This window comes from Microbacterium sp. AG790 (assembly GCF_003634765.1).
Lineage (GTDB): Bacteria > Actinomycetota > Actinomycetes > Actinomycetales > Microbacteriaceae > Microbacterium.
The window spans coordinates 56,500-113,415 of sequence record NZ_RBWZ01000008.1 but is presented as its reverse complement, the minus strand read 5'-3'; the positions used below and the strand labels follow the sequence as shown (position 1 = coordinate 113,415).

The following is a 56,916-nucleotide window of genomic DNA, read 5'->3' as shown; positions in this document are numbered from 1 at the left end:
GTCGGCGTCGGCCACACCGATGGACGGCGCGGCGACGAAGACAGAGGCCTCCGCGATGCGTGCCGCGCGCAGTGCCGCCGAGCGCGCGGCGCTCATGAGGATGCCCGCGTCGTAACCGAGGGAGGAGGTGAGTCCCACGCCCACGCCCACCGACGCGAGACGGCCGTGAACGACCGCGGTGAGCTCGTCGATGGCGCCCCGGAAGAGCGCACTGCCGACCCGTCGGGCGTCGGCGGTCGATTCGGCCAGTGTGCAGATGACGAGCTGCCCGTCGCCGTCCTCACCGACCAGAGCCGCGGCGGGTGCATAGGAGCGGGCCGCATGACGGCACGCGGCCGAGATCGTGTCGACCACGTCGCCGCCGAAGGCGTCGCCGATCTGGTCGAGTCCGTCGGCGCGCAGCACGATGACAGCGATGCCCTCTTGTCGCCACGACGCCCTCTCCACGATGTCGGCGAGGGCTCCGGAGAAGGTCCGCGGGAGCATGACGCCGTCAGCGGCGACGCCGTTGGACGTCAGCCACTCGTAGCGCTGCCGCGTCGTGCGCTGCGAGCGCAGGACCGACATCACGATCGCCGCGACCATCGTCAGGACCACCGTGGCGATGTTCGCGCTGAGGGAGCCGAGCCAGCGCGAGAACAGCTCGCTCTGCGGACCGAGCACCGCGAAGACGACGAGGCGCACCGCGTAGAACAGTCCCGCTGCCGCAAGTACGATCGACAGGGCCCACGCACTGCGCAGGCCGCGCATGGGGCTGCGCAGCGACTCGGCTGCTCCGCTGCCGAAGAGCAGCACGAGCGATGCCGCCATCGCCCACCAGCCACCCCAGCTCCCCCGCGTCGGATACTCGATCAGCGGGGCGACGAAGGTGACCACCGCGAGCAAGCCGACGACCACAGCAGGTATCAGGACGGAGCGGTCGTTGAACCGCCGGCATCCGAGCAGCATGAATCCCGGTACCGAAACGAACAGCGCGTTACCGGCAGCGACCGATACCGCGCCGCCGACGCCCGCGGACCACGCCATGTAGGCGAGCGTCGTCGCCAGTCCGCAGAAGAACGCCACCGCCCACAGCCGTCCGGGGCCGGTGTCGCGCCGCAGCAGCGTATCGAGGATGAACGTCAGACTGGCGACCGAAGCAACGATGGCCGTCATGACCGTCACGCTGAACAGATCGAGGTTCATGCCTCATCCTCCTCGGTGCGCCCTGCGGGCCCGGGCGGGTGTCCAGCGGACGCCTCCTGCTCGAAGACCTCGCGCGTCGCCGGCAGCACCACCGTGAAGACGCTTCCCTCTCCCGCGGTCGAATCGACGGCGATGGTCCCGCCGTGAGCGGCGACCAGATCGCGTGTGATCGTCAACCCCAAGCCGTTGCCCGGCACGGAGGGGGCCGCTCGGAAGAACCGCTCGAACACCCTCGCGGCCGCGTCGGGGGCCATCCCGATACCCGTGTCGGCGACGCGGACGGTCGTGTGCACGCCGTCCGTCGAGGTGGATGCCGTCACACGACCACCGTCGCGATTGAACTTCACGGCATTCGCGATGAGGTTGTCGACCACCTGTCGGATGCGGGCGGGGTCGGCGTACGCCTGCGCCACACCCGACTGCTCTACGCGCAGAGCGACGAAGCGATCCTCTGCGACCGGCATCAGCCCCGCCGCCGCGGCCCGGACGATTTCGGTCATGTCGACGGAGCGGGGATGCAGCCGGGTGTCGATCGATGATCCCGACCGCGACGACGCCGACAGGATGTCGGTGACGATGCCGAGCAGCCGCTCGCTATTGCGGTACGCGGTATCGACGTGCCTGCGCGCGGCATCCGAGAGTCCGCCGCCGTCGAGGACCAGCTCGAGATACCCGAGTATCGACGTCAGGGGGGTGCGTAGCTCGTGCGAGACCGACGCAACCAGGTCATCACGCACGCGCTGGGCGTCACGCTCCGCCGTGACGTCGCGCGCGATCAGCACCGCTCCGGCCGGGGCGCCGTTGTGATCCGTGAGGTGGCGCCCGGCGAAGGCGAACGCGCGTCGACGACCGTCGGGCAGCGCGAACCACAAGACGACATCGTCGAACGACTCCTGGCGTTGCAGACGCACCAGAGGATGCTGCTGAGGGTCGAGGGGCACCAGCTTCTCGTCGGTGACGGCAGCGTCGCCGACGCCGCCGGGAAGGAAACCGGGTATGCGGCCGAAGCGCAGGAGCGCATCGTTCTCGAGAACCACCTCGCCCGCGGCGGAAAGGCGGATGACTCCGAAGTCGACCGTGTCGAGGACTTCGCTGACCAGCTGCTCCTGACGCAGCGCCTCGCGGTGCGCCGCCGACGCGCGCACCGCCTGACGGTCCAACAGCGTCCGCTGCGCGCGGAAACGGCGCGAAGACGAATAGCAGGCGACGCTGACGGCGACGATGACGACCGGAAGGAGAACCACCGAATATGTCCCCGCCGGCGATGCCCCGGTCCAGAGGATGCACCAAAACACGACGGGGATGCCGACCACCGAGATCGCGAAGCCGGCGCGGCCGATCACCGACAGCCACATCGCCGGAAACACCCACAGCAACCCGAAAGCAGCGTTCGGTTCGGCGATGCGCATGAGGGCGATGGCGACGATATCGACGACCGGAAGGACGATCACGGCGTACGGCGGCAAGCGCGACCAGGGTACGGCAAGGCCGGCCACTCCTCCGAGGACCACGAGCAGCACCGCGATCCCGAAGAGACCGCCATTGGTGAGGGACGCCGTGGCGATGCCGATGAAGAACAGCACGCCGACGACGGCGCACAGCACGAGCTGATTGCTCGCCGCGGCGCGGTCGCGCAGTTGGCCGCGAATACGGCCGTCTGCGGGACCGGTGGGGCTCGGGGTGCTCGCCATGGGATGACGTTACAGCCGGGGAGCGCGCGACGGCAGGATGCGACGGCACAGGGCCGCCGCCCGGACGGATCCGGGGCGACGGCCCTGTGCGAATGCGGTGCGGCTCAGCGGCCCGACAGCTTCTCGCGCAGAGCCGCGAGAGCCTCGTCGTCGGCCAGCGTTCCGCCGCCGTTCGAGGAGTCGGACGAGAACGACGATCCGCCGGTCTCGATCGGAGCGGCAGCCTCGGCCTCGAGCGTCTTGGCGACGGCGAGCTTGTGCGCCTCCCAGCGAGCCTGGGCAGCGGCGTACTCCTGCTCCCACTTCTCGCGCTGGGCGTCGAAGCCCTCGAGCCAGGCACCCGACTCGGGGTCGAAGCCCTCGGGGTACTTGTACTCGCCGTTCTCGTCGTACTCGGTCGCCATGCCGTACAGCGCCGGGTCGAACTCGGTGCCGTTGGGGTCGACCGACTCGTTCGCCTGCTTGAGCGAGAGCGAGATGCGACGACGCTCGAGGTCGATGTCGATGATCTTGACGAAGACCTCTTCGCCGACCGACACGACCTGCTCGGCGAGCTCGACGTGCTTGCCGGAGAGCTCCGAGATGTGCACGAGGCCCTCGATGCCGTCCGCGACGCGAACGAACGCACCGAAGGGGACGAGCTTGGTGACCTTGCCCGGTGCGACCTGACCGATCGCGTGCGTGCGGGCGAAGACCTGCCACGGGTCCTCCTGCGTCGCCTTCAGCGACAGGGAGACGCGCTCGCGGTCGAGGTCGACCTCGAGGATCTCGACGGTGACCTCCTGGCCCACCTCGACGACCTCGGAGGCGTGCTCGATGTGCTTCCAGGACAGCTCCGACACGTGGACGAGACCGTCGACGCCGCCGAGGTCGACGAACGCACCGAAGTTGACGATCGACGAGACGACACCCTTGCGGACCTGACCCTTGTGCAGGTTGTTGAGGAACGTCGTGCGCGACTCGGACTGCGTCTGCTCGAGCAGGGCGCGGCGCGAGAGAACGACGTTGTTGCGGTTCTTGTCGAGCTCGAGGATCTTCGCCTCGATCTCCTGGCCGAGGTACGGCGTGAGGTCGCGGACGCGGCGCAGCTCGATGAGCGACGCGGGCAGGAAGCCGCGCAGGCCGATGTCGACGATGAGACCACCCTTGACGACCTCGATCACGGAACCGGTGACGACACCGTCGTTCTCCTTGATCTTCTCGACGTCACCCCAGGCACGCTCGTACTGCGCGCGCTTCTTGGAGAGGATGAGGCGGCCTTCCTTGTCCTCCTTCTGGAGAACGAGGGCTTCGACCTCGTCGCCGACCTTGACGACCTCGTTGGGGTCGACGTCGTGCTTGATGGAAAGCTCGCGCGAGGGGATGACACCCTCGGTCTTGTACCCGACGTCGAGGAGGACCTCGTCGCGGTCGATCTTCACGACGGTGCCTTCGATGAGGTCGCCGTCGTTGAAGAACTTGAGGGTCTTCTCGACCGCGGCCAGGAAGTCCTCAGCAGATCCGATGTCGTTGATGGCGACCTGCTTGGTGGCCGGGGCGGTCGTTGCGGTAGTCATGTAGTGGGTTGTCCTTGTTGGGTTGGATGTCGGGCTCCGGCGCGAGATGATCGCGGGACGGCACACGGACGAAGACGAACGAATGCCCCGCCGGAGCGGTCGGTCAGGGATTGCGTGTCATGAGCGCGCGGCACAGCGCCACACGAATGACACTCCAGGGTATCAGAATCGCCGTGTCATCGCGGGTGTGCTCGCGCGGCGGCGCCGCGGCGTCACCTCAACCCCGCAGCGGGTCGGCGGGGTCCGTCGGATCCAACCCCGGAGCCCCCGGTCGCGACAGCGTGAGCACCGCCCACGCGACGCGCGGACTCTCAGCCAGACGATCCTCGACGGCGTTCAGCTGGGCGGCGACCGCATGTTCGGCGATGTCGCCCACGAGGTCGACGGCGGCGACGACGAACACCCGTCCGGGGCCGACGTATTCGATGTGCAGGTAGGTGATCTGCGCGATCTCGGCCTGTTCCAGCAGACGCTGCAGCGCGGCGGCCCGCACCCGCGGCTCGACCGCGACGCCGACGAGGAAGCGGCGGTTCTGCCGGATCAGCACGATGGCGACCACGGCCAGCAGCACGCCGACGAGGATCGATCCGATGGCATCGGGAGCGGCCGAGCCGGTGAGCTGATGCAACAGGATGCCGAGGAAGGCGATCACCAGTCCGATCAGCGCCGCAGCATCCTCGAAGAACACCGCGCGCAGCGTCGGGTCGGAGGTGTTCATCACGTACTCCAGCACGTCCTTCGCGCTCTCCCGCGCGCGCCGGCGCGACTGGCGCAGCGCCTGCAGGAAGGAGACGCCTTCCAGGATGAACGCGACGCCGAGAACGGCGTAGGAAACGCCGAACAGACCGGCCGGCTCGGGCGCGAACAGCTCCTGCACGCCGTGCATGATCGAGACACCGGCGCCGACCGCGAACAGCCCGAAGGCGGCGAACAGTGACCACACATACGCTTCTCTGCCGTAGCCCGTGGGATGCCGCGCGTCGCGCGGACGCGCCGACCGGCGCGTCGCGACGAAGAGGAAGATCTCGTTGCCGGCATCCGCCCACGAGTGCGCGGCCTCGGCGAGCATGCTCGCCGCCCCGGTGAGTATCGCCGCGACGGTCTTCGCGATCGCCACGAGGAGGTTCGCGCCGAGGGCGATGAGCACCGTCAGCAACGACTCCGCTTCCCCGGTCGGGGCTGCGGGTGCGGGGAGCGCCGCACGGCGGGACGATCGCGGGGGCGCCATGCTCACACGCTACGCGGGGTTGATGACGCCGTCGATGTACAGCCAACGACCATCGAGACGGCGGAAGCGGCTCCGCTCGGCGAGAACGCCGCGCGCGCCGGTGCCGCGCTCGCGCCACGATGCCCGGAACGCGACCGTGGCGCGGACGTCGTCCTCACGACCCTCGGCGGCGTCGATGTCGAGCCGCTCCCATCGCAGGTCCTCGTCGAGCTCCAGTCGGTCGGGCCGAGTGGCGGGGTGCCACGAAGCCAACAGATGAGCGGCGTCACCGAGCGCGAACGCCGTGAACCGCGAGCGCATGAGCCTCTCCGCCGTCGGTGCCGCGACACCGTCGAGAAGCGGGCCGCAGCATCCGGAAAACGCGCTGCCGCTTCCGCACGGGCACGGTGAGTCCGCGACGGGACGACGGCCTCGTGGCAGTGACGCGGCGCCGAAGGACATCCCTCGACTCTACGACGCGGCCTCACGCCGCAGAGTCGAGCGTGACGCTGTGGAAAACAGCGGTGAGCGCGCGGCGCGGTCGTTACCGTGGAGGGCATGTCGAGGCGAGGACACGTACTGTCGGCGATGATGGCGATCGCGGTGACCGGGAGCATCGTCGGGTGCACGCCGCAAGGTGCGCCGTCACCCTCGCCGAGCACGAGCGCCACGGCCTTCTCCTCGGATGCCGAGGCCTTCGCCGCCGCCGAAGCGACCTACCGCGCCTACGTCGATGCTCTGAACAAGGTGGACTTGGCGAAGCCAGAGACGTTCGAGGCGGTGTACGAGCTCACGACCGGTGATGCGAACGACAAGGCGCGGGCCGAGTTCAACTCGCTGCGGTCGCAGGGACTCACCGTTGGCGGATCAACCCAAGTGGTTTCCGTCGAGGCCTCCACCACCTCTACTAGCGACGAGGTCCAACTGCTCGTGTGCGCAGATGTCAGTCAGATCACGCTCACAGACGCTGACGGGCAGTCCAGAGTTTCTCCGGATCGGCCGCCAGTGCAACCCCTCACGGTACGTGTGCTTACCGGTCACCGAACTCCCCTCATTGCGAACATCAGCGGAAGGGAAGGATCACCGCTTTGCTAGTGATTGCTGCTGCCGCTGTCGCCACGCTCCTCGCCACGACACCTAATGCAGTGCTTTCGAGCGGTGCAGAATGCGGGAGCGGGTGGCAGGGCGCCTGCCCCTCAATCTCGAACACGGGATCATCGGTCGAGATCGGGGCGACGCGTCCGGGCGGCTCCGGAGGGTCCGGCGGTTCTCGCGGTGACGACGGAGGCTCGGAGTCCGTTCCGGCGCCGCCCCCGCCGGCGTGCACCGACAGCCTGTGCCGCGGCAACTACTCGGTCTCGGTGTTGCGGCCGACCCTCACCGACGTGGCGTCGTTCGCCCCGGCATCCGCGCCGTTCGTCGACGAACCCGACGGGGTGGGCATCGTCGGCATGCCGATGAACTTCGTTGCGACGGCGGGAGTTCATGAACAGGCGGGAACGCTCTTCGATCTTCCGGTCACGGTCCGTTTCACACCGGCCTCGTACCTTTTCATCTACGGCGACGGCACGTCGCGGGACAGCGCCACGGGCGGCCGAACCTGGGCGGAGCTCGGGCGCGCGCAGTTCAGCGCCACCGACACGAGTCACGCCTACGCCGCGCGCGGCACTTACACGGCGACGGCGACGGTCCGCTACGCGGCGCAGGCGAACTTCGGCAACGGCTGGATCGACGTACCCGGCCTCCTCGATATCGCCGCCGGCGCGACGACGCTGCAGATCGTCGACGTCAAGACCGCGCTCGTCGACAAGACCTGTCTCGAGAATCCACGCGGCCCCGGCTGCTGACCCCGCACGAGCTCCCAACATCGTGCCAGAACCCCGTGACAGGATGAGCGCGTGGCCGATCGCCTGATGCTCCTCGACACCGCTTCTCTCTACTTCCGCGCCTTCTACGGCGTGCCGGATACCGTGAAAGCACCCGACGGCACATCGGTCAACGCCGCGCGCGGGCTGCTCGACATGATCGCGAAGCTGGTGTCCGCGTACGAGCCGACCCACGTCATCGCCTGTTGGGACGACGACTGGCGTCCGCAGTGGCGGGTCGATCTCATCCCCACATACAAAACGCACCGTGTCGCCGAGGTCGTCGCCGACGACACCGACATCGAAGAGGTCCCCGATCCGCTCACGGCCCAGATCCCCGTCATCCGCGACGAGCTGGCAGTTCTCGGCATCCCTGTCGTCGGACATGCCGACCATGAGGCCGACGACGTCATCGCCAGCTACGCGACGCAGCACGCGGGCGCCGTGGACGTCGTGACGGGCGACCGCGACCTCTTCCAACTCGTCGACGACACACGGTCGGTGCGCGTCATCTACACCGGACGCGGCATGAGCAAGCTCGACGTGCTCGACGACGCTGCCGTCGTCGAGAAGTACGGAGTGCTCGCAAGCCAGTACGCCGACTTCGCTGTCCTGCGCGGCGACGCCTCCGATGGTCTGCCGGGCGTCGCCGGCATCGGGGAGAAGACGGCTGCGGCCCTCCTCGCCGCTCACGGTGACCTCGCCGGCATCCTCAGCGAAGCCGCCCGCGGCGGCCTGTCCGCGAGCGTTCGGGCGAAGATCCTCGCTGCGACCGACTACCTCGCGGTCGCGCCTCGGGTCGTCGAGGTCGTCCGCACTCTCGATCTTCCCGCCGTCGGAGCGCCGCTGCGCTCCCCCGACCCCGCTGCGACCGCGCGCGTGGATGCCGAGTGGAACCTCGGTGCGCCGCTCGCCCGCGCGATCGCCGCGATCACCGCCCGCGCCTGACGATCAGCGCGCGAGCCACGCGCGCAACCGATCGAGCGGCCACGTCGTGATGACCCGCTCCGGCGGCACGCCCGCTCGCTCTGCACGAGCGGCCCCCTCATCGAGCAGACCGAGTTGGCCGGGCGCGTGCGCGTCGGAGTCGAGGGAGAACAGGCACCCCTCGGCCAGGGCGAGAGCGATGAGCCCCGCGGGTGGATCCTCACGCTCCGGTCGCGCATTGATCTCCACCGCGACGTCGTGAGCCGCGCAGGCCGCGAACACCGCGCGCGCATCGAAGGTGGAAGGCGGCCTGGTGCCCCGCTCCCCGCGCACGAGCCGGCCCGTCACGTGGCCGAGCACATGCGCCTGGCCCGACGAAACAGCGGCCACCAGACGGCGGGTCATCGCCGGAGACTCCATGCGCAGCTTCGAGTGCACCGAGGCGACGACCACGTCCAGCCGTGCGAGCAGGGCACGCTCCTGATCGAGACGTCCGTCGTCGAGGATGTCCACCTCGATGCCGCTGAGCAGTGTGAAGCGGTCGTCGCAGAACTGCGGCACCTCTTCCAGCTGGGCACGCAGCCGCTGCGCGCTCAACCCATTGGCCACACGCAGACGCGGCGAATGATCCGTCAGCGCGAGGTACTCGTGACCGAGGGCGCGCCCCGCCTCGACCATCTCTCCGATCGATGTCGTACCGTCCGACCAGTTCGAGTGACAGTGCAGGTCGCCGTGCAGCATCGCCCGCAGCGTAGAGCGTGCCGGATCCAAGCGGTCTCGCAACTGCGCGAGGTACGCGGGCACGTCGCCGGCCAGCGCCTCCTGAATCGCTCGGAAGGACGAGTCGCCGATGCCCTTGCGCCGTCGAAGGCTCGCGGCATCGCGGAGCTCGTCGTCCGAGAGGTGCTCGATCGCTGCCGCGGCCGCACGGAAGGCGGCGGAGCGGTATCGCGACGCCCGCTCGCGCTCGAGCAGCGTCGCGATCTCCCGCAGCGCGTCGATCGGCTTCATCTGCACGCCATCATGACAGCGGAACGGGCCCGCGCGGTGCGCGAGCCCGTTCCAAGCGGACGATCTGTGAGGCGTCAGGACCGAATGACGGCAGACCGCCGCACGACGACGGGCACCGAGGCCAGCCGAGTGAGGGCCGCGCCGAAGAGGATGGACAGGATCCCCACCCCCATCGCGAAGGCGGCGACACCGAACGAGACGACGGAGGTGAACAGCGAGGCGCGCAGGAACGACGCGTTCATCATGGTCGCGCGCACCGGATCCTCCCTGTCGAGTTCGGCGTAGGTCTTACCGCCCGACGCCTTCAGCGCGTGGTGCTGGATGATGTCGGCCTGCACGTACGCGGTGAACGGGCCCTGGACGGTCTGCCCCTGGAAGGCCATCGCGTCGTCGGGCACCGTGATGTTCTCCGCGCGCAGCTGGCTGGACACCGTGAGCCAGACGACAAGACCCACCACGATCAGCGCAATGCCGCCGAGGATGCCGAGGATGCCGGCGATCTTGACGAAGCCGACCTTCTTCTGCGGGGGTTCAAGGGTGTCGGCGGTGGCGATGTTCTCTGACATGGCGGGGGTCCTCTCTTCGGTGCCGTGCTGTTGCCTCACGGTATCGCTCTCATGAGAACGGAGACCAGGGGGACGGGCCGGAGAAAACCCTGTGGTCAGTCCACAGCGCGTGTCGTTGCCTCGACCCAGCGGTCGAGGACGCCGCGAGCCGAGCCGTCGTCGATCGCGGACGCCGCGCGGTCGCGAGCGTCGGCGAGGCGCTCGACGATCGGCAACTGCACCTGCGTGGAATCGCGGAACAGGTCGTAGGAGACGATGCCCGCCGCCGCGTTGAGCAGGACGATGTCGCGCACAGCACCCTTCTGCCCGTCGAGCACCCGCCGCACCACCTCGGCGTTGTGCTGTGCATCGCCGCCGAGCAGGTCGTCGATATCCGCCAACGGGATGCCGAGGTCTCGCGGATCGAGGTCGTGCTCGTGGATGTCGCCCCGGCTGATCTCCCACACACGGCTGTGACCGGTGGTCGTGAGTTCGTCCAGACCGTCGTCCCCGCGGAAGACCAACGCCGTGGCTCCGCGCGTCTGGAAGACGCCGGTGATCAGAGGGACGCGATCGAGAGCGGCGACCCCGACGGCATTGGCCTCGGCGCGAGCGGGGTTGCAGAGCGGTCCGAGGAAGTTGAAGACGGTGGGCACGCCCAGTTCCGCTCGCGTCGGTCCCGCGTGACGGAAGCCGGGATGGAAGGCGGACGCGAACGCGAACGTGATGCCGGCCTCGGCCAGGACCTCGGCGACCCGCTCAGGAGACAGAGCGAGGTCGATGCCGAGCGCGCCGAGCACATCGGAGGAGCCCGAAGCCGAACTGGCAGCGCGGTTGCCGTGCTTGACCACCGGGATACCGGTCGCAGCGGCCACAATCGCCGACATGGTCGAGATGTTGACGGTGCCGAATCGGTCTCCCCCGGTGCCGACGATGTCGAGCACGTCGGCCGACACGGGCAGGGGCAACGCCGCCTCGAGGATCGCGTCACGGAAGCCCACGATCTCGTCGACCGTCTCCCCCTTCGCACGCAGGGCGAGCAGGAATCCGCCGAGCTGCGACGGGGTCGCCGTGCCCTGCATCACCTGCCGCATGGCCCACGTCGACTCCGACACGCTGAGGTCGCGCCGCTCGAGCACGGCAGTGAGGATTTCGGGCCAGGAATAGAGCTCCGCCATGAGCCCCGATCCTATCGGCACTCTGCCAGCCAACTCCCGGCGCGCCCGAAGGGCCCTCCAATCCCCCCGAAAGTCGAACGCACCTTCAGTGATGCGAAAACCGGCTGTGAAATCAGCCATAATGGGGAGCGTGACGACCACTCCAGCGACCTATTCCCAAGCCTTGCGTTCCGTCAAGCGGCCGGATCCGGTCGCCGTCGGCACCATCGTGTGGCTCGGCAGCGAGGTCATGTTCTTCGCGGGTCTCTTCGCGATCTACTTCACGCTGCGCAACGCCTCCCCCGACCTGTGGGCCGCCAGCACCGGCGACCTCAACGTGCCGTTCGCGGCCGTGAACACCGGCATCCTGGTGCTGTCCTCGTTCACCGCCCAGGCCGGTGTGTTCGCCGCCGAACGCTTCCAGCCCTACCGTCGCGGCTCCATCTGGCAGTTCCGCCAGTGGGGAATGGTCGAGTGGTTCTTCCTCACCTTCGTGATGGGTGCCGTCTTCGTCTCCGGCCAGGTGTGGGAGTACGCCACGCTCGTCGCAGAGGGCATGCCGATCAGCGCGAGCTCGTACGCGTCGGCCTTCTACATCACCACCGGTTTCCACGCGCTGCACGTGACGGGTGGCCTCCTGGCCTTCCTCCTCGTCATCGGTCGCGCCTACGCCGTCAAGAACTTCGGACGCAAGGAGATGACGTCTGCGATCGTCGTCTCGTACTACTGGCACTTCGTCGACGTGGTGTGGATCGTCCTGTTCTTCGTCATCTACGTCGTCAAGTAAGAAGCGGAGCTGAGTTCCTCCATGGCAACCAAGACCACCCGGCAGAAGACCGGTCGTCGCAGCAAGTGGGCTGCCGCCGCGCTCATCGGCATCGGCCTTCTCGTCACCGGCGGCGTCTATGCCGGCGCGTCGGCGGCGATGGCCGCGACGGAGCCCGCGTCCGCGTCGTCCACCACTCTCACCGTCGACGACGGCAAGAAGCTCTTCCAGGCCAACTGCGCCACGTGCCACGGCCTCAACATGGAAGGCACCGCGGACGGCCCGTCGCTGTACGGCGTCGGCGAGCTGGCTGTCGAGTTCCAGATGTCGACGGGACGCATGCCGCTGCAGATGCAGGGGCCGCAGGCACCGCAGAAGCCGGTGCAGTTCACCGAAGACCAGATCCGCGCGATCGCCTCCTGGGTCCAGTCCGTGGCACCCGGCCCGACCTACCCCGACGCACGCATCCTCGACGGCAAGGGCGACGTCGCCAACGGCGCCGAGCTCTTCCGCGTCAACTGCGCCATGTGCCACAACGTCGCCGCCGCCGGTGGAGCACTCACCGAGGGCAAGTACGCCCCGGCACTCACCAAGACCAGCCCGCTGCACATCTACGCGGCCATGGTCACGGGACCGCAGAACATGCCGGTCTTCAACAACATGACCATCACTCCGGACGAGAAGCGCGACATCATCTCGTCGCTGATGTACCTGCAGGAGAACGAGTCGGCCGGCGGTTTCAACCTCGGCTCGCTCGGTCCGGTCTCGGAGGGTCTGTTCATCTGGATCTTCGGCATCGGCGCGCTCATCGGCATCACCGTGTGGATCACGGCGAAGTCGAACTGATCGGGCACACGTGGACAACGGCACTGACGTAGGGAACGGACGAGACATGGCACACGAGGAAGACGCACTCGAGCACGAGAGGGCTTCATGGAAGCCCTCCCCCGGGCTCGCCGTCGCCGTCCCCGACCCCGTGCAGAACCCGGGCCTCCCGCCGCACCGGGAGCGCATCACCGACAAGGATCCGGCCGCGATGCAGCGCGCCGTCCGCACGGTTTACACGCTGTTCTACCTGTCCCTCGCGGGCAGCATCTGGGCGGTCGCCGCCTACATGCTCTTCCCGATCGAGAGCGGTCAGATCGTCGACATCCGCCACAACAACCTGTTCATCGGGTTGGGCATCGCACTCGCGCTGCTCGCTATCGGCATCGGTGCGATCCACTGGTCCAAGGCCGTGATGAGCGACAAGGAGTACATCGAGCCCCGTCATGCCACGCGCGGGCGCGACGTCACACGAGAGGGCGCCATCGCGGTGTTCCGCGAGGCGAACGAGGAGTCCGGGTTCGGACGCCGCACCGCCATCCGCGGATCCCTGATCGCCGCTCTCGTCGCCTCGGTGCTGCCGGGTATCACCCTCTTCCGCGGTCTGGCGCCCGAGTCCAGCCCCGAGCACCCGATCGCCGGAGATCCGGTCGCCCTCCTCAGCCACACGATGTGGAAGAAGGGCGAGCGCCTTGCGCACGACCCGACGGGTGAGCCGATCCGTGCGGCGGACCTCACCCTGGGATCCGCGGTGCATGTGATCCCGCAGTCGCTCGCCGAGCTCAGCCACAGTGACGGCTACCTCGAGGAGAAGGCGAAGGCGATCGTCCTGCTCATGAGGATGCTGCCCGAGCAGATCGTCGAAGCCGAAGACCGCAAGAGCTGGTCGTACAACGGCATCGTGGCGTATTCGAAGGTCTGCACGCACGTCGGCTGCCCGGTTGCGCTCTACGAACAGCAGACGCACCACCTGCTCTGCCCCTGCCACCAGTCGCAGTTCGACGTGACCCACGGCGCCGCCGTGATCTTCGGACCGGCCGCCCGCCCGCTGCCGCAGCTGCCGATCACCGTCGACTCCGAGGGCTACCTCATCGCGCAGAGCGACTTCACCGAACCCGTCGGCCCGAGCTTCTGGGAGCGCCATTGAGCACCGCGACTGTCACCGAGACAGGCCCTGACACCACGCCTCCGACCACCCGCGATGAGAAGCCGCTGGGCGGCCGCTTCGTCGCCGGCGCGGCGAACTACCTCGACGAGCGCACCAGCATCTCGGGCCTCGTCAAGGAGCTGGGGCGCAAGATCTTCCCGGACCACTGGTCGTTCATGCTCGGCGAGATCGCACTGTGGAGCTTCGTCGTCGTCCTGCTGTCGGGGACGTTCCTCACGTTCTTCTTCCAGGCGTCCATGGTCGAGACGCACTACGACGGGGCATTCGTCCCGCTGCGCGGCGTGGAGATGTCTGCGGCGCTCGACTCGGCGCTGCGGCTCTCGTTCGACATCCGTGGTGGCCTCCTGGTGCGCCAGATCCACCACTGGGCGGCTCTCGTGTTCGTCGCCGGTATCGGTGTGCACATGCTCCGCGTGTTCTTCACCGGAGCGTTCCGCAAGCCGCGCGAGCTGAACTGGGTGATCGGCTTCATCCTCTTCATCCTCGCCATGGCCGAGGGCTTCACCGGCTACTCGCTGCCCGACGACCTGCTCTCCGGCAACGGCCTGCGCATCATCGACGGCATGGTCAAGGGCATCCCGGTCATCGGCACCTGGACCTCGTTCCTGTTGTTCGGTGGTGAGTTCCCGGGCACTCAGATCGTCGGCCGCCTGTACACGCTGCACATCCTGCTCCTGCCCGCGATCCTCGTGGCACTGCTCGCGGTGCACCTCATGCTGATGATCGTCAACAAGCACACCCAGTTCGCCGGTCCTGGCCGCACGAACAGCAACGTCGTGGGCTTCCCGATGGTTCCGGTCTACATGTCGAAGATGGGCGGCTTCTTCTTCATCACGTTCGGCGTGATCGTGCTGATCGCGTCGCTGTTCACGATCAACCCGATCTGGAACTACGGCCCTTACGACCCGTCCCCGGTCTCGGCGGGTACGCAGCCCGACTGGTACATCGGCTTCGCCGACGGCGCGCTGCGTCTCGTGCCGCCGCACCTCGAGTTCGTCCTGTGGGACCACACCTGGTCGTTCAACATCCTCATCCCGCTGACGGCGCTCGGTCTGTTCATCGTGATCGTGATGCTGTACCCGTTCATCGAGGCGTGGATCACCGGCGACAAGCGCGAGCACCACATCGCCCAGCGCCCGCGCAACGCCGCGACGCGCACCGCGATCGGTGCCGCCGGCGTCACCTTCTACGCGGTGCTGTGGGCCGCGGCATCCTCGGACATCATCGCCACCCACTTCTGGCTCACGATGGAAGGCGTCATCCACACGCTGCAGGCGCTGTTGTTCGTCGGGCCGGTGCTCGCGTACTTCATCACGAAGCGTCTGTGCATCGCCCTCCAGAAGAAGGACCGGGAGATCGCGCTCCACGGTTACGAGTCCGGCCGCATCGTCCGCCTTCCGGGCGGCGAGTACATCGAGGTCCACCAGCCGGTCGACCAGTACGAGATCGTCAAGCTCGTCGACTTCGAGACGAACCAGCCGCTCGTGGTGCGCCCGAACGACCAGGGCCGCATTCCTTGGCACGAGAACTTCCGCGCTTCGCTGTCGCGCTGGTTCTTCGAGGACCGCCTCGCTCCCGTCACCCAGGCTGAGCTCGAGGAGGCGCGCGCGCACCAGCACCACACGCTGGATCACATCGCCGCCGAGGAGGATGCCGAGATCCAGGGCATGCACGAGCGTGCCGGAGTCGGCGAGGCACCGCACCACCCGATCGACGACGGTCACCGGAGCGAGACCGCCGTTCGCCCCTCGAACGTCATCGTCCCGGACGACGACGCGAAGGACGCGAAAGACAAGCACTGACCCGGCCGCGCAGGCTGGCAGTCAAGCGGCGAGGAGTGACCGTTCCGGTCCTCCTCGCCGCTTCGTCGTTCGCGTAGCGTCGAGACATGACCGATCCCCTCTCCTATTTCGCCGGCAAGCTCGCACACGAGACCGATGCCTCGGACGTCTACGCGGCGCAGCGCACCGGGGCGGACTTCGCGCTCGTCGACGTGCGCAGCGACGACGCCTGGGCCCAGGGCCACCCCGTCGGAGCCATCCACATGCCCTACCGCGAGATCGCTCAGCGTGCGGCGAAGGAGATCCCCCTGACGACGCCGGTGGTCGTGTACTGCTGGAGCCCCGGCTGCAATGCCGGCGCAAAAGGCGCCGTGGAGTTCGCCCGACTCGGCTACGCCGTGAAGGAGATGATCGGCGGGTACGAGTACTGGGTGCGCGAGGGACTGCCCACCGAGAACGCTCAGGGTGCGCTCCCCCGCGTGTTCGACCCGCAGGTCATGTACGTGCGACGGTGACGCTGGCTGACGCGTGGAAGACCGTCGTTACGGGCTGGCTCAGCCGGCGAGCGGCTTCGCGTCTTCTCTGAAGCGCTGCGTGGCCGCCCCGGCGAACACCACGACACTCTCTGTCGGAGCGCCCTTGCAGATATCGGCTACGACAGCGGTGACATTTGTCACGGGAGCCCGCCTGCAGAGCCGCGGCGACGATGATCTCAGCCGCGTCATCTCGTCTATCCACGTCCCGCAGGATCTCTCCGATCGCATCGTCCGGCAGGTAGTCGCTGACCCCGTCGCTGCACAGCAGCCAGCGATCTGCTTCCACCGGCTCGTGCGAGGTGACGCTGACCGCGTCCGACGGCTCACCGCGGAGCGAGGCGGTGATGATGTTGCGGCGAGGATGCGTCATCGCGTCCATCTCCGTCACTAACCCCTGATCGACGAGCACCTGGACGAAGGAGTCGTCACGGGTCTGACGCATCAGTCGCCCCGCGCGAAGGAGATAGCCCCGAGAATCACCGGTGTGTGCAAGAAGAAGAGTGCCGTCGCGGCCGAACCAGATCCCGGTGAACGTGGTCGCCATTCCCGCCAACGAGGGATCACGCCGCACGTGCGCTCCCAGATCCCCGTTCGCCACGTGCAGCCGCGTGGCGAGCTCTGCAGCATCCCCCTCCGTCCAGCCCCCTGCGACGAGCCGGTGGACGAAAGCCGCCGATGCGAGATCACCGGCGGGGCCGCCGCCGACACCGTCCGCGACGCCCGCACCCCACGACGCGACGAACGCGGCATCCTGATTGACATCACGAAACGGGCCGACGTCACTGGAGACGCCGGCCCGCAACGAGAGAGCCATCACCGCAGAACCGGCACCGTTCAGCGTGCGAAGTACCCGCGGTAGTACTCGAAGACCCAGCCCACGATGGCGACCACGAACACGCCGAGGCCGATCGGGAGCAGGAAGGTCCCGACAGCAAGTCCCAGGATGCCGAGCGCCGCAGAGAATGCGAGCACCAGCGGCCACCACGACCACGGGCTGAACTCACCCATCTCGGGGTCGCCGTCATCGATGTCGGCCGTCAGCGAGTCCTCGGGCAGCTCGCCGCCCTGCGCGCGGTGCACGCGGTCGACGTAGAAGCCGATCATCGCGGCCATGAAGACCGTGAACAGCAGCGCGACGCTACCGACCCACTCGATCGCGTGGAACCACTGACGGTCGGAGTGCTCGATGATGTTCCACCCCGTGTACAGGGCGAAGCAGAGGAAGAAGAATCCGGAGAGGATCCACCAGAGGTTGACGTTGGTCTTCACTTACTTGACCTTCCCCTCGGCCGTGTCCATGACGGGAGCATCGGGGGCATCCTTCGCCGGCCCGACACCGACCGGGAGCGCTGCTTCGGGGTGGTTGAGATCGAAGGCAGGGCGCTCGCTGCGGATGCGCGGAATGGAGGTGAAGTTGTGACGCGGCGGCGGGCAGCTGGTGGCCCACTCGAGCGATCCACCGTAGCCCCAGGGATCGTTGACCGTGACGCGTGGTGCCTTGCGCGAGGTGATCCAGACGTTCAGGAAGAACGGGATCATCGAAGCTCCGAGAATCATCGCGCCGATCGTCGACACCTGGTTCTGCCAGGTCCAGCCGTCCGCTGCCGAGTAGTCGGCATAACGACGCACCATGCCGTCGACGCCCAGCCAGTGCTGGATGAGGAACGTCATGTGGAAGCCGACGAACAGCATCCAGAAATGGACCATGCCGAGTCGCTCGTTCAGCATGCGCCCCGTCCACTTGGGCCACCAGAAGTAGAAGCCGGCGAACATCGCGAACACAACGGTGCCGAAGACCACGTAGTGGAAGTGGGCGACGACGAAGTAGGAGTCGGAGAGGTGGAAGTCCAGCGGCGGCGACGCGAGGATCACACCGGTCAGACCACCGAAGACGAACGAGACCAGGAAGCCGAGCGAGAACACCATCGGAGTCTCGAACGTCACCGACCCACGCCACAGGGTACCGATCCAGTTGAAGATCTTCACGCCCGTCGGCACCGCGATCAGCATCGTCATGAGAGCGAAGAACGGCAACAGCACCGATCCGGTCACGTACATGTGGTGAGCCCACACCGAGACCGACAGCGCCGCGATGGCGATGGTCGCGTAGACAAGCGTCTTGTAGCCGAAGATCGGCTTGCGGCTGAACACCGGGAAGATCTCGGAGACGATGCCGAAGAACGGCAAGGCGATGATGTAGACCTCGGGGTGCCCGAAGAACCAGAAGAGGTGCTGCCACAGCAGCACGCCGCCGTTGGCCGGGTCGTAGATGTGGGCGCCGAGAACGCGGTCGGCTGCCGCCGCCAGGATGGCTGCGGCCAGCACGGGGAACGCCATCAGGATCAGGATGCTCGTGACGAGCGTGTTCCACGAGAAGATCGGCAGGCGCCACATCGTCATGCCGGGCGCGCGCATCGTGATGATCGTGGTGATGAAGTTCACCGCGCCGAGGATGGTGCCGAAACCGGACATGCCGAGTCCGAGCATCCAAAGATTGCCACCGGCGCCGGGCGAGAACGATGCTCCCGCCAAGGGCTGATAGGCGAACCACCCGAACGCGGCCGCACCCTGAGGAGTCAAGAAGCCGGCGACGGCGATCACCGATCCGAAGATGAACAGCCACAGCGCGAACGCGTTCAGACGCGGGAACGCCACGTCCGGGGCGCCGATCTGCAACGGCAGGATCGCGTTGGCGAATCCGGCGAACAGCGGCGTCGCGAACATGAGCAGCATGATCGTGCCGTGCATCGTGAACAGCTGGTTGTACTGCTCCTTCGTCGGAAGGATCTGCATTCCCGGCTCGAACAGTTCGGCTCGGATGATCAGCGCCATCACGCCGCCGAGGAGGAAGAAGATCACCGACGCGATGAGGTACATGTACCCGATCGTCTTGTGGTCAGTGGAGGTGATCCACTTGACGATGATGTTGCCCTTCTGTCCCACGCGCGTGGAGCTCATCAGAGCCGCCTGACGCGGGGGCAGCGTGGTGGGGCGCGCGGAGGTCTCGCCCTGGAGAGGAAGCGTGGTCGCCATCAGTGTTGTCCCTCAGATTCGACGGGGGCTCCCGTGCCCGGGAAGTTCTGCAGCCGGTCGTAGGCCTTGTTGATGTCGCCGGTCTGACCAGCGGCGCGCAGGCCTGCGAGGTACTGCTGGTACTCGGCCGGCTCGACGACCTTGACCTTGAAGAGCATCATCGAGTGGTACTGGCCGCAGAGCTCGGCGCACTTGCCGTCGTATTCACCCACGCGCGTCGGGATGAAGGACCAGTAGTTGTCCTTCCCGATGTACATGTCCTTCTTGTAGAGGAAGTCGACGATCCAGAAGGAGTGGATGACGTCGCGGGAGGTCAGCTTGATCTTGACCTTCTCATTGACCGGCAGGACCAGGGTCGGCAGATCGCTGGTGATGTTGCCCTGGGCGTCGGTCTGGGCCTGAACACCCATCGTCCACACGGCGTTGTCGCCGGCCTGGCAGTCGGCCTGGTCGTCGTTGTACTGGAAGTCCCAGGCCCACTGCTTGCCGATCGCCGTCACGCAGACGTCGGGGTTGTCGTACTGCGTCTCGAGCACCGCCTGGTCGCGCGCCGTGAAAGCGAAGAAGCCGAGCACGAGGATCAGCGGAACGACCGTGTAGAAGATCTCGACGGGCATGTTGTACCGCAGCTGCACCGGCAGTCCACGCTGTCCGCGACGGCGACGATAGGCGATCGCCGCCCACCCCATGAGCGACCAGGTGATGATGCCGACCACCAGGAGGACGATCCAGGAGTTCACCCACAGACCCGACACCATCTCGGTGTGGTTCGTGGCTTGCGTGCCATCGTCGGTGAAGCCCGGCAGGAAGCCGTTCAGCTCGGTGGGAGTGCATCCCGCGAGGGTGATCGCCGAGGCGATCCCGATCGGGATGACGGCGAGCCGGAGTCGGCGTTTGACGCGCACGGTGCACCTTTCGGGGTCATGAAGGTCGAACACCGTTCAGTCTAAGGCAAGCTCCCACCCGATTCAGGCCATCCGCCCAGGATGTCTGCCACTATCGGAGGGGTTTTTCCGGCCTGACCAGCGACGCCCGTATCAGTGGAAGCTGTCGCCGCAGGCGCAGCTGCCCGCGGCGTTGGGGTTGTCGATCGTGAAGCCCTGCTCGGAGATCGTGTCCTTGAAGTCGATGGTCGCGCCATCCAGGTACGGCACGGACATGTCGTCGACGATGACCTCGACGCCGTCGAAGTCGACGGCCTGATCGCCGTCGAGGAAGCGCTCGTCGAAGTAGAGCTGGTAGATCAGACCCGAGCATCCGCCCGGCTGCACCGCGACGCGCAGACGCAGGTCGTCGCGACCCTCCTGCTGAAGGAGGTTCTTCACCTTCTCGGCCGCAGCGTCCGTCAGGAGAACGCCGTGCGCAGCCGTGGTGGCCTCGACGGGGGTGTTGGTGGCGATGTCGGTCATGGCACTCTCCGGAACCTCGTGATGATCGAAGCCGTTATCAGACGGCGGGTCGTGCTCGATTCTACGCGGCAGCGGAGACGTCGGGCCGATGACGCACTGGCACCGGTCCCGGGGCGGCCGCGGTCACCCGCGATCGAGTTCCTCGAGCAGGAGCGCCTCCGACACGAGCGCGCGGCGGAACGTGTCCAGGTGGAGGGACTCGTTCGGGCTGTGGGCCCGCGCGTGCGGATCCTCCACGCCGGTGACCAGGATCTGAGCGCCCGGGAACTCGCGCACGAGGTCGGCGATGAACGGGATCGATCCGCCGACGCCGATGTCGACCGGCTCCACGCCATAGCCCTCACGCAGCGCGTCGCGCGCCGAGGTCACCGCGGCCCCGCTGGTGTCGACCAGGAAGGCGTCGCCGCAGTCGACATCGCGGAAGGAGAGCTCTGCGCCGAACGGGGCGTGCGCGCGAAGGTGGGCCTCGAGCGCGGCGTAGGCCTCGCGGGCAGGCTGGCCGGGAGCCACGCGCATGCTGATGACGACCGAGACTTCGGGAGAGAGCGTGTTCGACGCGTTCTTCACACTGGGAGCATCGATGCCGGTGACGGTGATGGACGGCTTGTTCCAGATGCGGCTGAGGATCGAGCCGCGGCCGATCGGGCTCACCCCGTCGGGAAGCCCGGCCTCATCGCGCAGGGTCTCCTCGGAGTAGTCGGGCGTCGGCGCCTCCCGTTCAGTGAGCCCGGCGACGCAGACCGCACCGTCGTCGTCCCAGAGCGTGGCGAGCAGCTTCACGGTCGCCAGCATCGCATCGGGCACGGCGCCGCCGAACATTCCGGAGTGGGAGGCGTGTTCCAGCGTGCGCACGGTCATCGTGAAGCGTGCGTTGCCGCGCAACGAGACGGTGAGCGCCGGAGTCACGGCATCCCAGTTGCCGGAGTCGGCGACGACGATGACGTCGGCGCGCAGCGCGTCGGCGTTGTCGCGGAGGAACTGCGCGAACGACGCAGAGCCGGCCTCCTCCTCGCCCTCGATGAAGAGGTTCACACCGAGGTCGATGTCGCCACCGCGTGCGTCGATGAGCGCGCGCAGCGCACCGACATGCGCCATGATGCCGGCCTTGTCGTCGGCGGCTCCACGTCCGTAGAGGCGTCCACCGCGCACGGTCGGCTCGAAGGGTGGTGTCTCCCACAGCGACTCGTCACCGACGGGCTGAACGTCGTGGTGGGCGTACAGCAGAATCGTCGGACGTCCGTTTCGCGCTGCGCGCGTGGCGAGGACCGCGGGCATCCCCTCCGCTCCCGTCTCGGGCACGATCGCGGTCTTCACCTCGACGCGCTCGAAGATGCCGAGCTGCTCGAGCAGCCCGGCAACCGTCTCGGCGCTGCGCGTCACCTCGGCCCGGTCGAAGCCGGGGAAAGCCACCGATGGAATGCGCACCAGTCGCCCCAGATCGGCGAGGGCTGCGGGAACGGCCGCCTCGGCGGCATCGCGGACGGCGGTACGACGGGACAGGTCCGAGCTCATGCGGGTAATCTTAGAGCGCAGTTGCCGCGCGTCCCCGCGTGTGCGCACCACCCGTGATGACAACGAGGATCCACACCGTGGCCAAGAACCCCGCCGCTCCCGACGCCGCCGCCGACGTGCCCACCGGACCCGGCAAGCACCGTCCGACGCCCTCGCGCGCCGAGCAGGAGGCGGCCCGTAAGCGCCCTCTCGTCGCCGACACCAAGGAGGCCCGCGCCCGCGCGAAGGCCGAACTGGCGTCGCAGCGCGAGCGTGCCCGCATCGGCATGGCCAACGGCGAGGAGAAGTACCTGCCCGTTCGCGACCGCGGCCCGCAGCGCCGATTCGTCCGCGACCTCGTCGACGGCGGATGGCACCCGGGCGAGCTGCTCATGCCGCTCATGCTGATCGTGATCCTGCTCAGCCTCGTTCCGAACACCGCCATCGTCTACTACGGGTTCGCCGCGCTCTGGCTGTACATCCTCGTGGTCGTCGTCGACATGATCATCACGAGCGTGCGGGTGAAGAAGGCGGCCCGCGAGAGGTTCGGCGACCGCACGGAGAAGGGTCTCGGCTGGTACGCCGGCATGCGTACGATCCAGATGCGCTTCATGCGCCTGCCCAAGCCGCAGGTCAAGCGCGGCGGTCGCCCGGTCTGAGGCGCGCGGTCCGATGAGTGGGCCCGGCGCCGCAGCGACCGCCTCTGCCGGCGTGACTCATCGCGCCGCGACACGGCGGTGGTTCGTGCTGGCGCCGGCCCTGGCAGGGATCGTTCTCTGCGCGATCGGCGGTGCGCTCGTCACCCCGACGAGCGATGGCGGGCTGGCGGCGTACCTGTGCGTTCTCATCGGCGGCTGGGCGGTGGCGTTCTCCGCCGTCAACGCGCTGAGCGGATGGGAGGAACGGTGGCAGTGGGCCGGGCACATCGCGCTGACCGCAGGAGCGCTCGCCCTGGCCGTCTCGATCACTCCCCTCATCCAGCAGGCCGCCACCCTGCCCGAACCGTGGGGACGCTCGCTGGCGTTGGTGGCACTCGGCATCCCCCCTGCGGCCGGTTGGATAGTGATCACCCTGCTGGGTCGGATCTCCGCACGTGTCGATCGCGCTTCCTCACATCGCGCCGCGGCCGTCACGCCGCCGCAGTGGAGCGGCCCGGACGGGCGGCCGGAACTCACCGTCAGCGCCTCGCTCTTCACGATGCGAGCGCTGACGACTCTCGTGGTGGGCGCGATCATCGCCGGCGGGGTGCTGGCCGTCGCCCTGCTCATCGTTGCCGAGCGCTGGGTGCTCCGCCTGCCTCCGCTGATGCTCGTCGTCGTGCTGGGTGCCCTGATCGCGATGCCGCTCTCTGCGGCGGTCCACGTCGTCGTCAACCGGCGACGGCGACCGGTCACGATCCGCTGGCGCACCGGCGCGGTCGAGGTGGACACCGGTGGACAGTGGACCGTTCCGTTTCCGATGATCCAACGCCTGGTCTGGTGCCCGCGTGGCGATACGGCTCGCGTCGAGATCCACACCGCCACGCGGAGCGAGACGCTGCTGGTCGGCATGGTCCGCCAGGAGTCTCATGCGGCAGCGGAACTGCCGGCGCTGCAGCGTCGCATGCGGGCCGCCCTCGAGGACTCCGGGCTGCGGCCGAGTGAGCGGCGGGGCGTCCTGCGCTTCGATCGCGCGTAATCCCCGACCGTCGATGCGGCCAGCGGTGTCAGCGCGCCCGTCCCGCGACCAGCCCACGATTGATCTGGCGCGCCCAGAGTGGGCCGCGATAGATGAAGCCGGTGTATCCCTGTACGAGGGTGGCCCCGGCATCCAGCCGCTCCTGGACGTCGGCCGCACTCTCGACGCCCCCGGCGGCGATGACGCAGAACTCGTCGGGCACGACCGCGCGGACGACCCTCAGCACGTCCAGCGCCCGGCCGCGCAGAGGAGCCCCGGACAGACCGCCCGCACCCATCGCCGCGACGGCGGAGGCGTCCGCAGTGAGGCCTTCGCGCGAGATCGTCGTGTTGGTCGCGACGAGTCCGGCAAGGCCGAGGTCGACCGCCAGACGCGCCACCGCTTCGACCTCCTCGTCGGGAAGGTCGGGAGCGATCTTCACGAGCAGCGGCGTGGTGCCCGCGGCATCCCGAACCGCCTCCAGCAGAGGGCGCAACGTCTCCACGGCCTGCAGCCCACGCAGACCGGGGGTGTTGGGTGAGGAGACGTTGACGACGAGGTAGTCCGCGACGGGAGCGACCAGCTTCGTGCTGGTGACGTAGTCGGCGGTCGCATGCTCGACATCGACGATCCGACTCTTGCCGATGTTCGCCCCGAGCACGGCGCGTCGGGGCCGACGTCGCGAGCGGCCGAGCCTTCGGGCGGCGGCGGCGGCACCGGCGTTGTTGAACCCCATCCGGTTGATGAGGCCCCGGTCGGCGATGAGGCGGAACAGCCGCGGACGCGGGTTTCCCTCCTGCGGCACTGCCGTCACGGTGCCCACTTCGACATGACCGAAGCCGAGCGCGTACAGCCCCTCGCTCATGACGGCGTTCTTGTCGAAGCCGGCGGCGACGCCGAACGGTGAATCGAAGTCGAGCCCCAGTGCACGCGTGCGCAGCGACGGGTCGGGCGCCGTCAGCGCGCGCACGATCGGACGCAGTGGCCAGATCCCGAAGGCACGGATCACGGGGATGACGAGGTGATGGGCCCGCTCGGGGTCCATGTGCGCGAAGACGGTGCGGAAGATGAAGGCGTACATCGGATCTCAGCCTAGGGCGCGCTCGGGGCCGTCCTGCGCGCGAGGGCCGTGACTACTCCGCGGCCTCCGCCGCGTGGTCGGCACGCAGCTGGGCGATCGACGCTTCGAAGTCCTCCAGCGAGTCGAACGCCTGGTAGACGCTCGCGAAGCGCAGATAGGCCACCTCATCGAGTTCACGCAGCGGGCCGAGGATGGTCAGACCGATCTCGTTCGTGTCGATCTGCGACGCGCCGGTCTGGCGTACCGCCTCCTCCACCGCCTGAGCGAGCATCGCCAGATCACCTTCGGTCACCGGACGTCCCTGGCAGGCTTTGCGCACGCCCGACATCACCTTCTCGCGGCTGAAGGGCTCGATGACACCGGAGCGCTTGATGACGTTGAGGCTGGCGGTCTCGACGGTCGTGAACCGTCCGCCGCACTGCGGGCACTGGCGGCGACGGCGGATGCTGAGACCGTCATCGCTGGTTCGGGAATCGATCACGCGCGAGTCGACGTGACGGCAGAACGGGCAATGCACGCGTCACTCCCCCGTCGAGAGGTCGGCGAAACGCGCGGTGACGGCTTCACCGTGCGCCGGCAGCGCCTCGGCGACCGCCAGCGCGACGATGTCGTCGTGGGCTGCGCGCAGCGCATCCCGGTCGTAGACGATGACCTGCTGCGGCCGCAGGAACGTCGCCGCCGACAGACCGGCCGCATACCGCGGTTGCCCGCCCGTCGGCAGCACGTGGTTGCTGCCGGCCAGGTAGTCCCCGAGACTCACGGGTGAAAATGCGCCGACGAACACCGCACCGGCATTGACGAAATCCTCCGGACGCGGGTCCCGGAGGTGCAGTTCGAGATGCTCCGGCGCGTACGCGTTGCTGAACGCCGTGGCCGCCGCAAGGTCGTCGACCAAGACGATCGCGGACTGCGGACCGGCAAGCGCTGCGGTCGCGCGCGCCGCGTTGCGGGTGCGTGCGACGCGCTCCACCACCTCGGATCGCACGCGGTCCGCCAGCTCCTGCGACCAGGTGACCAGCACCGCCGATGCCTGCTCGTCGTGCTCGGCCTGACTGATCAGATCCACGGCGACCAGCGCAGCGTCGGCGTGCTCATCGGCGACGATCAGGATCTCCGTCGCGCCGGCTTCGGAGTCCGTTCCGACGAGTCCGCCCACGGCGCGCTTGGCGGCCGCGACGAAGTTGTTGCCGGGACCGGTGACGACGTCGACGGGTTCCAGGCCGAGGCTGTCGACCCCGTAGGCGTAGGCGCCGATCGCTCCTGCCCCGCCCATCGCGTAGACCTCTGTGACGCCGAGAAGTCGCGCGGCCGCGAGGACGTCCGGGTGCACCCGGCCGCCCGCGTCGGCCTGGGGCGGCGAGGCGAGCGCGACCTCGCCGACGCCGGCGACCTGCGCGGGAACGACGTTCATGACGACACTCGACGGATACACCGCCTTTCCGCCGGGTACGTAGACACCGGCGCGGCGGACAGGCTGCCAGCGCTGTTCGACACGCCCGCCGGGAACGATCTCGGTCACGGCCGGAGCGGGGACCTGGGCGGCCGAGGCGAGCCGCACGCGGCGGATCATCTCCTCGATCGCGCGCCGCACCCCGGGGTCGAGACTCTCCAGCGCGTCGTCGAGGTGCGCAGCGGGAACACGGACGGCGTGGTCCTGGACGCGGTCGAAGCGCGCCGCCTGCTCTCGCAGCGCCGTCTCTCCGCGCAGGCGCACGTCGTCGACGATCTCGAAAGCGGCCTGGAGGGCCTCGACACGGGCGGCTTGAGCACGGGGCACGGCGGCGAGCCACTGCGCGGTCGTCAACTGGCGACCGCGCACATCAATGGTGCGGAGCATCGTTCCAGGCTACCCGCGCGTGACGCCGGAGACGTCCGTGAGGTAGCCGATGCGGCCGTCTTCGTGACGGACGACGAAGCGGTCACCACGGTCCTCGATGACCAACGCCCAGGCGGTGGGTCCGATGCGAAACAGCGGTGTGCCGTGCTCGTCGACGACGTCACGCTCGACGGGAACGAGCGCCCAGAAGGCCTGCGACGCGGCGGGGGTGAGAACCGTCTCGTCCAGGACGGTCGTCTCCGAGGTCGGCTCCGCCACGGGCGCGGGGTCTGCACCCGTGGACGCGTCCGCGTAGGTGTCGGCCTGCGACGTCGCGGTCGGTGCCGCGTACGACGTCCGCTCCATCACGGGACGTGCCACGACGGGGCGAGCCGGGCTCGCATACCGGTGCGCGGGGACCTCGGTGCGGTGCTGGAAGTCCTCGCCGATGGTGGGAAGGAGCGGCGCGAAGACGGTGAGCACGACGCCGGCCAGCATGAGGATGAACTCGACCCAGACGACCCATGTCGCCAGGAAGACGCTTCCTCCACCCACCGACACGAACGAGCTCCAGAGGATGCCGAGCCAGATGATCGACGAGACCGAGAAGGCGACCGAGGCGAACTGATCGATGCCGAGCGAGCCGACGCGGCGGATGCCCTGGGGCGACAGCCGGCGCAGGCCGATGAGGAACACCGCGACGGTCGGCACGCCGATCGTGAGTAGCCAGTCGATGCCCGTCCACACCGACGTTCCCCACCCGCCGTTGCCGTAGCTGTAGATGGGGAAGAAGGAGACGACGAACGCGACGAGCCAGACCGCACCGAGAGACACCTCACGGATCGAGAACGGCCCCACTCCGTACTGCGCAGGAGCAGCCTCGTCGACGCCGTCCGGCCCGTCGGTCATCGCCTCGAACGCCTCGGCGAAGGTGACGGTCGAGACGTCCGGCGTGGGGGTCGCGGCAGGCTCATCGGACTCGGTGCTGGCGGCGGCGTGCGAGACCGGGGTCTCATCGTCGGCACGCGCCTCAGCGCCTGCGGACTCCGCGATCGCAGGGGCGTCGTACTCGTCCGGTGTGCTTTCACCGGCGGTCTGGGGGGTGGGCTTCTCGTCGGTCACGTTGCGCAATCCTTCCGGAACAGAACTCGACTGGGATCCTACTCGGCCGATCCCAGGCTCACCCCAGACACTGCGGTCCGAGAAGCCCCTTCAGCTCTCCGTACAGGTCGACGGTGACACGCACCTGGGCCGGCACCTCGAACACTTTCGCGACACCGCTCTTGTGCAGCTTGAGGGTGACCTCGGTGTCGCCGGGGTGCCGTGAGAACACCTGAGCCAGTTGCGTCACCGTCGTCTCCGTCGCGCGGTGCTCGGGCATGAGGAGCACGAGGGAACCCGTGGCGTCGACGGAGCCGAGGTCGGGCGAGAACGCCGACTGGCCGTGCAGGTTCAGCCCATCATCGCGTCGGGAGACACGACCGCGTACCACCAGGATGCTGTCGGCGATGAGCATGGACTGGAACTCGGTATAGGTCTTGCCCATGAACATCACGGTCACTTCGCCGTCGAAGTCCTCGACCGTGATCATGCCGTACGGGTTGCCGCTCTGCTTCGCGACGCGGTGCTGGACGCTCGTCACGAGGCCCGCCACCGTGACGATATCGCCGTCGTTGACATCGTCCGAGGCCAGAAGATCGTGGATGGACGTGGAGGCGTGCTTGGCCAGCGGGATCTCGAGCCCGGCGAGCGGATGGTCGGACACGTACAGCCCGAGCATCTCGCGCTCGAACGCGAGCTTGTCCTTCTTGGTCCACTCCGGTCGCGGCGGAACCTTCGCGGGCACCGCTTCCTCGGCGGCGTCGTAGAGCGAGTCGAAGTCGAAACCGATCGCACCCTGAGCCTCGTTGCGCTTGCGGTCCACGGCCGCTTCGACCGCGTCTTCGTGCACCTCGAGGAGAGCCCGCCGTGTGTCGCCCATCGAGTCGAACGCGCCGGCCTTGATGAGGGACTCGACGGTGCGCTTGTTCGCGACGTGCATGGGCACGGTGTCGAGGAAGTCGTGGAAGCTCGTGAAGCCGTCGTCGCCGCGCGCCTCGACGATGCCGTCGACCACGTTCGCCCCGACGTTGCGGACCGCGCCGAGCCCGAAGCGGATGTCTTCGCCGACAGCCGCGAAGTAGCGGATCGACTCGCTGACATCCGGGGGAAGCACCCGGATGCCCATCCGCCGGCACTCGTTGAGGTACACGGCCATCTTGTCCTTGGAGTCTCCGACGCTCGTGAGCAGCGCCGCCATGTACTCGGCGGGATAGTGGGCCTTGAGGTAAGCCGTCCAGTAGGAGACCAGCCCGTAGGCGGCGGAGTGTGCCTTGTTGAACGCGTAGTCCGAGAAGGGCAGGAGGATGTCCCAGAGCGCTTGGACGGCGCCTTCGCCGTAGCCGCGTTCCTTCATACCGCCCGAGAAACCCTCGTACTGCTTGTCGAGCTCCGACTTCTTCTTCTTTCCCATCGCGCGGCGCAGGATATCGGCCTGTCCGAGGGAGAACCCGGCGACCTTCTGCGCGATCGCCATGACCTGCTCCTGATAGATGATCAGGCCGTAGGTGGTGTCGAGGATGTCGCGCAGCGGCTCTTCGAGCTCGGGATGGATGGGGGTGATCGGCTGCTGACCGTTCTTGCGCAGCGCGTAGTTGGTGTGGGAGTTGGCGCCCATGGGTCCGGGACGGTACAGCGCGATGACGGCGGAGATGTCCTCGAAGTTGTCGGGCTTCATCAATCGCAGCAGCGCACGCATGGGGCCACCGTCGAGCTGGAAGACGCCGAGGGTGTCTCCCCGCGTGAGCAGGTCGTAGGCCGGGCGATCGTCGAGCGTCAGGTGTTCGAGGTCGAGTTCCTCACCACGGTTCATCCGGATGTTGTCGAGCGCGTCGGAGATGATCGTGAGGTTGCGAAGCCCCAGGAAGTCCATCTTGATGAGACCGAGCGCCTCACACGACGGATAGTCGAACTGGGTGACGATCTGGCCGTCCTGCTCGCGGCGCATGATCGGGATGATGTCCAGCAGCGGCTCGCTGGACATGATCACGCCGGCAGCATGCACACCCCACTGCCGCTTCAGGCCTTCCAGGCCCAGCGCGCGGTCGAAGACGGTCTTCGCGTCGGGATCCGTGTCGATGAGCGAGCGGAACTCGCTCGCCTCCTTGAAGCGCGGATGAGCGGTGTCGAACATGCCGGACAGCGGCATGTCCTTGCCCATGACGGCGGGCGGCATCGCCTTGGTCAGCCGCTCCCCCATGCTGAACGGGAAGCCGAGCACGCGACCGGCATCCTTGAGCGCCTGCTTCGATTTGATCGTGCCGTAGGTGACGATCTGGGCGACGCGTTCGGAGCCGTACTTGGCGGTGACGTAGTCGATCACCTCGCCGCGGCGACGATCGTCGAAGTCGACGTCGAAGTCGGGCATGGACACACGGTCGGGGTTGAGGAAGCGCTCGAAGATCAGCCCGTGCTCGAGCGGGTCGAGGTCGGTGATGCGCATGGCGTACGCCACCATGGAGCCCGCTCCCGATCCACGACCGGGCCCGACACGGATGCCGTTGTCCTTCGCCCAGTTGATGAAGTCGGCGACGACGAGGAAGTAACCCGGGAAGCCCATCTGCAGGATGATGCCGGTCTCGTACTCGGCCTGCTTGCGGACCTTGTCGGGGATGCCGTCCGGATATCGGTAGTGCAGTCCCGCCTCGACCTCTTTGATCAGCCAGCTGTCCTCGGTCTCCCCGTGCGGCACCGGGAAACGCGGCATGTAGTTCGCCGAGGTGTTGAACTCCACCTCGCACCGCTCCGCGATGAGCAGCGTGTTGTCGCAGGCCTCGGGGTGATCGCGGAAGAGCTGGCGCATCTCGGCGGCGGTCTTGATGTAGTAGCCGTCGCCGTCGAACTTGAACCGGTTGGGATCGTCGAGCGTGGATCCGGACTGCACGCACAGGAGGGCCTCGTGAGCGTCAGCCTCGTGCTGGTGCGTGTAGTGCGAGTCGTTGGTCGCGACGAGCGGGATGTCGAGGTCCTTCGCGAGGCGGATCAGGTCGGTCATCACGCGGCGCTCGATCGACAGGCCGTGGTCCATGATCTCGGCGAAGTAGTTCTCCTTGCCGAAGATGTCCTGGAACTCCGCCGCGGCCGCACGAGCGGCGTCGTACTGCCCCAAGCGCAGACGCGTCTGCACCTCTCCCGACGGGCAGCCGGTCGTCGCGATGAGTCCCTTGCCGTAGGTCTGCAGCAACTCCCGATCCATGCGCGGCTTGAAATAGTAGCCCTCCATGCTCGACAGCGAGCTCAGCCGGAACAGGTTGTGCATCCCCTCCGTGCTCTGGCTCCACATCGTCATGTGGGTGTACGCGCCCGATCCCGAGACGTCATCGCTCTTCTGATCGGGCGATCCCCACGCCACTCTCGACTTGTCGCTGCGGTGCGTGCCCGGCGTCACGTACGCTTCCAGCCCGATGATGGGCTTCACGCCGGCCGCTTTGGCCGCATTGTAGAACTCGAACGCCGCGAAGGTGTTGCCGTGATCGGTGACAGCGATCGCCGGCATCCCATACTCGGCCGCGGCCTGCGTCATGGCCCCGATCTTGGCCGCTCCGTCGAGCATCGAGTACTCGCTGTGCACGTGCAGATGAACGAAGGAGTCGGTTGCCACACATCGAGTCTACGAAGGCGTCCGACATCCTCGGGCGGACGCCCCGGCGCCCGTGCCGAGCTCACCTCACCCTCAACCTGAAGGTGAGACGCTTAGGCTGAGGCCATGGCCACTCCCGAGTTCGTCCTGTCGCTGCGCGAGAAGATCGGCACGGCGCCGCTGCCGCTGGTGGGCGTGACAGCCGTGGTGTTCAAGGACGAGAAGGTGCTCCTCGGCAAGCGGGCGGACAACGGGGCCTGGCAGTGCGTGTCGGGCATCGTCGATCCCGGCGAGGAGCCCGCCGACGCGGCCGTGCGCGAATGCCGAGAAGAGGCGGGTATCGGCGTGCGCGCCGTGCGTCTCGCGCTGGTCCACCAGCTGCCCCGCACGACCTACGCCAACGGCGACCAGGTCGACTACCTCGACCTCGTCTTCCGCTGCGACTGGGTGTCGGGCGAACCGTTCCCCGCCGACGGCGAACTGACCGAGGTGGGCTGGTACGGACTCGGCGAACTGACCGAGGTGGCTCAGGCCCACGTCCGCAAGATCGCGTTGGCCGTCGCCGAGGACGATCCGGCTTCGTTCTCCGGCGGGCGCTGACGCGTCAGCGCCCGCGGGCGGCGAGGATGTCCGCGCGCACCTGACGGCGGATGACCTTGCCGACCAGAGAGCGCGGCAGCGCCGGCACCTGGGCGACCGAGCGCGGAACCTTGTACGCCGCCAGGTGGACGCGTGCGAACGAGCGCAGCTCTTCGGCGTCGAACACCGTCCCTTCGCGCATCACCACGGCCGCTGTCACCGTCTCCGACCCGTCCGAGCGCGGGATGCCGACGACCGCCGCGTCTGCGACGTCGGGATGCAGCAGCAGCGCGTTCTCGACCTCGCTCGGGCTGATGTTGAACCCGCCGCTGATGATCAGCTCCTTGAGACGATCCACGACGGTCACGAAGCCCTCGGCATCCACCGTCACGATGTCGCCGGTGCGCAGCCAACCGCCCGCCAGCAGGGTGCTGGCCGTCTCTTCCGGTCGTTTCCAGTACCCCTGGAAGACCTGCGGTCCGCGCACGAGAAGCTCGCCCTCGGCGCCGTCGTCGACGTCACGGGTGGGATCCGCGGGGTCCACGACGCGGATCTCGGTGCTGGGAAATGGCACGCCGACCGTGCCCGGTCGGCGCAGCGGCCCCATCGGGTTGCCGACGCTGATCGGCGACGACTCGGTCATGCCGTAGCCCTCCACGATGATGCCGTGGGTCGCTTCCTCCCACCGCAGCACGGTCGACGGCGGCAGCGCCATGGCGCCGGAGATCGCATTGCGCAGGCTCGAGAGGTCGATGCCGGCGCGCACGGCGGCGCGCGCCAAGGCGTCGTAGATGGGCGGCACAGCGGCGAGGAAGGTCGGTGGCGTGCGACGCATCGCGTCGAGGGTGAGGGTGACGTCGAACGTCGGAAACAGCACGATGCGCGCTCCGAGCGAGAGCGCCGTGGTCAGGCACAGCGTCAGACCGTACGCGTGGAAGAGCGGGAGCACGGCGTAGAAGACCTCGCGCCCCGGCACCAGATCCGGCACCCAGGCGGCCGATTGGGCCGCGTTCGAGCGGAGGTTGCGGTGCGTGAGCATGGCGGCTTTCGGGACCCCCGTGGTGCCGCTCGTCAGCTGCAGCGCGGCGAGGTCGTCCAGCTGCGGACGCGGAGTGCGCCGGCGCACCGGCCGATGCGACGCCACCCGTGTCCAGGTGAGCACGCCCTTCGCGCGCGGAGTCGTCGTCAGCGCTGCCCGCGAGGCACGCGCCTTCGCAACGGGAAGACGCAGGGCAGCCCGTGTGCGGACCGGCATCGCGTCGGTCATCCGCACCGCGACGACCTGGCTCGGGCGGATGTCGGAGGGGAACTCGGCGATCGTGTCGGCCACGGCATCCCACACGATCGCAACCCGCGCGTGATGCACTTCGAACTGATGGCGCAGCTCCGGCGCGGTGTATCGCGGGTTGTGTTCCACCACGATCGCGCCGAGCCGCAGCACGGCGTAGAACGCGACCACATGCTGGGGGCAGTTCGGGAGGATCAGCGCGACGCGATCGCCGGGTCCGACGCCCAGACGCCGCAAGCCCTCGGCTGCTCTCGCGACCTGGTCTCCGAGTTCGCGATACGTGGTGACCGCTCCGAAGAACTCCAACGCGGGCCGACGAGGATAGCGTCGGACGGAGTCGTCGAGCATGTCGACGAGGGTCTGCGTGACCGGTTCGATCTCGGCGGGCACCCCCGGCGCGTAGGAGGAGAGCCAAGGACGGTCGGACAGCGACATCCCTCCAGGCTAGGCACCCTTACGTACGTCCGCCGGCATGAGTCGAAGCTCAGCCCCGGAGGACGTCGAGCGCGTGTGCGAGATCGACCGGATAATCGCTCCTGAACGTGACCCATTCGGTCGTGGCCGGGTGCGCGAAGGAGAGCTCGTGCGCGTGCAGCCACTGCCGGGTGAGCCCGAGACGCGCCGACAACGTCGGGTCGGCACCGTAGAGCGGGTCTCCCACGCACGGGTGGCGATGGGCCGCCATGTGCACGCGGATCTGGTGGGTGCGTCCCGTCTCCAGATGGATCTCCAGGAGGGATGCCGAGGGGAACGCCTCGAGGGTCTCGTAGTGGGTGATCGAGTCCTTGCCGTCGGGAGTGACGGCGAACTTCCACGAATGCGACGGGTGGCGCCCGATGGGCGCGTCGATCGTTCCGGCGAGCGGATCGGGGTGCCCCTGCACGACCGCATGGTAGATCTTCTCGACCTCGCGCTCTTTGAATGCGCGCTTGAGCGCGGTGTAGGCGCGCTCCGATTTGGCGACGACCATGAGGCCGCTCGTACCGACGTCGAGGCGGTGCACGACACCCTGACGCTCGGCGGCACCCGTGGTGGCGATACGGAAGCCGGCAGCCGCCAGCGCACCGAGAACCGTCGGCCCTTCCCAACCGAGGGAGGGATGTGCGGCGACGCCGGAGGGTTTGTCGACGACCACGATCTCATCGTCGTCGTAGACGATGCCGAGATCCGGGACGGCTACCGGGACGATCTCCGGTTCGCGCCGCTCCTCCCACTCCACCTCGAGCCAGCCTGCTGCACGCAGGCGGTCGGATTTGCCCAGCGCGCGGCCGTCCATCCGCACCCCGCCGGCCTCGGCGACCTCAGCGGCGAAGGAGCGGGAGAACCCCAGCATCTTGGCCAGCGCGGCATCCACACGGGCGCCGTCGAGGCCGTCGGGCACGGGCAGGACGCGAGACGGCATCAGGCCTCACGCGGGGCGGTCGTGGTGTCGCCTTCGCCGGGGGCGGCGGGCTCCGTCGCGGCGGACTCGTCGGCTGCGCGGCGCTCGCGACTGCCGTCGAGGCGAACGCCGATCAGTACCAACAGCGCGACGCCGATCATCATCGTCACGATGAACATGTCGGCGACGTTGTAGATGGCGGGATTCATGCCCAGCCACATCCACGGCGTGTTGATGAAATCGACGACGTGCCCGACGAGGAAGCCGGGGTCACGGAAAAGACGGTCGCTGAGGTTGCCCAGGATTCCGCCGAGCAGCAGACCCAGCACGATCGCCCACACACGCGAACGCACCCGCGTCACCGTCAGGGAGACGATGACGACGGCGGCGACCGTCATGACGATCGTGAAGATCCACGTCTGACCTTCGAGCAGGGAGAAGGCGGCGCCGGGGTTGCGTGTCAGATAGAACTGGAGCGCGTCACCCCAGACCTGCACGGGCTGCTGGAACGGCAGAGTGGTGAGGGCCAGATACTTGGCGAACTGGTCAGCGGCCAGCACCAGCGCCGCGAGAATCGCGACGATGGCACCGGCCGCTGCCCTGTTCAGGCTCCGACGCGGAGCACTGCGCTCTGTGGCGTGGTCCGTCACCGGGCTCAGGAAGCCGAGACGGAGGACGCGCCCGAGGTGGCGCCGGCGACGTCGAGGTCGCGGAGCTTCTCCTCGATGAACCCGCGCAGCTGCGAGCGGTAGTCACGCTCGAACTGACGCAGCTCGCTGATGCGGCCTTCGAGCGTCACGCGCTCGCTTTCGAGGCGTGCCATCTCGTCACGGCCCTTGGCCTCGGCCTCGGCGAGGATCGAGGCGGCCTTGGCCTGCGCCTCGGAGATGAGCTTGTCGCGCTGGGCCTGGCCTTCGGCGACGTGCTCGTCGTGCAGGCGCTGAGCCAGTTCGATGATGCCGGCAGAAGCGGCGACGCCGCCGGCGGCGGGAGCCTCGACCGCGGGAGCGGGAACGGACTCGACGACGGCGGGAGCTGACTCCTCGACGACGGTCGCCTCGACGACCTCCGCGGGAGAGGACTCACCGGACTCGTACGCAGCGAGCTTCGCCTTCAGCTCTTCGTTCTCGGCGATCGTCTTACGCCACTCGACGACGATTTCGTCCAGGAAGTCGTCGACCTCATCCGGGTCGAAACCCTCCTTGAACCGCACGTGCTGGAACTGCTTCGTGACGACGTCTTCCGGGGTCAAAGCCATGGTGTTTCCTCTTTCGGGGCTCACGACGCGGGCCGATTCGGTCGGCCCGCCACCGGCGAGCCGTACTGACCAAGTGTAGTCGGCGGTGGTGGGGCGTGCGACGGGGGGCTAGAGACGCTCGATGACGCGGACGATCGTCAGCAGCACGAAGCAGGCCAACATCGTCACCGGAAAACCGAGGTCGAGGGCGATAGGGCCGATCCGCAACGGAGGAATCAGCCGGCGGAAGAACCGTAGCGGCGGATCGGTGAGGGTGAAGACGGCCTCGGCGAAGACGAGACCGAATCCCCGCGGACGCCACTGGCGGTTGAACATCGGGATGTACTCGAGAACGAGTCTCGCCAGCAGCACGAGGATGTAGAGCAGGAGAAGGACGTCGACGACGAATGCCGCCAGGCGCACGAACTCCACGACTACTGGGTGAAGGGCGCGGACTCAGGGTCGGCCTGAGCCACCGTGCCGTCACCGGAGATCGCGACGTTCTCGGGCGAGAGGAGGAACACCTTGCTCGTCACGCGCTCGATGCGACCGTACAGGCCGAGCGACAGCCCACTCGCGAAGTCGATGAGGCGCCGCGCGTCGGCATCGCTCATCTGCGAGAGGTTGATGATGACCGGGATGCCGTCGCGGAAGTTCTCCGCGATGATCTGCGCGTCGCGGTACTGCTTGGGGTGCACCGTGAGAATCTCGCTGACGGTGCCTGCAGTGGGCTGACGCACGACGGCGGGACGGTGAAGCGGGGTCACAGGGGCCGCCTTCTCGATCGGGCGCTCGCTCGAGCGCTCACGGCGAGCAGGCGTCTCGGCAGCGGGCTCTTCGTAGACCTCTTCCTCATCGGCGAGGCCCAGGTACACCATGGTCTTCTTGAGCGGGTTCGACATCGCATTCCTCCGTTTGCTCGTCTGTTCTGAGGCTAGCCGCGGTCAGGGCGCGGTCCCGTGATTGCGGTGCCGATCCGCAGGTGTGTCGCGCCGGCGGCGATCGCTTCGGCGAAATCGCCCGACATCCCCGCCGACATCCACGCGGCATCCGGAACGACGCGACGTACCGTCGCCGCCGCGCCGGCGAGACGCTCGAACGCCTCCGCGGGCGCCGCCGCGAGCGGAGCGACGGCCATGACGCCGCGAAGGCGCAGCGACGCGCACCGCGCGGCGATGTGCGTCGCCAGGGCCTCGACCTCGCTCGGGGCCGCTCCCCCACGGGCGGGATCGTCCGTGAGATTGACCTGGAGGAACACGTCGAGAGGACTGCCCTCGGGATCGGCGGCATGCAGGGCGTCGGCGACGCGATCGCGGTCGACGGAGTGCACGCAGTCGGATGCCGCGCGTACCGCCTTCGCCTTCTTGGTCTGCAGCTGCCCGATGAAGTGCCACCGCACATCGCTCACAGCGTCGGTCGTCTCGCCGCGTTTGGCGGTCAGCTCCTGCTGTCGGCTCTCGCCGACATCGTGCACGCCGAGCGCGGCGAGGTCGACGACCAGGCGCGCGGGATGGAACTTGGTGACGACGATGCGCGTCAGCTCTCCCGGGTCGCGACCGACCGCCCTGGCCGCGTCCGCGATGCGGGCGTCCAGGGCGGTGAGGCGTTCGGCCAGCGTGGTCACTTCAGGAAGTCGGGAATGTCCAGGTCGTCGTCGCCGTAGACGGAGTCGTACGACTCCGCGACGGGCGCCGACACGGTGACCGCCTGCTTCTCTTCGGTCGCCGCACCCTCCCGGGCGGCCTCCTCCGCGGGCACCGCCGGCACCAGGGGCGTGGCCGGGCGCGCCGCGGTGATCGGCTCGATGCGCGTCTGGGGCTCGCCGCCGTCGAATCCCGCCGCGATCACGGTGACACGCACCTCGTCGCCGAGCGTGTCGTCGATGACGGTACCGAAGATGATGTTGGCCTCGGGGTGCGCAGCCTCCTTGACGAGCTGTGCGGCGTCGTTGATCTCGAAGATGCCCAGATTGGACCCACCCTGGATCGACAGCAGAACGCCGTGCGCCCCTTCGATGGACGCTTCCAGCAGGGGGGACTCGACCGCGAGCTCCGCGGCCTTGATGGCCCGGTCGGCACCGCGCGCAGACCCGATGCCCATGAGGGCGGAGCCGGCGCCCTGCATGACGCTCTTGACGTCGGCGAAGTCGAGGTTGATCAGACCCGGCGTGGTGATCAGGTCGGTGATGCCCTGAACACCCGCGAGCAGCACCTGGTCGGCGGTGGCGAAGGCCTCGATCATGGAGATGCCGCGGTCGCTGATCTCCAGCAGTCGGTCGTTGGGCACGACGATGAGGGTGTCGACCTCTTCCTTGAGCTTCGCGACGCCCGCCTCGGCCTGGCTCTGCCGGCGGCGTCCCTCGAAGCTGAAGGGCTTGGTGACGACACCGATGGTCAGCGCGCCGATCGACTTCGCGATGCGTGCGACGACGGGTGCGCCGCCGGTTCCCGTGCCGCCGCCCTCGCCCGCGGTGACGAAGACCATGTCGGCGCCCGCGAGGGCTTCCTCGATCTCCTCCGCGTGATCCTCGGCGGCGCGACGGCCCACCTCGGGATCGGCGCCGGCGCCGAGCCCGCGAGTGAGCTCACGACCCACGTCGAGCTTGACGTCCGCGTCGCTCATCAGCAGAGCCTGAGCGTCGGTGTTCACCGCGATGAACTCGACACCCCGCAGTCCGAGCTCGATCATCCGATTGACGGCGTTCACGCCGCCGCCACCCACACCCACGACTTTGATCACCGCGAGGTAGTTCTGGTTCTGGCTCATGCCGGCCTCCATTGTGTCCCGAACCCTGACTGCTAAACCTTGAACCTCTAGTTGAGGTTTAAAGAATTGCTCAGTATGCAATTCCTTGATTGAAGGTATGCGGCAGCCCTCCCGCGAACCGAGAGGCTGGGGGCGTGTCGCGCAGAAAAGCGTGTCGAGTGCTACCGAACGACGATCGTGCTCGGCGACGACACGTCGTAGCTGCGCGCCCCGGGGCGCGCCGTCATGATCGCGGCGAGATTCTTGGCCTTCAGCGGCGAGTCATCGGCGTTGCCCCAGACCACCGTGGTTCCGCCGGAGCCGAGAGTGAGGGTGACGTCATTGGGAGAGGTCGCCGCGATCGCGGTGACCTGAGCCCGGATGTCGCCCGGGAGGGCTCGGAAGACCGTTCCGACGGCGGTGAAGGCGGGTGAGGAGAGCCCGCCGGTCACGGTGAGCACGGGATGCCCTGCGGCCGGCTGGGGCGCGGTCGACAGGGCGACACCCGCGGCATCCACCAGAGTGAAGCCGGCGGGAGTCTGGATGGACCCGATCGGAGTGCGCTCCACGATGCGCACCACGAGCTCGTGGGGCGGGCGCGCTTCCAGTGAGTACGACTCCACGAGCGGGAACTTCACGAGAGCGGCCTTGACGGCGGAGGAGTCGACCAGCGGCAGCGGAGTGCCCAGCTGCCCGTCCAGCGCGGTCTCGACGGACGCGGGATCCAGCGTCGATGTGCCGACGACGGTGATCTGCTGCACCGCGAAGAGCGGGCTGTACGCGACCCCGAGGGTACCCAGCACGAGCAGAAGGAGCGCCGAGCCCGCGACGATCCACGTCATTCGCCGCCGACGCTGGCGCGCGGTGAACCGCCGCACCTCGGCGCGCAACGCGCGGCGTCTCGCCCGTGCGGCCGCCCACACCTCGCGCACGCCGACGGGCGCTTCCTCCTCACCGACCGGGATATCCGCCGGCTCATCGATGCGGGGCGGCGAGGACACCCAGAGGGGCATCAGCGGGGCGGTGAGATGATCGTCGCGGTCCGCGATGTCCTCCTCGACGGGAGCTTCCGCCCGGCGGGGCGGACCGACCTGACGCACGGGCGGCTCGACGCCGCGATCCGGCGCCGGGTCGCGATCGGCCGGACCCTGATCCGGCGCCGGGAGCGGCGTCGGCCGACGCATGGACTATGCCTCCGCCGTCGGCGTCGACAGCGCCTCGAGCACCTGCGGGATGATCTGGTAGACGTTGCCGCATCCGAGCGTGATGACGTAATCACCCTCCCGCGCGACGGTCGCGGTGTACTCGGCCGCCTCCTGCCAGTCGGCCACGTAGTGCACCTTGGAGGGATCGCGGAAGGCTCCGCTTACGAGCTCCCCCGTCACGCCGGGCACCGGGTCCTCGCGCGCCCCGTAGACGTCGAGCATGACGGTGTGGTCAGCGAAGGACTCGAGCACATCGGCGAACTCGCGGTACATCTCCTGTGTGCGCGAGTAGGTGTGGGGCTGCTGGATGGCGATGATGCGACCGTCGCCGACGACACTGCGCGCCGCAGCCAGCGCGGCGGCCACCTCGGTGGGGTGGTGCGCGTAGTCGTCGTAGACGCTCACGCCGCGCTGGACACCGTGGAGCTCGAAGCGTCGCACCGTGCCGCCGAACCCCTCCACGGCACGCAGGGCGGGCTCGAGCGCGTATCCGAGCGTGAGCAGCACCGCGACGGCCCCCGCCGCGTTGACCGCGTTGTGGGCGCCCGGAACGGCGAGCCGCCCGGTCACCGTCTCGCCGTCGTGCGTGAGCGCGAAGGAGACGGGACCTTCGGTCACGATGTCGCTCAGACGGACGTCGGCGGCGGCATCCTCCCCGAACGTCACGATCCGCTCATGGCGAAGAGCCTGAGCGACCCAGCGAGCGCCGGAGTCGTCGGCAGAGATGACGACGGCCTCTCGTGCCGCGTCGCCGAAGCGGACGAAGCCGTCGTAGAAGGCGTCACGCGACTCCCAGTGGTCGAGGTGATCGGGATCGACGTTGGTGATCAGCGCGACAGACGTGTCGTACAGCAGGAACGTTCCGTCGGACTCGTCGGCTTCGATGATGAACAGCTCGTCGCCGCCCGTGCCGCTGGAGACGCCGAGATCGGCGATGACTCCCCCGTTCACGAACGTCGGCGCCGTCCCGAGCGCACGCAGGGCCGTCACGAGCATGCCGGTGGACGTCGTCTTGCCGTGCGCACCGGCCACGCTCACGAGTCGGCGCCCTCCGATCAGCCAGTACAGCGCCTGGGAGCGATGGATGACGTGCAGGCCGCGCTCCTTCGCGAGAAGGAACTCCGGGTTTTCCGGCCAGATGGCGCCCGTATGGATCACGGCGTCGACATCGTCGGGAAGGTTCGCCGCGTCGTGCCCGACGTGCACGGTCGCACCCCGCGCGGCGAGAGCCCGGAGGGCGGTGCTGTCGGCGCGGTCGGAGCCGGAGACCCGGATGCCGCGATCGAGGAACATGCCGGCGAGTCCCGACATGCCCGATCCACCGATCCCGATGAAGTGGGCGGCGGTGATGTCCTCGGGGATGGGCAGGCTCAGGTCGGGTCGAATCATGGCTCGTCAAGTCTAGGTCGAGGCCGCCTGAGCGGATGCTGCGGCGCGCGGCGCACGAACGGGCTTGAGCGCGACCACCACCTTGCCTGGACATGTTGATACGAATGGTGATACAAAAGCGTCATGGATCCGCAGACCGCGCTGACGACGAACATCGTTCTCGTCGCCCTCAGTGGGGTGCTCGCGGGCTGCTTCCTCGCGTGGGCCCTCCTGCCCTCGCGCAGCGAACGCCGAGCGCTCAGATGGTCGGAGAACGCCGACCTGCCATTGCAGGAGTCGCCGATCGCCGATCGGATCGTCGCACGCCTGCGCCAGGATGCGATCACGGCTGCCACCGGTGCCGCGGTCGGCGTCGCACTCGGGGCGCTGGGACTGCTATCACCGGTCGGCAAGGACCCCGACTTCCCGACCACGTTCCTGTTGCCGATCATGCTGACCGTCTCCGCCCTGGTCAGCGCGGCCGTCGGCGTTCGCGCGCACCTCTTCGCTCCGGACCCGCTCTCGCGTCGCGTCGCGCGAACGCGGGCACTCACCTCCGCGGATTACCTCGGGGTGACGCGCCGGGCGCTCTGGCTGGCGACCGCGATCCTGTCCCTCTGCGCAGCGATCGGGGCCTCGTGGCTTCTCCTGCATCCCTCGTCCTCGTTCACCCCCGGCCTCGCCGTGGCGGCTCTCGTCATCGGCCTGCTCGGTGTGAGCGGCGTGCCCCTCGTGCACCGGTTCGAGCGAATCCTGCTCGAACGCGCGCAGCCGGCGTCCACCCCCATCGAGCTCGCCTGGGACGATCTGTTCCGAATCTCGACCCTGCACAGTGTCCGCATTGCCTGCGCGGCCCCCGGCGTGATCAGCGCCGCGCTCGTGGTCACGGCGATCACCGGAAACCGCTTCCTCGCGTCGCAGATCATCGTGTGGTCTCTGCTCGCCCTTCAGCTCGTCTTTCCCACGACGAGCCCTGGGCTGCCCGCTCGTCTGCGTCCGCGCCCGCGTCTTCCGTACGTGCCCGCAGGAAGCTCCCTCGCATGATCGTCATCGACCCGGCATCCGCGGTGCCCCCGTTCGAGCAGCTGCGGCGCCAGCTCATCGACGACGTCTCGAGCGGCGCACTGTCCCCCGGCACCCGTCTGCCGACCGTGCGCCGGCTGGCCGAGGACCTGGGGCTTGCTCCCGGCACCGTCGCGCGCGCCTACCGCGAGCTCGAGGTTGCCGGCATCATCGAGACACGCGGGCGCAACGGCACCTTCGTCGCCCCGCAGGGTGACGCGGCCCTCCGGGAAGCGCAGCGCGCCGCCGCGAGCTTCGTCGACCAGGTCCGCACGCTGCGCATCGATCCCGAGCAGGCTCTCGCGCTCGTTCACGCCGCGTTGCACAGCGCGCCCACCGTTCCCTGAGCCTCATCCGTCCCCACTTGTCGCGGTGCGGCACGCGCAGCGACAGAACAGGACGGACGAAACCGATCGGCCCCGCCACACCCGCTCAGCCCGCGAGCGCCCGATCCAGCATCGCGATCACCGAGGCCGTGCCGGCACGCGCGGCGGCGGTTCGCGCCTGCGCCGCGGCACGCATCGCCGACAGCGCCGCGTCGTCGCGCAGCAGCGGCACGATCTGCTCACGCACGCGGTCGGGGCTGAACGCGGCATCCTCGATCAGCTGTGCGGCGCCGGCGGCGACGGCTCCGCGCGCGTTGAGCGCCTGTTCTCCGTTGCCGACGGCGTACGGCACGTACACCGCGGGGATGCCGAGAGCCGACACCTCGCTCACGGTGGCCGCGCCCGAGCGCGAGACCACGAGATCCGCCAGCGCCAGCGCGAGGTCCATCCGGTCGAGGTAGGGAACGATTCGGTAGTCGGGGTGTCCCGGGTCGACGATCGGGTCGCGCTCCCCCGCGGCGTGCAGCAGCTGCCAGCCGGCGTCGATGACCGCGGGCCATGCCGCGGCGAACGTCTCGTTGAGCCGGCGCGCGCCCAACGATCCGCCGAACACGAGGAGCACGGGACGTGCCGGGTCGAGGCCGAAGAAGCGCGCCGCCTCGTCGCGCATCGTCGTGCGATCGAGCTCGACGATCTCCGCGCGCAACGGCATACCGACCGTCTGGGCGCCGCGCAGCGGGGTGTCGGGGAACGCCGCTCCCACGCCCGCCGCGCGGCGGGCGCCCAAGATGTTCGCCAACCCCGGGCGCGCATTCGCCTCGTGCACGACGTACGGCACCCCCTCGCGGCGGGCGGCCACGTACGCGGGAGCCGACGCGTAGCCGCCGAACCCGGCGACCACATCGACGTGATGATCGCGGATGTGCCGTCGCACCTGCCCGACGGCACGACGCCACGCCAGCGGGAACCGCAGCGCGGCGAGGTTCGGCCGCCGCGGAAAGGGGACCTTGTCGACGATCAACAGCTCGTACCCGCGTTCGGGCACCAGACGTGCTTCGAGACCCTCACGAGTGCCGAGGACGAGCACGGATGCCGCGGCGTCCCGCGCCCGCAACCCGTCGGCGACCGCCAGGAGCGGGTTCACATGTCCGGCGGTGCCGCCGCCGGCGAGGAGATACGTCGTCGAGGAAGCCGGGGTCGTCACCCGAGAGAGCCTACCGGCGGCGGGGAAGTGGCTCGGCGGCGATCGCCGTGGACGGGCCGACGGGAATCGTCCGCGCGAAAGACAGGAGCACACCACACGCGAACAGGACCGATAGCAGTGAGGTGCCGCCCTGCGACATGAACGGCAGCGGCACGCCCAGCACCGGCAGCAGGCGCAGGACGACCCCGATGTTGACGAGAGCCTGCCCGACGATCCAGACGATGATGCCGCCCGTGACGATGCGGACGAAGGGGTCGCGGGTCTTGCGGATGATCTGGAAGGCGGCGATCGCGAACACCGTGAACAGCAGGAGCACGACGGCGCAGCCGACCAGTCCCAGCTCCTCACCGAGGATCGCGAAGATGTAGTCGTTGGACCGCGCCGGCAGCCAGCCGTACTTCTCGCGCGAGTTTCCCAGCCCCAGTCCGAAGAGCCCCCCGTTGGCGAGGGCCCACACTCCGTGCACCGCCTGATAGCAGTCACCGACAGCCGCGTTGTAGCAGTCCATCGAGTCGAAGTTGACGAAGCTGCTCATGATGCGCGCCATGCGGTTCGAGTTGGTCACCGCGAAGAACACGGCGGAGACCACCACGACGATGAGCGGAATGATGAAGATCCGCAGCTTGACGCCGGAGAAGAACAGGCAGCCCAGCAGGATCGCCATCAAGATCATGCCGGTACCGAGGTCTTCGCTGCCGACCGCGACCAGTCCGATCACGAGACCGCCGACGGGCACGACGGGGATGAACACGTGCGTCCAGGACCCGAGCAGCGTCTGCTTGCGAAACAGCACGTAGCCGAGCCAGAGCGCGAGGGCCAGCTTGAGGAACTCGGAGGGCTGAGCCTGGATCCCGCCGATCTGGATCCAGTTCTGGTTGCCGTCGTTCGCAACCCCGAGGCCGGGAACGAAGACGAGCATCTGGAAACAGGTGGCCGCGATGAGCGCCGGCCATGCGATCCGCTTCCAGAACGTGACCGGCAGCCTGCTCGCGATGAACATCAACGGGATGCCGATCACGGCGAAGATGGCTTGCTTGATGACCACCTCGAAGGGGCTCTGGCCGGCGGCCATGGCGGAGGCCATCGTCGCGGAGAGGACCATCATGAGCCCGAAGCCGGTCAACAGCAGCGCGGTGGAGGCGACGAGCAGGAACTCGCTCGAGACGGGGGCGAACACGCGGCCCAAGGAGACGCGCGCTGCGAAGCCCGCCGTCCCGGCGTCGTCCGGCCCGTCAGCGGCGGGACGGGTCGGCGGGGTCGTCGTGGTCATCGGCTCCCCCTGTGTCTGTCGCGCCGTTCTCGTTCGGTGTCTGCGAGGCGGACGAGGACGTCCATTCCCGCACGGCCATCGCGAATCGCCGGCCGCGGTCGGCATACGAGTCGAATTGGTCGAAGGATGCCGCAGCGGGGGCGAGGAGGACCACGTCACCGTCACGGGCGATCCGTGCCGCCGCAGCGACCACGTCTGCCATGACGTCTTCAGTCTGAGCGTGGTCCACTTCGAAGACGGGAATGGCCGGCGCGTGTCGCGCGAACGCGTCGGTGATCGGTGTGCGTTCGACCCCGATGACGATGACGGCCTTCACGCTCGGGCCGCGCGCGGCGACCAGTTCGCCGATGTCCACGCCCTTCATGTCGCCGCCGACGACCCAGACCGCTCCCGGGAACGCCGCCAGCGACGACGCGGCCGCGTGCGGGTTGGTCGCCTTGGAGTCGTCGATCCAGGTGATGCCGTTTGCGGTGGCGATGACCTCGATGCGGTGGGCGTCGAGCCGGAAGCTGCCGAGAGCCTCCGCAATGCGCGCGGGGGCCACATCGAGCGAGCGAGCCAGCGCGGATGCGGCGAGGATGTTGGCGACGATGTGCGGCGCGATCAGCCCCTGCACGGCGAGATCGTCCAGCGTCGTGATCTCGAGCGCACTGGTGCGCCGATCCTCCAGGAAGGCGCGATCGACGACGATGCCGTCGACGATCCCGAGATCGCTCGGCCCCGGCACCCCGAGATCGAAACCGATCGCGCGGCATCCGTCAACGACATCGGCTTCTTCGACCATGACGCGGGTTGCGATGTCGGACTTGTTGTAGACGCACGCGACGCGCGTGTGCTGGTAGACGATCGCCTTCGCATCGCGGTACGCGGCGAACGATCCATGCCACTGCAGGTGATCGTCGGCGAGGTTCAGACATACGCTCGCGAACGGCGACACCGGCTCCGATCCCTGCTGGAGCGAGAGATACCAGAGCTGATGACTGGAGACCTCGACGACGAGCACGTCGAACCCGCTCGGGTCACGCACGGCGTCCAAGATCGGCACGCCGATGTTGCCGCACGGTGCGGCACGCAGCCCGCCGGCCACCAGCATCGTCGCGGTGAGCTGGGTCGTCGTCGTCTTGCCGTTGGTGCCGGTGATCAGCACCCAATCCGCGGGCGTGCCATCGGCGCGCAGCACCTTGTCGCGGACGCGCCAGGCGAGCTCGATATCCCCCCAGAGGGCCGTCCCCCGCTCGCGGGTCCAGGCGATGACCGGATGGTGGGGCGCGAAGCCGGGCGAGGCCACGACCACCTCGGGGTCGAAGTCGACGAGCTCGTCCGGAACGGCGCTCAGCGCTCCCAGGTGCAGACGCGCGCCGATCACGGGCAGAAGTCGCGCGTACTCCTCGCTCGCCGTCTCGCTGAGCACGAGGACGTCCGCGCCGAGCTCCGCGAGGGTGTCGGCGACGGAGAATCCGGTCATCGACAGACCGAGCACGGCGACGCGCAGTCCACGCCAGTCGGCATGCCAGCTGCGGAGGGCATCGAGGTCGCGCATACCCGTCACAGTGCCGACAGCCATTCGACGTAGAAGAGGGCGACGCCGGTCACCGCGAGCATGCCGGCGATGATCCACATGCGCACGACGATCGTGATCTCTGGCCAGCCGCGCATCTCGAGGTGATGGTGGAACGGGCTCATGAGGAAGAGGCGCTTGCCGCCGGTGGCCTTGAAGTAGATGCGCTGCAGGATCACCGACCCCGGGCCGATGATGAAGACGCCGGCGATGATGACGGAGAGCAGCTCGGCACGCGAGAGGATCGCCATCGCGGCGATCACACCGCCGATGGCCATCGAGCCGACGTCCCCCATGAAGATCTTCGCCTTCGGCGCGTTCCACCAGAGGAAGCCCACGAGCGCGCCCACGAAGGATGCCGCGACGATCGTGAGGTCCATCGGGTCGGGCGTCGGATAGCACCCGCCCACGTACGCGGTCACGAGCGCCTCGCTCGCGCAGCGCTGCTGGAACTGCCAGAAGGTCACGAGGCTCAGCGCGGAGACGGTGAAGATGCCGGATCCGGTGGCGAGGCCGTCGAGGCCGTCGGTGAGGTTGGTCGAGTTCGACCACGCCACCGAGATGAACGTGATCCAGATGAGGTAGACGATCCAGCCGACCACCGCGCCCAGGGCGAAGAACGACAGCATCGGGATGTCCCGGAAGAAGGAGACGTAGGGCGAGGCCGGCGTCTCACCGCGCGCGTCGGGGAAGTTCAGCGCCATGATGCCGAAGGGAACCGCCACGATCACCTGGCCGACGATCTTGCGCCACCCCGACAGACCGAGGCTGCGCTGCTGGCGCACCTTCATGAAGTCGTCGATGAAACCGACGACGCCGAACCCGACCATCATCCAGATGACGAGCAGACCCGAGATCGACGGCGGTGCTCCCCCGGTGAGCGTTCCGACGAAGTACCCGACGATCGAGCCCACGATGAAGACGATGCCGCCCATGGTGGGTGTTCCGCGCTTCGTCTGATGGCTGGGATTGTGCGCGTTCTCGGGGGTGCGGATGACCTGACCCCAGCCGAGCTTCTCGAAAAGCCGGATGAACAGCGGCGTGAGAAAGAGGGTGAACGCGAGCGAGATCGTCGCAGCCGCCAGCAGTGATCTCACGAGAACGATTCTCCCAGACGATCGCCGAGGTGCCGCAGGCCCGCGGAGTTGGACGATTTCACGAGCACTCGGTCGCCGTCGCGGAGCTCACCGCGAAGATACTCGAACGCGTCGTCGGACGTCTCGAAGAAGACGGCTTCGCCGTCCCACGAGCCCTCGCCGATGGCGGCGAGGTACAGACGGCGGGCGTCGCGGCCGACGACGACGATGCGTTCGATGCGCAGACGCACCGCGAGCAGGCCGACGCGGTCGTGCTCCTCGCCGGCGAGCTCGCCGAGCTCGCTCATCGCTCCCAGCACGGCGACCTTGCGCTCGCCCGGGCCGGCGATCTGTGCGAGCGTACGCAGGGCCGCGGCCATCGAGTCGGGGCTCGCGTTGTACGCGTCGTTGATGATGCGAACCCGCTCCGAGCCCATCGGCTGCATCCGCCAGCGTTCGGCGATCTCGAGCGTCTCCAACCGTGCGATCGCCGCGTCGAGAGCGACCCCGAGCTCGCGCGCGGCGGTCAACGCGGCCAGCGCGTTCATGACGTGATGTTCCCCGAGGACACGCAGCCGCAGCGGCCACCGCCCCTCGGGGGCCACGATGGTGCACGTCGTGCCGGCGGCCGTGACCTCGACGTCCTCGGCGCGCACATCGGCGGCGGATCCCCTCCCGAACCACCGCACGTCCACACCGCGGGATGCCGCGACGTCGGCCATCGTGGCGACACGCGCGTCATCGCGGTTGAGCACGGCGATCCCGCCGGGGCGCACCGCCTGAACGAGTTCGGTCTTCGCCTTCAGCGTCGCCTCGACGCCGCCGAAGCCTCCCGCGTGGGCCAGTCCCACCATGAGGACGACGCCGACGTCGGGGGTGACCAGTCCGGCGAGCTTCGCGATCTCTCCGGGGCCGGATGCGCCGAACTCGCTGACCAGGAAGCGGGTGTCCTCCCCGACCCGCAGCATCGTCAGGGGCGCGCCGACCTCGTTGTTGAAAGAGCCGCGCGGGGCGACGGTCTCGCCCTCTCCCTCCAGAATGCGGGCGAGCATGTTCTTCGTGGTGGTCTTGCCGTTGGACCCGGTGATGCCGACGATCTTGAGACTCCCGCGATCGCGCACGGCGGCGACCACCGTGCGCGCGAGGTCGGACAGGGCGGCGACGGCGTCCGCGACGACGATCTGACTGACCTGCGCCTCCACGCGTCGCTCGACGATCGCGAGGACGGCGCCGGAGGCGACGGCTCCGGCCACGAAGTTGTGGCCGTCGGTGACCTCTCCGGGCTTGGCGACGAAGATATCGCCGGCGCCGATCTCGCGCGAGTCGGTGTCGACGTTGCCGTCGACGACGGTGTCAGGGGTGTCGTGGGGGGCCGGGTGCAGGGTGCCCGCCACTGCGGCGGCGACCTCGGCGAGGGTCATCCGGATCATAGGGTTCGTTCCTCACGCGCGGTGGCGCGTCACGGTGTCGTCATTGTGTCACGGGCAGCAGCGGGGTGTCCGAGCCCGAGGGCATCACCCGGTAGTGCGTCAGCACCTGGGTCATCGCCTTCTTGAAGACCGAGCGGTTGGCCGAGGACATGGTGTTGGTCTTCGGCTCGTTGAAAAGGGTCAACACAACGTACTGCGGATCATCAGCCGGGGCGTAACCGGCCAGCGAGGTCATGAAGAGGTTGTCCTTGTAGCCGCCGTGGCCGTCCGGAATCTGAGCGGTACCCGTCTTGACGGCCAATCGGTAGCCGGGGATCTTGATGTCATCGGCGAGCGTGCCCTGGGCGTAGACGTTCTCGAGCATCTGGGAGACTTCGGCCGCGGTCTGCGGCTTGATGACCTGGACGGGGGCGGGCAAGGTCGGCGTGACGACGGTGCCGTCGGGCTTCGTGCAGGATTCCACGAGCTGTGCCGGCATCCGCACTCCGCCGTTGGCGATCGTCTGGAACAGGCTCGTCACCTGCGTCGGGGTCACCGTGAAGGCCTGCCCGAAGGTCGTCGTGTAGAAGGTCTGGTTGTCCCAGGTGGAGGCGTCGCGGATTTCTCCGGTGGGCTCGCCCGACCAGTTCAGCGCTGTGCCGTCGCCCACGCCGAAGCGCTTCAGGTAGTCGTAGCGCGTCTCGGCGGGAACCTGCGCGCCGAACTGCGACATGGCGACGTTGGAGGACTCCACGAGCCCGCCGGTGAGCGTCAGGTTCTGCGTGGGGTGACTCTCGGAGTCGTTGATCACCGCACCGTTGGGGAACTGGATGCGGTCTGGCGTCTCGACCGTCGATGTCGGGGTGAGACCGCCCTGCTCGATGACCGTGGCGGCCGTCACCGGCTTGAACGTCGATCCCGGCTCGTACGAGACGCGAAGCAGCCGCGAACCGCGATTGTCGGGGTCGGAGGCGCCGGGATCGTTGGGGTCGACCGTGTTCGTCTCGGCGAGGGCCCGAATCTTGCCGGTCTTCGCCTCCATGACGATGATGCCGCCCCAGTCGGCCTGGTAGCGCGCGGTCTCTTCGGCGATCAGCTGCTGCATGAACCACTGCAGATCGCTGTCGATCGTGAGCTTCAGTGTGCCGCCGTTGACGGCCGGCTTCTCGATTTCGGTGCCGGGGATGATGACACCGTCCGCCCCGCGCTGGTAGGTCAACGAGCCGTCCGTTGCCTGGAGGCAGGAGTTCTGCAGAGACTCCAGGCCCTCCAGCGGGTCCCCGTCGGACCCGACGAAACCGATCAGGTTGCCCGCGACCGCACCGTCGGGGTAGGTGCGAGAGGGGTGGAGGGGGAAGGTCAGGAACGGGAGCTTGAGCGCCGCGAGTGCGCGGTACTCCTCCGTGGAGACGTACCGCTTCACGTACGCGAATCGCGACGCCGAGTTCTCGGCCAGCGCGTCGGACACGATCTTCTCGACATCCGCGGCCGACTGACCTGTGATCGCGGCGATCTTGGGCGCCACGTCGGTCCACGGCGTCATGATGTTCTTGCCGTCGGCATCCGTCATCGCGTTGCCGCTGGCATCGGTCTGCACGGCACCCTGCGCCGCGAGCATGGGGTCGATCTGCACGTCGTAGAGCGTCGTGCTGCTCGCAAGGACGACGCCGTTGTCGTCGACGATGTCGCCGCGCGCGCCGTAGAGGGTGCTCTTGGCCCCGGTCGCGAACTGCTCCGAGTCGTCGACGTGCTCGCGCGCGTTGACCACCTGGATGTCCACCAGACGCACGACGAAGGCGGACAGGACCACCAGGACGACGGCGAGGGCGACGACGGTGCGGCGCCGCGGGCTGCGTGTTGCTCGTGTCGTCATGGACTCAGTGTGTGGCGGGGACGGGCAGACCGTCGGCGATGGCAGGGGGTGTCGGGGTATCGGGGATGGCCTTGTCGACCACCGAGCTGCCGCCGGTCGCGCCGAGGCTCGCCGCGGGATCGCCGACGAGCGGGCGTCCGCTGACGAGGGCGTTGCCGACGGCGGCCTTGCTCAACGCGTTGACCGCGCTGGCACCGGTCAGTCCCGCGGCGGTGCCGATGACGGCGTTGTCGCTCAGACGGAGGTAGGTCGGCGCCTGGCCGGTGACCATGCCCATCGCCTCCGCATTGGCGGCGAGGTACTGCGGCGAACTCAGGCCGGCGATGCTGTCCTGCAGCATCTGCTTCTGCCAGTCGAGACTGCGCTGCTGGTCGCCGAGGGTCGACAGCTCGTACGAGGATTGCGTCGTCAGGATCGACAGCCCCATCTGCGCGCCGCCGATCAGCAGCGCGCCGCTGACCGCGACGATGCCGTACACGAGGCGCGGACGGCGTCGCGGCGCGGGCTGCTCGACCGCATGAAGCCGGCGCTCCGGCGCCCCCGGGGTGCGCAGCGGAAGGGGAGCCGCCCCCACGAACGGATCGAGGTTGCTCTCTGCGGGCACACTCATGCCGCCTCCCGGATGCGTTCGGCCGCGCGCAGGCGCACGGGTGCGGCCCGCGGATTGCGTGCCTTCTCTTCTTCGGAGGCCAGCTCGGCGCCCTTGACCACGAGCCGGAATCGCGGAGCGTGCTCGGGAAGCTCGACGGGCAGTCCCGCCGGTGCGGTGGATGCCGCGGCATCCGCGAACACGCGCTTGACGAGACGATCCTCGAGGGACTGGTAGCTCATCACGACGATGCGTCCGCCCACGTTCAACAGGTCCATGCTCGGCGGCAGGGCACGCTCCAGCACCGACAGCTCGGCGTTCACCTCGATGCGAAGGGCCTGGAAGACGCGCTTGGCGGGGTGGCCGCGTCCCTCGCGCTGCACCGCGACCGGCGTCGCCGCCACGAGGATGTCGACCAGCTGACCGGAGCGCTCGATCGCAGCGTCGGCGCGCGCGGAGATGATGGCCCGGGCGTAGCGTCCGGCGAGCTTCTCTTCGCCGTAGCGTTCGAAGATGCGGCGCAGATCGCCTTCACCGTAGGTCGCGACGATCTCCGCTGCCGTCGTGCCGGCGGTCTGGTCCATGCGCATGTCCAGGGGCGCGTCCCGCGCGTAGGCGAACCCGCGATCGGCGTCGTCGAGCTGCAGCGACGAGACACCGAGGTCGAAGAGGATGCCGTCGACCCGGTCGACGCCGGCGGAGCGCACCGCCGCGGCGATCCCGTCGTAGACGGTGTGCACGAGCGTGACGCGGTCGCCGAAACGCGCCAGCCGCTCCCCCGCGATCCGCAGGGCGTCGGTGTCGCGATCGAGCCCGATGAGGCGGATGTCGCCGAAGCGCTCCAGCAGGGCCTCGGAGTGCCCGCCCATTCCCTCGGTCGCATCGACCAGAACGGCGCCCGGGTGGGCGAGGGCCGGTGAGAGCAGCTCGACGCAGCGCTCGAGGAGGACAGGGGTGTGGATGTCGGAGGTGCTCATGATGAGGCGGGCGTGAGCCGGAGTCGTGATCCCCATCCGCCTGACCTGACACCGGGGAAGTGTGTCAGGGCGTGCGGCTGGGAGTCACGGCCACGGCTCAGAACAAGCCCGGGATCACCTCCTGCTCCATGTCCGAGTAGCTGTCTTCGTTGCTGTCTGCGTAGGCGTTCCATGCCTGCGCATCCCAGATCTCCGCGTGAGCGCCGACGCCCGTGACCACGAGCTCGCGGCCGAGGTTGGCGTAGGCGCGCAGGTGCGGGGGGATCGTGATGCGGCTCTGGCTGTCGGGCTTCTCGTCGCTGGCGCCCGACAGGAACATGCGTTGGAAGTCGCGCGCCTGCTTGTTGGTCAGGGGTGCCTCGCGGATCTTCTCGTAGACCCGCTCGAACTCCTTCGTGCTGAACACGTAGAGGCAGCGCTCCTGGCCTCGGGTCACGACGAGCCCGTCACCCAGGTCGGTACGGAACTTCGCCGGAAGGATGACGCGGCCCTTGTCGTCGAGCTTGGGGGTGTAGGTGCCCAACAGCATCGGCGACTCCCCCTTCCTCCGGCCCGATCAAGGTGCGCACCACTTTACTCCACTTTCCTCCACCTGACTATGACTTCCTGGGCGCCGCGCTCCCCGGAGCTCCCTCACGGGGCGACGACGGGGCCGAGTGTCGGAGCGCGTGCCCGCCGCCGGGCACAAAAAAAGCACCGACCTGGCGGTCGGTGCTCTTCGTGTCGTGCGGTGTGCTGCGGTCAGGATCCGTCTTGGCGGCGGTCCCAGCGGTCGTTCATGCGGTCCATGAAGGACGACGATCCGGCACGGGAGGGCTTGCGCTGACCCTTGTGCTCCGGCGACGTCTTGAGCGCGGCAAGTCCCTTCGCGGGAGTGGCGGCCAGAACGACGCCACCCACCATCACCAGGAAGGCGATCACGCCGATGGCGATGATGCCGGTGGAGACACCTGCGATCAGTCCGCCCAGGCCCACCAGCACGAGGATGGTTCCGTACACGATGTTGCGATAGCTGAGGGTGCGGCCGTCTCGGGACGCGCTCACGACGTCTGCGTCCTTGTTCATGAGATGACGTTCCATCTCATCGAGCAGACGCTGCTCCTGCTCTGACAGCGGCATGCTGCCCCCTCCTCGCCGTTTCGGACCGGCATCTCGTGCGGTCGATTCTACGCGTGCGGTCGAGAACTAGGCTAGGCCCGTGCACGCTTCCGCCGACCCAATCGAGGCCATTTCCCAGCGACTGGCAAGCTTCGTGGCGGCCCAGCGGCTCGCGTGGGCCGACGCCGGCCCGGAGACGCAGGTGTTCCTGGATGCCGCGACCCGCACCCTGTCCGGCGGAAAACGACTGCGGGCACGCTTCTGCGTCACAGGCTGGCGCGCGGTCGCGAACGCCGGCGGGGACGCGAAGGAGATCCCGGACGCCGTGCTCGATGCCGCCGCCGCGCTCGAGGTGTTCCACGCCGCCGCGCTCGTGCACGACGACATCATCGACAACTCCGACACCCGGCGCGGACAACCCGCCGCGCACCGTGCGCTGGAGGCGGCGCACGCAGCGTCCGGTTGGGCGGGCGATGGCTCGGCGTTCGGGCGGTCCGCCGCGATCCTGCTCGGCGACCTCCTCGTCGCCTGGAGCGACGATCTGCTCGAGCAGGGACTCGCGCACGCGTCACACGCGGCATCCGCGCGGGAGGTCTATGCGCTCATGCGCCGTGAGGTCACCATCGGGCAGTTCTTGGACATCGCCGAGGAGGCGGCGTTCACGACGGCTCCCGACGAGGAACATGCCGACCGCGCCCTTCGCGTCGCCTCGCTGAAGTCCGCGCGCTACAGCATCCAGCATCCCCTCCTCCTGGGCGCGGCGCTCGCCGGCGCAGACGCCGCCCAGTCGGCGGCTCTGGCCGGCTTCGGACACCCGCTGGGATTGGCGTTCCAACTGCGCGACGATGTGCTCGGCGTGTTCGGCGACAGTGCCGTCACCGGGAAGCCGTCGGGTGACGACCTGCGAGAGGGCAAGCGCACGCTGCTCGTGGCCTACACCCGCGAGGGACTCACCACCGACGCGCGTGCCGCGCTCGACACGCTCATCGGCGACCCCACCCTCACGGCGGAGCAGATCGCTCATATCCAGGAGAGCATCGTCGCCACCGGTGCGCTGGAGCGGGTCGAATCCGCGATCACCGCCTACGCCGCCGAAGCGGAGCAGGCGCTGCGCGATGCCCGACTGTCTCCGTCGGCGGTCGACGAGCTGCGAGAACTCGCGGAGGCGTCGATCAGCCGCACGGCGTGACGCGCGTCAGCGTCAGCGTCAGCGTCAGCGTCAGCGTCAGCGTCAGCGTCAGCGTCAGCGTCAGGCGAGCGTCTGCGCGACGCGGCGGACCTCGCTCTTGCGGCCCTGCCGGAGTGCCGAGATCGGCGCCTGGCCGATGGAGTCCTCCTCGCTCAGCAGCCAGTCGATGGCCTCGTCGTCGGTGAACCCGGCATCCTGCAGCACGATGATCGTGCCGCGCAGCGACGAGAGCGGGTGCCCGTCGACGATGAAGATCTCCGGCACCGCGAACGCGCCGCCGCGGCGCGAGCCGATCAGGTGCTTGTCGTCGAGCAGTCGACGCACGCGGCCGAGCGGTTCGTCGAGAACCTCGACCAGGTCGGGGAGAGTGAGCCAGCGGGTGGACGCGGGGACGATGTCGTCGGTCACCCTTCCACTATCGCATCTCGCGAGCGCACCGTCGGTGCGTTCATCGCCGTCGACACGATTTTCACTTCTGTCACAGCAGTCACTTCTTATAGCACCCGTTGACATGAATTTACTTCCATGACACGGTGGCGACGGTACGAATCGGGTGCGCAGAAGGAGAAGAACGTTGTCACGACTCGACCCCCGCCCGGGCGCCGCGCGCGTCGCCACGACCGGCGTGATCGGCACGATCGGCACGCTGGCGTTGACGCTGAGCGTCTCCCCCGCCTCGGCGGCGACAGCCGATCCGCGCCCGACGACCCGCGATCAGACGCGCATCGACGCGCCGACGTTGACTCCCGTTCCGCGGCACGCAGCCTCACCGGCGACGTACACGGTGCACAGCGGCGACACGCTGTGGGACATCTCCGAGCGGGTCGGAGTCGAGCTGTCCGCCCTGCGTGCGGCGAACGGCCTCGAGGTCAGCACGCTGATCCACCCCGGTCAGGTGCTGGTTCTTCCCGGCGGGAGCGCCCGCGCTGCGGGCTCTTCTGTTCCGGAGCCTCCCGCCGCTTCGCCGGCTCCCGCGGGCTCGGCGTACGAGGTGAGCGCGGGCGACACCCTCTGGGCCATCGCCGACGCGCACGGGGTGAGCCTCGACGCGCTCCTGCAGGCCAACGGGCTGGGACGTGACGCCATCATCTACCCCGGACAGACGCTCGCGATCCCCGGGGCGGATGCCGTACTCCAGGCGACCCGTGCCGCGGTCGCGACGCCCGTGCCCACGGCGGCACCGTCCACCGATCTCGATGCGGAGCAGATCGAGAATGCGCGGACGATCATCCGGGTCGGGCGCGAACTGGGCGTCCCCGACCGCGGCATCGCGATCGCTCTGGCCACGGCGATGGTCGAGTCCTGGATCCGCAACCTCGACTGGGGCGACCGCGACTCGCTGGGGCTCTTCCAGCAGCGTCCCAGCACCGGATGGGGAACTCCCGACCAGGTGCGCGACCCCGTGCGCTCGACCACCGCGTTCTTCGAAGGGGTCTCGGGCCCCGACGGCCTCATCACGCGCGGACTGCTGGACGTGCCCGGATGGGAGTCGATGGACTTCGCCGCCGCCGCCCAGGCCGTGCAGGTCTCGGCGTATCCGGAGCGCTACGGGCCGTGGGAGCAGACCGCCTACGCGTGGCTCGCGGCCCTCGGCTGAGCGCCCGCGCGCCGCGCCGGTGCCTGCGCACATGCCGTGAGGGGTGAGCCGCTCCCGGACCGGAGCGCTCCGGCTCCCTAGAATCGCAGGGTGAGCACGAGCCAGCAGACCGACCCGCTGATCGGCCGTCTGGTCGACGGACGGTACCGCGTCCGCGCTCGCATCGCTCGCGGCGGGATGGCGACGGTGTACGTCGCCACCGATCTGCGCCTCGAGCGTCGCGTCGCCCTGAAGGTGATGCACAGCCATCTCTCCGATGACACGGTCTTCCAGAGCCGGTTCATCCAGGAGGCACGGGCGGCGGCCCGTCTCGCCGATCCCCATGTGGTCAACGTCTTCGACCAGGGCCAGGACGGCGAGATGGCGTACCTGGTGATGGAGTACCTCCCCGGCATCACCATGCGTGAACTGCTGCGTGAGCAGAAGCGTCTCAGCATCCCCCAGACGATCACGATCATGGATGCCGTGCTCTCCGGCCTCGCGGCCGCGCACCGCGCGGGC

General features: G+C 68.4%; 56 protein-coding genes (2 of these 56 cut by a window edge). 16 read left to right on the top strand and 40 right to left on the bottom strand.

The genetic code is table 11. The features are described from left to right. The 5 genes from DEU37_RS08410 to DEU37_RS08390 all read right to left on the bottom strand — a co-directional run. Positions 1-1,185 carry the 5' portion of a diguanylate cyclase gene (locus tag DEU37_RS08410; RefSeq protein WP_121190210.1) on the bottom strand. The gene continues 15 nt to the left of window position 1, outside the view, so only the first 1,185 of its 1,200 coding nucleotides appear in the window; its start codon is at positions 1,183-1,185; its stop codon lies off the left edge, out of view. Beyond that, positions 1,182-2,876, bottom strand: coding sequence for a cell wall metabolism sensor histidine kinase WalK (locus tag DEU37_RS08405; RefSeq protein ID WP_121190208.1), 1,695 nt, complete (start codon positions 2,874-2,876; stop codon positions 1,182-1,184). The genes DEU37_RS08410 and DEU37_RS08405 overlap by 4 nt, the downstream gene beginning before the upstream one ends. A 104-nt stretch (positions 2,877-2,980) precedes the next feature. After that, complete coding sequence (gene rpsA, locus DEU37_RS08400) at positions 2,981-4,432, bottom strand: 30S ribosomal protein S1 (RefSeq protein ID WP_005049227.1); 1,452 nt, start codon at positions 4,430-4,432, stop codon at positions 2,981-2,983. 217 nt (positions 4,433-4,649) lie between these two features. Then, a complete protein-coding gene (locus tag DEU37_RS08395; RefSeq protein ID WP_183043634.1) occupies positions 4,650-5,660 on the bottom strand; it encodes a cation diffusion facilitator family transporter in 1,011 nt (336 codons plus the stop codon). A gap of 9 nt (positions 5,661-5,669) precedes the next feature. Beyond that, on the bottom strand, positions 5,670-6,101 hold the full coding sequence (locus DEU37_RS08390) for a YchJ family protein (protein ID WP_259457212.1): 432 nt from the start codon (positions 6,099-6,101) through the stop codon (positions 5,670-5,672). 129 nt (positions 6,102-6,230) lie between these two features. Here DEU37_RS08390 and DEU37_RS08385 point away from each other — a divergent pair, with 129 nt between their 5' ends. From DEU37_RS08385 to DEU37_RS08375, 3 genes are all read left to right on the top strand, one after another. Continuing rightward, on the top strand, positions 6,231-6,734 hold the full coding sequence (locus DEU37_RS08385) for a hypothetical protein (RefSeq protein WP_147424863.1): 504 nt from the start codon (positions 6,231-6,233) through the stop codon (positions 6,732-6,734). 290 nt (positions 6,735-7,024) lie between these two features. Then, the gene (locus DEU37_RS15080; protein ID WP_259457211.1) at positions 7,025-7,486 is read left to right on the top strand and encodes a hypothetical protein; all 462 of its coding nucleotides are present in this window, start codon (positions 7,025-7,027) and stop codon (positions 7,484-7,486) included. A gap of 51 nt (positions 7,487-7,537) precedes the next feature. After that, positions 7,538-8,452 (top strand): 5'-3' exonuclease, encoded by a 915-nt coding sequence (locus DEU37_RS08375; RefSeq protein WP_121190201.1) that lies wholly within the window; start codon positions 7,538-7,540, stop codon positions 8,450-8,452. A 3-nt stretch (positions 8,453-8,455) separates the two neighbouring features. Here DEU37_RS08375 and DEU37_RS08370 read toward each other — a convergent pair whose 3' ends face one another. From DEU37_RS08370 to trpD, 3 genes are all read right to left on the bottom strand, one after another. Beyond that, positions 8,456-9,442, bottom strand: coding sequence for a PHP domain-containing protein (locus DEU37_RS08370; RefSeq protein WP_121190199.1), 987 nt, complete (start codon positions 9,440-9,442; stop codon positions 8,456-8,458). Between the two features lie 74 nt (positions 9,443-9,516). Then, a complete protein-coding gene (locus tag DEU37_RS08365) occupies positions 9,517-10,008 on the bottom strand; it encodes a hypothetical protein (protein ID WP_005049210.1) in 492 nt (163 codons plus the stop codon). A 95-nt stretch (positions 10,009-10,103) separates the two neighbouring features. Continuing rightward, positions 10,104-11,165 carry an anthranilate phosphoribosyltransferase gene (trpD, locus tag DEU37_RS08360; protein ID WP_121190197.1) on the bottom strand — a complete coding sequence of 354 codons (1,062 nt, stop codon included), beginning with the start codon at positions 11,163-11,165 and terminating at the stop codon, positions 10,104-10,106. A gap of 121 nt (positions 11,166-11,286) precedes the next feature. On the opposite strand from trpD, the gene DEU37_RS08355 reads away from it, so the two are divergent. From DEU37_RS08355 to DEU37_RS08335, 5 genes are all read left to right on the top strand, one after another. Further along, the gene (locus tag DEU37_RS08355; RefSeq protein ID WP_005049205.1) at positions 11,287-11,931 is read left to right on the top strand and encodes a heme-copper oxidase subunit III; all 645 of its coding nucleotides are present in this window, start codon (positions 11,287-11,289) and stop codon (positions 11,929-11,931) included. A 21-nt stretch (positions 11,932-11,952) separates the two neighbouring features. Continuing rightward, on the top strand, positions 11,953-12,756 hold the full coding sequence (locus tag DEU37_RS08350; protein WP_121190195.1) for a c-type cytochrome: 804 nt from the start codon (positions 11,953-11,955) through the stop codon (positions 12,754-12,756). A gap of 46 nt (positions 12,757-12,802) precedes the next feature. Continuing rightward, entirely contained in the window at positions 12,803-13,882 is a 1,080-nt protein-coding gene (locus DEU37_RS08345; protein ID WP_121190193.1) for a ubiquinol-cytochrome c reductase iron-sulfur subunit, read from the top strand. Next, positions 13,879-15,705 carry a cytochrome bc complex cytochrome b subunit gene (locus DEU37_RS08340; protein ID WP_121190191.1) on the top strand — a complete coding sequence of 609 codons (1,827 nt, stop codon included), beginning with the start codon at positions 13,879-13,881 and terminating at the stop codon, positions 15,703-15,705. The genes DEU37_RS08345 and DEU37_RS08340 overlap by 4 nt, the downstream gene beginning before the upstream one ends. 86 nt (positions 15,706-15,791) lie before the next feature. Further along, positions 15,792-16,199, top strand: coding sequence for a rhodanese-like domain-containing protein (locus DEU37_RS08335; RefSeq protein ID WP_121190189.1), 408 nt, complete (start codon positions 15,792-15,794; stop codon positions 16,197-16,199). Here DEU37_RS08335 and DEU37_RS08330 read toward each other — a convergent pair. The 6 genes from DEU37_RS08330 to DEU37_RS08305 all read right to left on the bottom strand — a co-directional run bounded on the left by DEU37_RS08330 (position 16,180) and on the right by DEU37_RS08305 (position 22,174). Continuing rightward, the gene (locus DEU37_RS08330; RefSeq protein WP_259457210.1) at positions 16,180-17,034 is read right to left on the bottom strand and encodes a PP2C family serine/threonine-protein phosphatase; all 855 of its coding nucleotides are present in this window, start codon (positions 17,032-17,034) and stop codon (positions 16,180-16,182) included. The two genes, DEU37_RS08335 and DEU37_RS08330, sit on opposite strands and share 20 nt — an antisense overlap. Positions 17,035-17,054: 20 nt before the next feature. Continuing rightward, positions 17,055-17,489, bottom strand: a complete 435-nt coding sequence (locus tag DEU37_RS08325) for a cytochrome c oxidase subunit 4 (protein ID WP_005049192.1) — start codon at positions 17,487-17,489, stop codon at positions 17,055-17,057. Next, on the bottom strand, positions 17,490-19,253 hold the full coding sequence (gene ctaD / locus DEU37_RS08320; RefSeq protein WP_121190188.1) for a cytochrome c oxidase subunit I: 1,764 nt from the start codon (positions 19,251-19,253) through the stop codon (positions 17,490-17,492). It lies immediately after the preceding gene. Then, complete coding sequence (coxB, locus tag DEU37_RS08315) at positions 19,253-20,158, bottom strand: cytochrome c oxidase subunit II (protein WP_121190186.1); 906 nt, start codon at positions 20,156-20,158, stop codon at positions 19,253-19,255. The genes ctaD and coxB overlap by 1 nt, the downstream gene beginning before the upstream one ends. 132 nt (positions 20,159-20,290) lie before the next feature. Next, on the bottom strand, positions 20,291-20,662 hold the full coding sequence (gene erpA, locus DEU37_RS08310) for an iron-sulfur cluster insertion protein ErpA (protein ID WP_036287992.1): 372 nt from the start codon (positions 20,660-20,662) through the stop codon (positions 20,291-20,293). A gap of 123 nt (positions 20,663-20,785) precedes the next feature. Beyond that, positions 20,786-22,174, bottom strand: a complete 1,389-nt coding sequence (locus tag DEU37_RS08305; protein ID WP_121190183.1) for a dipeptidase — start codon at positions 22,172-22,174, stop codon at positions 20,786-20,788. 77 nt (positions 22,175-22,251) lie between these two features. Between DEU37_RS08305 and DEU37_RS08300 the strand changes: the two genes are divergently transcribed. Together DEU37_RS08300 and DEU37_RS08295 are read left to right on the top strand one after the other, a co-directional pair. Next, positions 22,252-22,812 (top strand): DUF3043 domain-containing protein, encoded by a 561-nt coding sequence (locus tag DEU37_RS08300; RefSeq protein ID WP_121190182.1) that lies wholly within the window; start codon positions 22,252-22,254, stop codon positions 22,810-22,812. 52 nt (positions 22,813-22,864) lie between these two features. Continuing rightward, positions 22,865-23,830 (top strand): hypothetical protein, encoded by a 966-nt coding sequence (locus DEU37_RS08295; RefSeq protein ID WP_259457209.1) that lies wholly within the window; start codon positions 22,865-22,867, stop codon positions 23,828-23,830. Positions 23,831-23,858: 28 nt separating this feature from the next. On the opposite strand, the gene DEU37_RS08290 is transcribed toward DEU37_RS08295, so the two are convergent. Genes DEU37_RS08290 through dnaE form a run of 5 tightly spaced genes read right to left on the bottom strand, consistent with a single transcriptional unit; the run spans position 23,859 to position 31,357 of the window. Further along, a complete protein-coding gene (locus tag DEU37_RS08290) occupies positions 23,859-24,890 on the bottom strand; it encodes a quinone-dependent dihydroorotate dehydrogenase (RefSeq protein ID WP_121190180.1) in 1,032 nt (343 codons plus the stop codon). A 52-nt stretch (positions 24,891-24,942) separates the two neighbouring features. After that, positions 24,943-25,407 (bottom strand): transcriptional regulator NrdR, encoded by a 465-nt coding sequence (nrdR, locus tag DEU37_RS08285; protein WP_121190178.1) that lies wholly within the window; start codon positions 25,405-25,407, stop codon positions 24,943-24,945. A gap of 3 nt (positions 25,408-25,410) precedes the next feature. Beyond that, positions 25,411-26,727, bottom strand: coding sequence for a histidinol dehydrogenase (gene hisD / locus DEU37_RS08280; protein ID WP_121190177.1), 1,317 nt, complete (start codon positions 26,725-26,727; stop codon positions 25,411-25,413). Between the two features lie 9 nt (positions 26,728-26,736). Then, positions 26,737-27,828, bottom strand: a complete 1,092-nt coding sequence (locus DEU37_RS08275) for a hypothetical protein (protein WP_121190175.1) — start codon at positions 27,826-27,828, stop codon at positions 26,737-26,739. Between the two features lie 58 nt (positions 27,829-27,886). Next, positions 27,887-31,357 carry a DNA polymerase III subunit alpha gene (gene dnaE, locus DEU37_RS08270; protein ID WP_396652198.1) on the bottom strand — a complete coding sequence of 1,157 codons (3,471 nt, stop codon included), beginning with the start codon at positions 31,355-31,357 and terminating at the stop codon, positions 27,887-27,889. A 153-nt stretch (positions 31,358-31,510) separates the two neighbouring features. On the opposite strand from dnaE, the gene DEU37_RS08265 reads away from it, so the two are divergent. Then, the gene (locus tag DEU37_RS08265; protein ID WP_121190171.1) at positions 31,511-31,984 is read left to right on the top strand and encodes an NUDIX domain-containing protein; all 474 of its coding nucleotides are present in this window, start codon (positions 31,511-31,513) and stop codon (positions 31,982-31,984) included. A gap of 4 nt (positions 31,985-31,988) precedes the next feature. Here DEU37_RS08265 and DEU37_RS08260 read toward each other — a convergent pair whose 3' ends face one another. The 10 genes from DEU37_RS08260 to murC form a co-directional block, all read right to left on the bottom strand. Further along, entirely contained in the window at positions 31,989-33,686 is a 1,698-nt protein-coding gene (locus DEU37_RS08260; protein ID WP_121190169.1) for a long-chain-fatty-acid--CoA ligase, read from the bottom strand. Between the two features lie 49 nt (positions 33,687-33,735). Then, positions 33,736-34,653: an RluA family pseudouridine synthase gene (locus DEU37_RS08255; RefSeq protein WP_121190167.1), complete on the bottom strand. Its 918-nt coding sequence runs from the start codon at positions 34,651-34,653 to the stop codon at positions 33,736-33,738. Further along, positions 34,653-35,282, bottom strand: coding sequence for a signal peptidase II (locus DEU37_RS08250; RefSeq protein ID WP_121190165.1), 630 nt, complete (start codon positions 35,280-35,282; stop codon positions 34,653-34,655). The genes DEU37_RS08255 and DEU37_RS08250 overlap by 1 nt, the downstream gene beginning before the upstream one ends. Before the next feature lie 5 nt (positions 35,283-35,287). Next, a complete protein-coding gene (locus tag DEU37_RS08245; protein WP_121190163.1) occupies positions 35,288-35,890 on the bottom strand; it encodes a DivIVA domain-containing protein in 603 nt (200 codons plus the stop codon). 108 nt (positions 35,891-35,998) lie between these two features. Continuing rightward, positions 35,999-36,301 carry a YggT family protein gene (locus tag DEU37_RS08240; protein WP_061681675.1) on the bottom strand — a complete coding sequence of 101 codons (303 nt, stop codon included), beginning with the start codon at positions 36,299-36,301 and terminating at the stop codon, positions 35,999-36,001. A 2-nt stretch (positions 36,302-36,303) separates the two neighbouring features. After that, positions 36,304-36,771: a cell division protein SepF gene (locus DEU37_RS08235; protein ID WP_005049149.1), complete on the bottom strand. Its 468-nt coding sequence runs from the start codon at positions 36,769-36,771 to the stop codon at positions 36,304-36,306. Between the two features lie 32 nt (positions 36,772-36,803). Further along, positions 36,804-37,493, bottom strand: coding sequence for a YggS family pyridoxal phosphate-dependent enzyme (locus tag DEU37_RS08230; protein WP_005049147.1), 690 nt, complete (start codon positions 37,491-37,493; stop codon positions 36,804-36,806). Next, a complete protein-coding gene (gene ftsZ / locus DEU37_RS08225) occupies positions 37,490-38,635 on the bottom strand; it encodes a cell division protein FtsZ (protein ID WP_121190161.1) in 1,146 nt (381 codons plus the stop codon). The genes DEU37_RS08230 and ftsZ overlap by 4 nt, the downstream gene beginning before the upstream one ends. A gap of 161 nt (positions 38,636-38,796) precedes the next feature. After that, positions 38,797-39,798, bottom strand: a complete 1,002-nt coding sequence (locus DEU37_RS08220; protein WP_121190159.1) for an FtsQ-type POTRA domain-containing protein — start codon at positions 39,796-39,798, stop codon at positions 38,797-38,799. Positions 39,799-39,801: 3 nt separating this feature from the next. Further along, positions 39,802-41,208, bottom strand: a complete 1,407-nt coding sequence (gene murC, locus DEU37_RS08215) for a UDP-N-acetylmuramate--L-alanine ligase (RefSeq protein ID WP_121190157.1) — start codon at positions 41,206-41,208, stop codon at positions 39,802-39,804. A gap of 123 nt (positions 41,209-41,331) precedes the next feature. On the opposite strand from murC, the gene DEU37_RS08210 reads away from it, so the two are divergent. Together DEU37_RS08210 and DEU37_RS08205 are read left to right on the top strand one after the other, a co-directional pair. Further along, positions 41,332-42,231, top strand: a complete 900-nt coding sequence (locus tag DEU37_RS08210) for a hypothetical protein (RefSeq protein WP_121190156.1) — start codon at positions 41,332-41,334, stop codon at positions 42,229-42,231. Further along, complete coding sequence (locus tag DEU37_RS08205) at positions 42,228-42,596, top strand: GntR family transcriptional regulator (protein ID WP_121190155.1); 369 nt, start codon at positions 42,228-42,230, stop codon at positions 42,594-42,596. The genes DEU37_RS08210 and DEU37_RS08205 overlap by 4 nt, the downstream gene beginning before the upstream one ends. An 85-nt stretch (positions 42,597-42,681) precedes the next feature. Here DEU37_RS08205 and DEU37_RS08200 read toward each other — a convergent pair whose 3' ends face one another. From DEU37_RS08200 to DEU37_RS08155, 10 genes are all read right to left on the bottom strand, one after another. Beyond that, complete coding sequence (locus DEU37_RS08200; RefSeq protein ID WP_121190153.1) at positions 42,682-43,779, bottom strand: glycosyltransferase; 1,098 nt, start codon at positions 43,777-43,779, stop codon at positions 42,682-42,684. 10 nt (positions 43,780-43,789) lie between these two features. Beyond that, on the bottom strand, positions 43,790-45,049 hold the full coding sequence (gene ftsW / locus DEU37_RS08195; protein WP_121190151.1) for a putative lipid II flippase FtsW: 1,260 nt from the start codon (positions 45,047-45,049) through the stop codon (positions 43,790-43,792). Next, a complete protein-coding gene (gene murD / locus DEU37_RS08190) occupies positions 45,012-46,613 on the bottom strand; it encodes a UDP-N-acetylmuramoyl-L-alanine--D-glutamate ligase (RefSeq protein WP_121190149.1) in 1,602 nt (533 codons plus the stop codon). Before murD ends, ftsW begins: the two co-directional genes overlap by 38 nt. Further along, entirely contained in the window at positions 46,595-47,704 is a 1,110-nt protein-coding gene (gene mraY / locus DEU37_RS08185) for a phospho-N-acetylmuramoyl-pentapeptide-transferase (protein ID WP_121190147.1), read from the bottom strand. Before mraY ends, murD begins: the two co-directional genes overlap by 19 nt. Beyond that, positions 47,701-49,113: a UDP-N-acetylmuramoyl-tripeptide--D-alanyl-D-alanine ligase gene (murF, locus tag DEU37_RS08180; RefSeq protein WP_121190146.1), complete on the bottom strand. Its 1,413-nt coding sequence runs from the start codon at positions 49,111-49,113 to the stop codon at positions 47,701-47,703. The genes mraY and murF overlap by 4 nt, the downstream gene beginning before the upstream one ends. A 40-nt stretch (positions 49,114-49,153) precedes the next feature. After that, on the bottom strand, positions 49,154-50,965 hold the full coding sequence (locus DEU37_RS08175) for a penicillin-binding protein 2 (protein WP_121190145.1): 1,812 nt from the start codon (positions 50,963-50,965) through the stop codon (positions 49,154-49,156). Positions 50,966-50,969: 4 nt separating this feature from the next. Then, positions 50,970-51,575 (bottom strand): hypothetical protein, encoded by a 606-nt coding sequence (locus DEU37_RS08170; RefSeq protein ID WP_005049118.1) that lies wholly within the window; start codon positions 51,573-51,575, stop codon positions 50,970-50,972. After that, complete coding sequence (rsmH, locus tag DEU37_RS08165) at positions 51,572-52,567, bottom strand: 16S rRNA (cytosine(1402)-N(4))-methyltransferase RsmH (protein WP_121190144.1); 996 nt, start codon at positions 52,565-52,567, stop codon at positions 51,572-51,574. The genes DEU37_RS08170 and rsmH overlap by 4 nt, the downstream gene beginning before the upstream one ends. A 61-nt stretch (positions 52,568-52,628) precedes the next feature. Further along, positions 52,629-53,060 carry a division/cell wall cluster transcriptional repressor MraZ gene (gene mraZ, locus DEU37_RS08160; protein ID WP_121190142.1) on the bottom strand — a complete coding sequence of 144 codons (432 nt, stop codon included), beginning with the start codon at positions 53,058-53,060 and terminating at the stop codon, positions 52,629-52,631. A gap of 212 nt (positions 53,061-53,272) precedes the next feature. Then, positions 53,273-53,650: a DUF3040 domain-containing protein gene (locus tag DEU37_RS08155; protein ID WP_016465368.1), complete on the bottom strand. Its 378-nt coding sequence runs from the start codon at positions 53,648-53,650 to the stop codon at positions 53,273-53,275. 79 nt (positions 53,651-53,729) lie between these two features. On the opposite strand from DEU37_RS08155, the gene DEU37_RS08150 reads away from it, so the two are divergent. After that, complete coding sequence (locus tag DEU37_RS08150; protein WP_121190140.1) at positions 53,730-54,818, top strand: polyprenyl synthetase family protein; 1,089 nt, start codon at positions 53,730-53,732, stop codon at positions 54,816-54,818. A gap of 60 nt (positions 54,819-54,878) precedes the next feature. On the opposite strand, the gene DEU37_RS08145 is transcribed toward DEU37_RS08150, so the two are convergent. Further along, a complete protein-coding gene (locus tag DEU37_RS08145) occupies positions 54,879-55,226 on the bottom strand; it encodes an Rv2175c family DNA-binding protein (protein ID WP_005049107.1) in 348 nt (115 codons plus the stop codon). A gap of 166 nt (positions 55,227-55,392) precedes the next feature. On the opposite strand from DEU37_RS08145, the gene DEU37_RS08140 reads away from it, so the two are divergent. Further along, on the top strand, positions 55,393-56,415 hold the full coding sequence (locus DEU37_RS08140) for a LysM peptidoglycan-binding domain-containing protein (protein WP_121190138.1): 1,023 nt from the start codon (positions 55,393-55,395) through the stop codon (positions 56,413-56,415). Between the two features lie 90 nt (positions 56,416-56,505). Beyond that, a protein-coding gene (gene pknB / locus DEU37_RS08135) for a Stk1 family PASTA domain-containing Ser/Thr kinase (protein ID WP_121190136.1) crosses the window boundary here: on the top strand, positions 56,506-56,916 show its 5' portion. The gene runs 1,515 nt beyond the window's last position; only the first 411 of its 1,926 coding nucleotides appear in the window; the start codon lies at positions 56,506-56,508; its stop codon lies beyond the right edge, outside the window.

Bases quoted from the DNA above. Each gene is read 5' to 3' on its own strand.
- mraZ (WP_121190142.1), bottom strand. From the start codon at position 53,060: ATGCTGTTGGGCACCTACACCCCCAAGCTCGACGACAAGGGCCGCGTC.
- murD (WP_121190149.1), bottom strand. From the start codon at position 46,613: ATGGCTGTCGGCACTGTGACGGGTATGCGCGACCTCGATGCCCTCCGC.
- DEU37_RS08305 (WP_121190183.1), bottom strand. From the start codon at position 22,174: ATGAGCTCGGACCTGTCCCGTCGTACCGCCGTCCGCGATGCCGCCGAG.
- DEU37_RS08335 (WP_121190189.1), top strand. From the start codon at position 15,792: ATGACCGATCCCCTCTCCTATTTCGCCGGCAAGCTCGCACACGAGACC.
- murC (WP_121190157.1), bottom strand. From the start codon at position 41,208: ATGATTCGACCCGACCTGAGCCTGCCCATCCCCGAGGACATCACCGCC.
- dnaE (WP_396652198.1), bottom strand. From the start codon at position 31,357: ATGCTCGACGGAGCGGCCAAGATCGGGGCCATGACGCAGGCCGCGGCC.
- DEU37_RS08390 (WP_259457212.1), bottom strand. From the start codon at position 6,101: ATGTCCTTCGGCGCCGCGTCACTGCCACGAGGCCGTCGTCCCGTCGCG.
- DEU37_RS08290 (WP_121190180.1), bottom strand. From the start codon at position 24,890: ATGTACGCCTTCATCTTCCGCACCGTCTTCGCGCACATGGACCCCGAG.
- erpA (WP_036287992.1), bottom strand. From the start codon at position 20,662: ATGACCGACATCGCCACCAACACCCCCGTCGAGGCCACCACGGCTGCG.
- DEU37_RS08405 (WP_121190208.1), bottom strand. From the start codon at position 2,876: ATGGCGAGCACCCCGAGCCCCACCGGTCCCGCAGACGGCCGTATTCGC.
- DEU37_RS08350 (WP_121190195.1), top strand. From the start codon at position 11,953: ATGGCAACCAAGACCACCCGGCAGAAGACCGGTCGTCGCAGCAAGTGG.
- DEU37_RS08170 (WP_005049118.1), bottom strand. From the start codon at position 51,575: ATGAGTGTGCCCGCAGAGAGCAACCTCGATCCGTTCGTGGGGGCGGCT.
- DEU37_RS08330 (WP_259457210.1), bottom strand. From the start codon at position 17,034: ATGGCTCTCTCGTTGCGGGCCGGCGTCTCCAGTGACGTCGGCCCGTTT.
- DEU37_RS08345 (WP_121190193.1), top strand. From the start codon at position 12,803: ATGGCACACGAGGAAGACGCACTCGAGCACGAGAGGGCTTCATGGAAG.
- ftsW (WP_121190151.1), bottom strand. From the start codon at position 45,049: ATGACCACGACGACCCCGCCGACCCGTCCCGCCGCTGACGGGCCGGAC.
- DEU37_RS08205 (WP_121190155.1), top strand. From the start codon at position 42,228: ATGATCGTCATCGACCCGGCATCCGCGGTGCCCCCGTTCGAGCAGCTG.
- rpsA (WP_005049227.1), bottom strand. From the start codon at position 4,432: ATGACTACCGCAACGACCGCCCCGGCCACCAAGCAGGTCGCCATCAAC.
- trpD (WP_121190197.1), bottom strand. From the start codon at position 11,165: ATGGCGGAGCTCTATTCCTGGCCCGAAATCCTCACTGCCGTGCTCGAG.
- DEU37_RS08265 (WP_121190171.1), top strand. From the start codon at position 31,511: ATGGCCACTCCCGAGTTCGTCCTGTCGCTGCGCGAGAAGATCGGCACG.
- DEU37_RS08220 (WP_121190159.1), bottom strand. From the start codon at position 39,798: ATGCGTCGGCCGACGCCGCTCCCGGCGCCGGATCAGGGTCCGGCCGAT.
- DEU37_RS08175 (WP_121190145.1), bottom strand. From the start codon at position 50,965: ATGACGACACGAGCAACACGCAGCCCGCGGCGCCGCACCGTCGTCGCC.
- DEU37_RS08395 (WP_183043634.1), bottom strand. From the start codon at position 5,660: ATGGCGCCCCCGCGATCGTCCCGCCGTGCGGCGCTCCCCGCACCCGCA.
- DEU37_RS08365 (WP_005049210.1), bottom strand. From the start codon at position 10,008: ATGTCAGAGAACATCGCCACCGCCGACACCCTTGAACCCCCGCAGAAG.
- DEU37_RS08355 (WP_005049205.1), top strand. From the start codon at position 11,287: ATGGGGAGCGTGACGACCACTCCAGCGACCTATTCCCAAGCCTTGCGT.
- hisD (WP_121190177.1), bottom strand. From the start codon at position 26,727: ATGCTCCGCACCATTGATGTGCGCGGTCGCCAGTTGACGACCGCGCAG.
- ftsZ (WP_121190161.1), bottom strand. From the start codon at position 38,635: ATGAGCCAGAACCAGAACTACCTCGCGGTGATCAAAGTCGTGGGTGTG.
- rsmH (WP_121190144.1), bottom strand. From the start codon at position 52,567: ATGGGGATCACGACTCCGGCTCACGCCCGCCTCATCATGAGCACCTCC.
- murF (WP_121190146.1), bottom strand. From the start codon at position 49,113: ATGATCCGGATGACCCTCGCCGAGGTCGCCGCCGCAGTGGCGGGCACC.
- DEU37_RS08260 (WP_121190169.1), bottom strand. From the start codon at position 33,686: ATGTCGCTGTCCGACCGTCCTTGGCTCTCCTCCTACGCGCCGGGGGTG.
- DEU37_RS08210 (WP_121190156.1), top strand. From the start codon at position 41,332: ATGGATCCGCAGACCGCGCTGACGACGAACATCGTTCTCGTCGCCCTC.
- DEU37_RS08245 (WP_121190163.1), bottom strand. From the start codon at position 35,890: ATGGCTTTGACCCCGGAAGACGTCGTCACGAAGCAGTTCCAGCACGTG.
- DEU37_RS08235 (WP_005049149.1), bottom strand. From the start codon at position 36,771: ATGTCGAACCCGCTCAAGAAGACCATGGTGTACCTGGGCCTCGCCGAT.
- DEU37_RS08370 (WP_121190199.1), bottom strand. From the start codon at position 9,442: ATGAAGCCGATCGACGCGCTGCGGGAGATCGCGACGCTGCTCGAGCGC.
- DEU37_RS08385 (WP_147424863.1), top strand. From the start codon at position 6,231: ATGGCGATCGCGGTGACCGGGAGCATCGTCGGGTGCACGCCGCAAGGT.
- ctaD (WP_121190188.1), bottom strand. From the start codon at position 19,253: ATGGCGACCACGCTTCCTCTCCAGGGCGAGACCTCCGCGCGCCCCACC.
- DEU37_RS08155 (WP_016465368.1), bottom strand. From the start codon at position 53,650: ATGCCGCTGTCAGAGCAGGAGCAGCGTCTGCTCGATGAGATGGAACGT.
- DEU37_RS08255 (WP_121190167.1), bottom strand. From the start codon at position 34,653: ATGCCGTCTCGCGTCCTGCCCGTGCCCGACGGCCTCGACGGCGCCCGT.